Origin of the sequence: Neisseria sp. SLRRB23 (genome assembly GCF_050896295.1) — a bacterium.
Lineage (GTDB): Bacteria > Pseudomonadota > Gammaproteobacteria > Burkholderiales > Neisseriaceae > Neisseria.
Genome location: NZ_JBPBFH010000015.1, coordinates 1 through 54997 on the forward strand (window position 1 = coordinate 1; position 54997 = coordinate 54997).

At 50.7% G+C, this 54997-nt stretch carries 60 protein-coding genes, 3 tRNA genes, 6 pseudogenes and 1 riboswitch (1 of these 70 cut by a window edge); of the genes and pseudogenes, 36 read left to right on the plus strand and 33 right to left on the minus strand.

Annotated features, from left to right (window positions below; all coding sequences use genetic code 11):
• Positions 1–453: 453 nt before the first annotated feature.
• The 5 genes from ACRPFF_RS05315 to tldD form a co-directional block, all read right to left on the minus strand.
• Positions 454–1308 carry an amino acid ABC transporter substrate-binding protein gene (locus ACRPFF_RS05315; RefSeq protein WP_432674017.1) on the minus strand — a complete coding sequence of 285 codons (855 nt, stop codon included), beginning with the start codon at positions 1306–1308 and terminating at the stop codon, positions 454–456.
• Positions 1309–1382: 74 nt separating this feature from the next.
• On the minus strand, positions 1383–2114 hold the full coding sequence (locus ACRPFF_RS05320; RefSeq protein ID WP_432674018.1) for an amino acid ABC transporter ATP-binding protein: 732 nt from the start codon (positions 2112–2114) through the stop codon (positions 1383–1385).
• A 1-nt stretch (position 2115) separates the two neighbouring features.
• The gene (locus tag ACRPFF_RS05325) at positions 2116–2784 is read right to left on the minus strand and encodes an amino acid ABC transporter permease (RefSeq protein ID WP_432674019.1); all 669 of its coding nucleotides are present in this window, start codon (positions 2782–2784) and stop codon (positions 2116–2118) included.
• On the minus strand, positions 2774–3433 hold the full coding sequence (locus ACRPFF_RS05330; RefSeq protein ID WP_432674020.1) for an amino acid ABC transporter permease: 660 nt from the start codon (positions 3431–3433) through the stop codon (positions 2774–2776). Before ACRPFF_RS05330 ends, ACRPFF_RS05325 begins: the two co-directional genes overlap by 11 nt.
• A gap of 149 nt (positions 3434–3582) precedes the next feature.
• Positions 3583–5025, minus strand: a complete 1443-nt coding sequence (gene tldD, locus ACRPFF_RS05335; RefSeq protein WP_432674021.1) for a metalloprotease TldD — start codon at positions 5023–5025, stop codon at positions 3583–3585.
• 116 nt (positions 5026–5141) lie between these two features.
• A riboswitch (TPP riboswitch) is annotated at positions 5142–5246 on the plus strand.
• A 64-nt stretch (positions 5247–5310) separates the two neighbouring features.
• On the opposite strand from tldD, the pseudogene cytX reads away from it, so the two are divergent.
• The 6 genes and pseudogenes from cytX to ACRPFF_RS05365 all read left to right on the plus strand — a co-directional run bounded on the left by cytX (position 5311) and on the right by ACRPFF_RS05365 (position 10243).
• Positions 5311–6546, plus strand: a pseudogene (gene cytX, locus ACRPFF_RS05340) (putative hydroxymethylpyrimidine transporter CytX).
• Positions 6543–7643: an FAD-dependent oxidoreductase gene (locus tag ACRPFF_RS05345; RefSeq protein ID WP_432674022.1), complete on the plus strand. Its 1101-nt coding sequence runs from the start codon at positions 6543–6545 to the stop codon at positions 7641–7643. Before cytX ends, ACRPFF_RS05345 begins: the two are co-directional and overlap by 4 nt.
• Before the next feature lie 20 nt (positions 7644–7663).
• The gene (gene thiE, locus ACRPFF_RS05350; protein WP_432674023.1) at positions 7664–8287 is read left to right on the plus strand and encodes a thiamine phosphate synthase; all 624 of its coding nucleotides are present in this window, start codon (positions 7664–7666) and stop codon (positions 8285–8287) included.
• A 135-nt stretch (positions 8288–8422) separates the two neighbouring features.
• Positions 8423–9070, plus strand: a complete 648-nt coding sequence (locus ACRPFF_RS05355; RefSeq protein WP_432674053.1) for a DUF4304 domain-containing protein — start codon at positions 8423–8425, stop codon at positions 9068–9070.
• A 114-nt stretch (positions 9071–9184) separates the two neighbouring features.
• The gene (gene thiS / locus ACRPFF_RS05360; RefSeq protein ID WP_432674024.1) at positions 9185–9379 is read left to right on the plus strand and encodes a sulfur carrier protein ThiS; all 195 of its coding nucleotides are present in this window, start codon (positions 9185–9187) and stop codon (positions 9377–9379) included.
• 75 nt (positions 9380–9454) lie between these two features.
• Entirely contained in the window at positions 9455–10243 is a 789-nt protein-coding gene (locus ACRPFF_RS05365; protein ID WP_432674054.1) for a thiazole synthase, read from the plus strand.
• 93 nt (positions 10244–10336) lie between these two features.
• On the opposite strand, the gene ACRPFF_RS05370 is transcribed toward ACRPFF_RS05365, so the two are convergent.
• The 7 genes from ACRPFF_RS05370 to ACRPFF_RS05400 form a co-directional block, all read right to left on the minus strand.
• Complete coding sequence (locus tag ACRPFF_RS05370; protein ID WP_176608576.1) at positions 10337–10516, minus strand: hypothetical protein; 180 nt, start codon at positions 10514–10516, stop codon at positions 10337–10339.
• A gap of 490 nt (positions 10517–11006) precedes the next feature.
• Entirely contained in the window at positions 11007–11891 is an 885-nt protein-coding gene (locus tag ACRPFF_RS05375; protein WP_432674025.1) for an SPOR domain-containing protein, read from the minus strand.
• Between the two features lie 11 nt (positions 11892–11902).
• Positions 11903–13681 (minus strand): bifunctional biotin--[acetyl-CoA-carboxylase] ligase/type III pantothenate kinase, encoded by a 1779-nt coding sequence (locus ACRPFF_RS05380; RefSeq protein ID WP_432674026.1) that lies wholly within the window; start codon positions 13679–13681, stop codon positions 11903–11905.
• Positions 13678–14184: a D-glycero-beta-D-manno-heptose 1-phosphate adenylyltransferase gene (gene rfaE2, locus ACRPFF_RS05385; RefSeq protein WP_314169854.1), complete on the minus strand. Its 507-nt coding sequence runs from the start codon at positions 14182–14184 to the stop codon at positions 13678–13680. The genes ACRPFF_RS05380 and rfaE2 overlap by 4 nt, the downstream gene beginning before the upstream one ends.
• A 216-nt stretch (positions 14185–14400) precedes the next feature.
• Positions 14401–14476, minus strand: a tRNA-His gene (locus ACRPFF_RS05390).
• Between the two features lie 28 nt (positions 14477–14504).
• Positions 14505–14581, minus strand: a tRNA-Arg gene (locus ACRPFF_RS05395).
• A 24-nt stretch (positions 14582–14605) separates the two neighbouring features.
• A tRNA-Pro gene (locus ACRPFF_RS05400) sits at positions 14606–14683 on the minus strand.
• 376 nt (positions 14684–15059) lie between these two features.
• On the opposite strand from ACRPFF_RS05400, the gene folD reads away from it, so the two are divergent.
• Positions 15060–15914, plus strand: a complete 855-nt coding sequence (gene folD / locus ACRPFF_RS05405) for a bifunctional methylenetetrahydrofolate dehydrogenase/methenyltetrahydrofolate cyclohydrolase FolD (RefSeq protein WP_432674027.1) — start codon at positions 15060–15062, stop codon at positions 15912–15914.
• Between the two features lie 60 nt (positions 15915–15974).
• On the opposite strand, the gene ACRPFF_RS05410 is transcribed toward folD, so the two are convergent.
• Entirely contained in the window at positions 15975–16559 is a 585-nt protein-coding gene (locus ACRPFF_RS05410) for an RDD family protein (RefSeq protein WP_432674055.1), read from the minus strand.
• Between the two features lie 188 nt (positions 16560–16747).
• On the opposite strand from ACRPFF_RS05410, the gene asd reads away from it, so the two are divergent.
• Positions 16748–17863 (plus strand): aspartate-semialdehyde dehydrogenase, encoded by a 1116-nt coding sequence (gene asd, locus ACRPFF_RS05415; RefSeq protein WP_432674028.1) that lies wholly within the window; start codon positions 16748–16750, stop codon positions 17861–17863.
• A 125-nt stretch (positions 17864–17988) separates the two neighbouring features.
• Here asd and ACRPFF_RS05420 read toward each other — a convergent pair whose 3' ends face one another.
• The 9 genes from ACRPFF_RS05420 to obgE form a co-directional block, all read right to left on the minus strand.
• Positions 17989–18519: an alpha/beta hydrolase gene (locus tag ACRPFF_RS05420; protein WP_411712672.1), complete on the minus strand. Its 531-nt coding sequence runs from the start codon at positions 18517–18519 to the stop codon at positions 17989–17991.
• A 9-nt stretch (positions 18520–18528) separates the two neighbouring features.
• Positions 18529–18873: a hypothetical protein gene (locus tag ACRPFF_RS05425; RefSeq protein WP_107860453.1), complete on the minus strand. Its 345-nt coding sequence runs from the start codon at positions 18871–18873 to the stop codon at positions 18529–18531.
• Positions 18860–19639, minus strand: a complete 780-nt coding sequence (locus ACRPFF_RS05430) for an exodeoxyribonuclease III (protein WP_432674029.1) — start codon at positions 19637–19639, stop codon at positions 18860–18862. The genes ACRPFF_RS05425 and ACRPFF_RS05430 overlap by 14 nt, the downstream gene beginning before the upstream one ends.
• A gap of 172 nt (positions 19640–19811) precedes the next feature.
• The gene (locus ACRPFF_RS05435; protein ID WP_211709557.1) at positions 19812–20030 is read right to left on the minus strand and encodes a hypothetical protein; all 219 of its coding nucleotides are present in this window, start codon (positions 20028–20030) and stop codon (positions 19812–19814) included.
• 30 nt (positions 20031–20060) lie between these two features.
• Positions 20061–21482: a cysteine--tRNA ligase gene (gene cysS, locus ACRPFF_RS05440; protein WP_432674030.1), complete on the minus strand. Its 1422-nt coding sequence runs from the start codon at positions 21480–21482 to the stop codon at positions 20061–20063.
• A gap of 2 nt (positions 21483–21484) precedes the next feature.
• Entirely contained in the window at positions 21485–22117 is a 633-nt protein-coding gene (locus ACRPFF_RS05445) for a MutH/Sau3AI family endonuclease (protein WP_079454083.1), read from the minus strand.
• The gene (locus ACRPFF_RS05450) at positions 22107–22922 is read right to left on the minus strand and encodes a DNA-methyltransferase (protein ID WP_432674031.1); all 816 of its coding nucleotides are present in this window, start codon (positions 22920–22922) and stop codon (positions 22107–22109) included. Before ACRPFF_RS05450 ends, ACRPFF_RS05445 begins: the two co-directional genes overlap by 11 nt.
• Positions 22915–23724, minus strand: coding sequence for a Dam family site-specific DNA-(adenine-N6)-methyltransferase (locus tag ACRPFF_RS05455; protein WP_411712676.1), 810 nt, complete (start codon positions 23722–23724; stop codon positions 22915–22917). The genes ACRPFF_RS05450 and ACRPFF_RS05455 overlap by 8 nt, the downstream gene beginning before the upstream one ends.
• 160 nt (positions 23725–23884) lie before the next feature.
• Positions 23885–25039 carry a GTPase ObgE gene (obgE, locus tag ACRPFF_RS05460; protein ID WP_432674032.1) on the minus strand — a complete coding sequence of 385 codons (1155 nt, stop codon included), beginning with the start codon at positions 25037–25039 and terminating at the stop codon, positions 23885–23887.
• A gap of 277 nt (positions 25040–25316) precedes the next feature.
• Between obgE and ACRPFF_RS05465 the strand changes: the two genes are divergently transcribed.
• Complete coding sequence (locus ACRPFF_RS05465; protein ID WP_308018237.1) at positions 25317–25481, plus strand: hypothetical protein; 165 nt, start codon at positions 25317–25319, stop codon at positions 25479–25481.
• 123 nt (positions 25482–25604) lie between these two features.
• Positions 25605–26000 carry a cytochrome b gene (locus ACRPFF_RS05470; protein ID WP_432674056.1) on the plus strand — a complete coding sequence of 132 codons (396 nt, stop codon included), beginning with the start codon at positions 25605–25607 and terminating at the stop codon, positions 25998–26000.
• Between the two features lie 34 nt (positions 26001–26034).
• Here the strand turns inward: ACRPFF_RS05470 and rsmI are convergent, their stop codons facing one another.
• A complete protein-coding gene (gene rsmI / locus ACRPFF_RS05475; protein ID WP_432674033.1) occupies positions 26035–26910 on the minus strand; it encodes a 16S rRNA (cytidine(1402)-2'-O)-methyltransferase in 876 nt (291 codons plus the stop codon).
• 148 nt (positions 26911–27058) lie between these two features.
• On the opposite strand from rsmI, the gene ACRPFF_RS05480 reads away from it, so the two are divergent.
• The 7 genes from ACRPFF_RS05480 to ACRPFF_RS05510 all read left to right on the plus strand — a co-directional run bounded on the left by ACRPFF_RS05480 (position 27059) and on the right by ACRPFF_RS05510 (position 31187).
• Positions 27059–27406 (plus strand): YraN family protein, encoded by a 348-nt coding sequence (locus ACRPFF_RS05480; RefSeq protein WP_025457485.1) that lies wholly within the window; start codon positions 27059–27061, stop codon positions 27404–27406.
• Between the two features lie 4 nt (positions 27407–27410).
• Positions 27411–28004, plus strand: coding sequence for a phosphoheptose isomerase (locus ACRPFF_RS05485; protein WP_432674034.1), 594 nt, complete (start codon positions 27411–27413; stop codon positions 28002–28004).
• A 63-nt stretch (positions 28005–28067) separates the two neighbouring features.
• Positions 28068–28676, plus strand: coding sequence for a BON domain-containing protein (locus ACRPFF_RS05490; RefSeq protein WP_432674035.1), 609 nt, complete (start codon positions 28068–28070; stop codon positions 28674–28676).
• A gap of 4 nt (positions 28677–28680) precedes the next feature.
• Positions 28681–29304: a hypothetical protein gene (locus tag ACRPFF_RS05495; RefSeq protein ID WP_432674057.1), complete on the plus strand. Its 624-nt coding sequence runs from the start codon at positions 28681–28683 to the stop codon at positions 29302–29304.
• A 47-nt stretch (positions 29305–29351) separates the two neighbouring features.
• Positions 29352–30131: a type I methionyl aminopeptidase gene (gene map, locus ACRPFF_RS05500; protein WP_432674036.1), complete on the plus strand. Its 780-nt coding sequence runs from the start codon at positions 29352–29354 to the stop codon at positions 30129–30131.
• Between the two features lie 144 nt (positions 30132–30275).
• The gene (locus ACRPFF_RS05505) at positions 30276–30575 is read left to right on the plus strand and encodes a helix-turn-helix domain-containing protein (protein ID WP_432674037.1); all 300 of its coding nucleotides are present in this window, start codon (positions 30276–30278) and stop codon (positions 30573–30575) included.
• 237 nt (positions 30576–30812) lie between these two features.
• The gene (locus tag ACRPFF_RS05510) at positions 30813–31187 is read left to right on the plus strand and encodes a DUF7606 domain-containing protein (protein ID WP_250314667.1); all 375 of its coding nucleotides are present in this window, start codon (positions 30813–30815) and stop codon (positions 31185–31187) included.
• A gap of 58 nt (positions 31188–31245) precedes the next feature.
• On the opposite strand, the gene ACRPFF_RS05515 is transcribed toward ACRPFF_RS05510, so the two are convergent.
• The 3 genes from ACRPFF_RS05515 to ACRPFF_RS05525 all read right to left on the minus strand — a co-directional run bounded on the left by ACRPFF_RS05515 (position 31246) and on the right by ACRPFF_RS05525 (position 34328).
• Positions 31246–32709: a malate:quinone oxidoreductase gene (locus ACRPFF_RS05515; protein WP_411712683.1), complete on the minus strand. Its 1464-nt coding sequence runs from the start codon at positions 32707–32709 to the stop codon at positions 31246–31248.
• A 386-nt stretch (positions 32710–33095) separates the two neighbouring features.
• Complete coding sequence (locus ACRPFF_RS05520; protein WP_432674038.1) at positions 33096–33686, minus strand: GNAT family N-acetyltransferase; 591 nt, start codon at positions 33684–33686, stop codon at positions 33096–33098.
• Positions 33687–33746: 60 nt separating this feature from the next.
• A complete protein-coding gene (locus tag ACRPFF_RS05525; RefSeq protein WP_432674039.1) occupies positions 33747–34328 on the minus strand; it encodes a 5-formyltetrahydrofolate cyclo-ligase in 582 nt (193 codons plus the stop codon).
• Between the two features lie 77 nt (positions 34329–34405).
• Between ACRPFF_RS05525 and ACRPFF_RS05530 the strand changes: the two genes are divergently transcribed.
• The 16 genes and pseudogenes from ACRPFF_RS05530 to ACRPFF_RS05605 all read left to right on the plus strand — a co-directional run bounded on the left by ACRPFF_RS05530 (position 34406) and on the right by ACRPFF_RS05605 (position 44535).
• Positions 34406–34639 (plus strand): hypothetical protein, encoded by a 234-nt coding sequence (locus ACRPFF_RS05530; RefSeq protein ID WP_411712686.1) that lies wholly within the window; start codon positions 34406–34408, stop codon positions 34637–34639.
• Positions 34640–34810: 171 nt separating this feature from the next.
• Positions 34811–35539: a 30S ribosomal protein S2 gene (rpsB, locus tag ACRPFF_RS05535; RefSeq protein WP_411712687.1), complete on the plus strand. Its 729-nt coding sequence runs from the start codon at positions 34811–34813 to the stop codon at positions 35537–35539.
• A gap of 128 nt (positions 35540–35667) precedes the next feature.
• A pseudogene (gene tsf / locus ACRPFF_RS05540) lies at positions 35668–36522 on the plus strand (translation elongation factor Ts).
• Between the two features lie 323 nt (positions 36523–36845).
• On the plus strand, positions 36846–37565 hold the full coding sequence (gene pyrH / locus ACRPFF_RS05545) for a UMP kinase (RefSeq protein ID WP_432674040.1): 720 nt from the start codon (positions 36846–36848) through the stop codon (positions 37563–37565).
• A gap of 234 nt (positions 37566–37799) precedes the next feature.
• A pseudogene (locus tag ACRPFF_RS05550) lies at positions 37800–37952 on the plus strand (IS5/IS1182 family transposase); the annotation flags it as partial.
• A 262-nt stretch (positions 37953–38214) separates the two neighbouring features.
• A complete protein-coding gene (gene mafA / locus ACRPFF_RS05555) occupies positions 38215–39177 on the plus strand; it encodes an adhesin MafA (RefSeq protein WP_432674041.1) in 963 nt (320 codons plus the stop codon).
• 39 nt (positions 39178–39216) lie between these two features.
• Complete coding sequence (gene mafB, locus ACRPFF_RS05560) at positions 39217–40668, plus strand: polymorphic toxin MafB class 3 (RefSeq protein ID WP_411712689.1); 1452 nt, start codon at positions 39217–39219, stop codon at positions 40666–40668.
• Positions 40665–41021, plus strand: coding sequence for a DMP12 family DNA mimic protein (locus tag ACRPFF_RS05565; RefSeq protein ID WP_432674042.1), 357 nt, complete (start codon positions 40665–40667; stop codon positions 41019–41021). The genes mafB (ACRPFF_RS05560) and ACRPFF_RS05565 overlap by 4 nt, the downstream gene beginning before the upstream one ends.
• Before the next feature lie 114 nt (positions 41022–41135).
• A pseudogene (gene mafB, locus ACRPFF_RS05570) lies at positions 41136–41930 on the plus strand (polymorphic toxin MafB class 3); the annotation flags it as partial.
• The gene (locus tag ACRPFF_RS05575) at positions 41927–42298 is read left to right on the plus strand and encodes an SMI1/KNR4 family protein (protein WP_432674043.1); all 372 of its coding nucleotides are present in this window, start codon (positions 41927–41929) and stop codon (positions 42296–42298) included. The pseudogene mafB (ACRPFF_RS05570) and the gene ACRPFF_RS05575, both read left to right, overlap by 4 nt.
• A gap of 96 nt (positions 42299–42394) precedes the next feature.
• Positions 42395–42733 (plus strand): annotated as a pseudogene (locus tag ACRPFF_RS05580) (MafB family polymorphic toxin); the annotation flags it as partial.
• Positions 42713–43006, plus strand: a complete 294-nt coding sequence (locus tag ACRPFF_RS05585) for a hypothetical protein (RefSeq protein ID WP_002254397.1) — start codon at positions 42713–42715, stop codon at positions 43004–43006. The pseudogene ACRPFF_RS05580 and the gene ACRPFF_RS05585, both read left to right, overlap by 21 nt.
• Positions 43003–43320: a hypothetical protein gene (locus tag ACRPFF_RS05590; protein WP_002215112.1), complete on the plus strand. Its 318-nt coding sequence runs from the start codon at positions 43003–43005 to the stop codon at positions 43318–43320. Before ACRPFF_RS05585 ends, ACRPFF_RS05590 begins: the two co-directional genes overlap by 4 nt.
• Before the next feature lie 69 nt (positions 43321–43389).
• Positions 43390–43686: pseudogene (locus ACRPFF_RS05595) on the plus strand (MafB family polymorphic toxin); the annotation flags it as partial.
• Complete coding sequence (locus ACRPFF_RS05600) at positions 43678–44130, plus strand: hypothetical protein (protein WP_411712723.1); 453 nt, start codon at positions 43678–43680, stop codon at positions 44128–44130. The pseudogene ACRPFF_RS05595 and the gene ACRPFF_RS05600, both read left to right, overlap by 9 nt.
• 3 nt (positions 44131–44133) lie before the next feature.
• A complete protein-coding gene (locus ACRPFF_RS05605; protein WP_250314658.1) occupies positions 44134–44535 on the plus strand; it encodes a hypothetical protein in 402 nt (133 codons plus the stop codon).
• 325 nt (positions 44536–44860) lie between these two features.
• Here ACRPFF_RS05605 and ACRPFF_RS05610 read toward each other — a convergent pair whose 3' ends face one another.
• The 7 genes from ACRPFF_RS05610 to cyaY form a co-directional block, all read right to left on the minus strand.
• Complete coding sequence (locus tag ACRPFF_RS05610; RefSeq protein ID WP_411712690.1) at positions 44861–45322, minus strand: SMI1/KNR4 family protein; 462 nt, start codon at positions 45320–45322, stop codon at positions 44861–44863.
• A 528-nt stretch (positions 45323–45850) separates the two neighbouring features.
• Entirely contained in the window at positions 45851–48058 is a 2208-nt protein-coding gene (gene uvrD, locus ACRPFF_RS05615; protein ID WP_432674044.1) for a DNA helicase II, read from the minus strand.
• Positions 48059–48480: 422 nt separating this feature from the next.
• Positions 48481–51171: a bifunctional [glutamate--ammonia ligase]-adenylyl-L-tyrosine phosphorylase/[glutamate--ammonia-ligase] adenylyltransferase gene (gene glnE, locus ACRPFF_RS05620; protein ID WP_432674045.1), complete on the minus strand. Its 2691-nt coding sequence runs from the start codon at positions 51169–51171 to the stop codon at positions 48481–48483.
• A gap of 193 nt (positions 51172–51364) precedes the next feature.
• Positions 51365–51568 carry a hypothetical protein gene (locus ACRPFF_RS05625; protein ID WP_432674046.1) on the minus strand — a complete coding sequence of 68 codons (204 nt, stop codon included), beginning with the start codon at positions 51566–51568 and terminating at the stop codon, positions 51365–51367.
• A gap of 135 nt (positions 51569–51703) precedes the next feature.
• Complete coding sequence (gene luxS / locus ACRPFF_RS05630; RefSeq protein WP_411712694.1) at positions 51704–52210, minus strand: S-ribosylhomocysteine lyase; 507 nt, start codon at positions 52208–52210, stop codon at positions 51704–51706.
• A 21-nt stretch (positions 52211–52231) separates the two neighbouring features.
• Positions 52232–52651 (minus strand): DUF2251 domain-containing protein, encoded by a 420-nt coding sequence (locus ACRPFF_RS05635; protein ID WP_432674047.1) that lies wholly within the window; start codon positions 52649–52651, stop codon positions 52232–52234.
• Between the two features lie 32 nt (positions 52652–52683).
• A complete protein-coding gene (gene cyaY / locus ACRPFF_RS05640) occupies positions 52684–53007 on the minus strand; it encodes an iron donor protein CyaY (RefSeq protein WP_432674048.1) in 324 nt (107 codons plus the stop codon).
• Between the two features lie 70 nt (positions 53008–53077).
• On the opposite strand from cyaY, the gene lptM reads away from it, so the two are divergent.
• The 3 genes from lptM to ACRPFF_RS05655 all read left to right on the plus strand — a co-directional run.
• A complete protein-coding gene (gene lptM / locus ACRPFF_RS05645; protein ID WP_432674049.1) occupies positions 53078–53248 on the plus strand; it encodes an LPS translocon maturation chaperone LptM in 171 nt (56 codons plus the stop codon).
• 10 nt (positions 53249–53258) lie between these two features.
• A complete protein-coding gene (gene lysA, locus ACRPFF_RS05650; protein WP_432674050.1) occupies positions 53259–54503 on the plus strand; it encodes a diaminopimelate decarboxylase in 1245 nt (414 codons plus the stop codon).
• A gap of 181 nt (positions 54504–54684) precedes the next feature.
• Positions 54685–54997, plus strand: partial view of a toxin-antitoxin system YwqK family antitoxin gene (locus tag ACRPFF_RS05655; RefSeq protein ID WP_432674051.1) — the 5' portion only. Its footprint extends 122 nt past the window's final position; the window shows 313 of its 435 coding nt (coding positions 1–313); its start codon is at positions 54685–54687; its stop codon lies off the right edge, out of view.

The following is a 54997-nucleotide window of genomic DNA, read 5'->3' on the forward strand; positions in this document are numbered from 1 at the left end:
CGACGAAGCCGCAGACAGTACAAATAGTACGGAACCGATTCACTTGGTGCTTCAGCACCTTAGAGAATCGTTCTCTTTGAGCTAAGGCGAGGCAACGCCGTACTGGTTTAAATTTAATCCACTATATAATAAAGAAAAACACCTTATCGCCGTTTCAATACCGTAGGAATTTATCCGAATAAAAGAAACGCTCCGCCGTCATTCCCACAAAAACGGTCATCCGGAAACATAAGGCTGAAGCGTTTTTCGGGAATGACGATTTGAAAGTTGCCCGAAATTCAAACACAGGCAAAACCGGACGAACTTGATTTCCGTACATACAAGAATGATAAAACAAATAAAGAAAACAATGAGATAGTTGATTTTTCCTTTGGACTTTCGATATTTTCGGCGGCTGAAAAAAAATCCGCACCCGCCTTCAAATGCGGATACGGATTTTCTTGTCAAATAAACTTATTCGGCCAACAATTCTTCTGGTTTGACTTTTTCGCCATATACGGGCAACAGGGTTTTTTCATAGGCGGCTTTCAGACGGCCGTCTTTTTTCATGGCGGCGATTTCGCTGTTGACCCAGTTCAGGAGGTCGGCGTTGCCTTTTTGAACGGCCGGTGCAATGAATTCGGCAGGGCCGAGGTTGCCGATGGCGACTTCAAAGTTCGGGTTTTCTTTTGCCCATGCCCACAGCAGGGCGTTGTCGTGGGCGAGTGCTACGCCGCGGCCGTCTTTCAGTGCGTCGAAGGTTTCGGTATTTTGGTCGAATTTCAGCAGTTTGACTTCGGGATGGTTTTTGGTGAAGAAGGCGTCGGCGGTGGTGCCTTTGTTGACCAGCAGGGTTTGGTCTTTCAGTTGCGCCATGTCGGTAATCGGTTTGTCTTTGGGGGAAACTACGCCCAAGGCCACTTTCATGTAGGGGTCGGCAAAATCGACCGCTTCGGCGCGTTCGGGTGTTTTGGTGAAGTTGGCGAGGATGAGGTCGACTTTGCCGGAACGGACGTATTCGACGCGGTTTGCGGCCTCGGTCAGGACGAATTCGACTTTGTCGGGGCTGCCGAGCAGGTCTTTGGCCAGGTCTTTGGCGATTTCAACGTCAAAACCTTGGTTTTTACCGTTGGCATCAACATAGCCGAACGGAGGCTTGTCGCCGAATACGCCGATACGGATGACGCCTTTTTCCTTGATGGAGGCAACGGTTGCCGCGCCGCTGCTTTGTGAAGATTGGGCATCGCCGGATCCGCCTCCGCAGGCGGTCAGACCCACGGCGATGGCTGTTGAAGCGAGTAGTGCTTTGAATTTTGCGTTCAGTTTCATTGGGAATCTCCTTTTTGAATGTTTGCTTGGGATGAAATGCCGTCTGAAAGGGGGTTCGGACGGTTTACGGTAAATCAGTAGTCCATACCTGCAAGAAATTGGCGGGCGCGTTCGCTTTTGGGTGCGGAGAAGAAGGTTTCGGGGTCGGACGATTCGACGATGCCGCCTTTGTCCATGAAGACGATGCGGTCGGCAACTTTACGTGCAAACCCCATTTCATGGGTTACGATGAGCATGCTCATGCCTTCGCGGGCGAGTTCCAAAACCACTTCCAAGACTTCGCGCACCATTTCGGGGTCGAGTGCGGCGGTGATTTCGTCCAGCAGGATGACTTCCGGATTCAGGCACAGGGCGCGGACGATGGCGATGCGCTGTTTCTGGCCGCCGGAGAGTTCGCGCGGATAGGCGTTTTTGCGGTCGAGCAGTCCGACGCGCTCCAACAGCTTGTCGGCTTGCGCCTCTGCTTCGGCACGGTTGCGGTTTTGTACTTTTACCGGGCCTAAGAGGATGTTTTCGATGACGGTCATATGGGCAAACAGTTCATAGCTTTGAAAGACCATGCCGACTTTTTGCCGGGCGGTTTGCCAGGAAACGTCTTTACCGAATTCGCCGACGCCGTCCATCACGATGCTGCCGCCTTGGTGCGATTCCAAACCGTTGACGCAGCGCAGGAGTGTGGATTTGCCGCAGCCGGACGGACCCAGCAGTACGATGACTTCGCCTTTTTCCAAGTCCAAGTCTAAGGATTGGATGGCGGTTACGTTGCCGTATTGTTTGTGCAGCTTGCGGATGCTCAGTAAAGCCATGTCAGTGTTCCCATTTTTGTTCAAGTTTTGCAGCCAGTAGCGACAGCGGCCAGCAACAGAAGAAATACAGCATAAAAATCAGGCCGTAAACCCAAAATGAAGCATTGGGCTGCGTCAGCAACGAGTTTTCAATAATTTGCTGCCCGACTTTGACCACTTCAATCACGCCGATAAGCGAGGCGAGCGAGCTGGTTTTGATCATGCGCGTGAACAGGTTGACTGCGCCGGGCAAGACGCGGCGGATACTTTGCGGCAGCTCGATGTAGCGGAATACCTGCCCGCGGCTCAAGCCGAGTGCCAGGCCTGATTCGACCTGGTGTTTTTCAATCGATTCCAATGCGCCGCGGACCAAATCGCCCATTTCGGCGATGCCCCACAGGGAAAATACCCAGACGCAGACCCAAAATCCGCCGATATGTATGCCCGTCCACACAGACAAACCGAAATACAGGCCGAACAGCCACACCAAAATCGGCACGATGCGGATGGTTTCGAGATAAAACCGTCCGATAAAGCGGATGAGCTGGTTGCGCGAACGCAAAACCAAGCCGAACAGCGTGCCCAATACGCAAGAAGCCGCAACAGAGATTAAAGAAATTTGTGCCGTTAAGAGCAGGCCTTCGCCCAAGCGCGCCGCGTTTTGTCCTTCAAACAGCCAGTCAAACACCATATTTTGCACTCCGTACGCGGTTTTCTGCCCAGCGCGCCAGAAGCGAAACGGGCAGAAGGATGATCAGGTAGCTGGCAAACAGCAGGAACAAGGCTTCGTTGGTTTTATAGTCCATGCCGATGATGTCTTTGGTAACGAACAACAATTCTGCAATGCCGACCGCGCTGACGATAGATGTTTCTTTCATCAAAAACAATACGTTTGCGCCGATGGCGGGAACGGCGACCGCCCATGCCTGAGGCAATTCGACATAGCGGAAGACTTGAAATCGGCTCAAACCGATGGCCTTGCCCGCTTCAATCTGTCCTTTTGGGACGGACAAAATACCGGCGCGGATGGCTTCTGCCATATAGCTTGCGCCCAAGAAAACCAGTGCGATCACGCCGCAGGTGAAACCGTCCCATTTAATGCCCATTTTCGGCAGGCCGTAATACAGGAAAAACAATTGGATCAGCAGGGGCGTATTGCGCGACAGCTCGATATAGGCGCGCGCCAATGCGTAGAAGGGGCGGATGCGGTATGCCGTTACCACGGCGACGGGCAGGTCGAACAGCAACGACAAAACAACGCCGTAAACGGACAATTCCAGCGTCAGCTTTGCCGCATCGGCGAATTTGGGGACGGCATCGATTAAATAAGGCCAGTTCATCAGAATCAGAAATCAGCTTAACGAAAGGCGGTATTTTAATGAACTTGCAAGATAATGTTAAAGAATGCTTGGGAATATCAAACATCGGAAAAAAGAATAAGGCGATGCCGTCTGAAAACCTTTCAGACGGCATCGTGCCGGATTCCGCGTCAGATTTCGCTACCGCCGACGGTCAGTCCGGCATCAATCCGCAAGGTCGGTTGCCCCACGCCAACAGGGACGCTCTGCCCTTCTTTACCGCACACGCCGACACCGCTATCCAACGCAGTATCGTTGCCTATCATGGAGACGTGTTTCAACACTTCGGGGCCGTTGCCGATAATAGTTGCGCCTTTGACGGGATATTGCAGCTTACCGCCTTCCACCCACCACGCTTCGGATGCACTGAACACGAATTTGCCGCTGGTAATGTCCACTTGTCCACCGCCGAAGTTGACGGCGTAAATGCCTTTGTCGATGGACGCGATGATTTCGTCGGGTTCGTAGCCGCCGTTTTCCATAAAGGTGTTGGTCATACGCGGCATAGGGGCGGAAGCGTAACTTTCACGGCGGCCGTTGCCGGTCGATTGCGTGCCCATCAGGCGGGCATTGGTTTCGTCCTGCATATAGCCGACCAAAATACCGTCTTCAATCAATACGGTGCGGCGGGTTTCGTTGCCTTCGTCGTCGATATTGAGCGAGCCGCGTCTGTCGGCAATATTACCTTGGTCAACGACGGTAACGCCTTTGGCGGCCACGCGCTCGCCGATTCGTCCGGAGAAAACGCTGGTTTCTTTGCGGTTGAAATCGCCTTCCAAACCATGTCCGACCGCTTCGTGCAGCAACACGCCCGGCCAGCCGTTGCCCAAAACGACGGTCATCTCACCGGCAGGCGCAGGACGGGATTCGAGATTAATCAGGGCTTGTTTGACGGCGGAATCGACAAACTGCCGTACCAAAGTTTCATCGAAATACGCCAAATCATAACGTCCGCCGCCACCTGCGCTGCCCTGCTCGCGACGCTCGCCCTGCTTGGCGATAACGGTAACGTTCAGGCGCACCATCGGACGAATATCCGCGGCGTGTTTACCGTCCAAACGGGCGATGTACACCATATCGTATTCGCAGGTCAAACCGGCCATCACTTGCACGATACGCGGATCGGCGGCTTTGGCCAGCGTTTCGACTTTGTTCAACAACGCGACTTTGGCAGCGGAATCAAGGCTGGCAATAGGATCCATCGCCATGTGGACAGGCTTGCCGTAGGCAGGTGTCGGCACTTTGACACTGGCTTCGCCACCGGCCGCACCAATCACGCGCACTGCTTTGGCAGAGCGGTTGATCGAATCAATACACAGGCTGTCGGCGTAGGCAAAAGCAGTTTTATCGCCCGAAACGGCACGCACGCCCACACCCTGATCGATTTGGAAGCTGCCTGATTTGACGATGCCTTCTTCCAGATGCCAACTTTCATAAGCGGTGCGCTGACAATAAATATCGGCATAATCGACATGGTTGGCACCGATAATGCTCAGGCTTTGGGCGAGCAAATCGGGAGAAAGATGGTTGGCTTCGAGCAAATCTCGCTGTACGGCATAATAGGTTTGATGCATGGTGTCGGAGCATAAAAAATCAGTGGGCCGATTATACGGCATTTGTTATGAAAATGTATCGTGCCGCCTGAAATGTAAGATTTTTGCCAACATCCCCTGCTTTTGTGTACACTTAAAGCTCTTTGTCGGAGTGCTGCCCGCCGGGCGGCTGAGATTGCGAAAGCAAAATCCGTAGAACCTGTCGGGGTAATGCCTGCGTAGGAAACAAACCTTCCCTGCCCGTTCGGGCTTCCGTTCCCTTTCCGCACTTCCCCGCCCACCTTCCTTCTTTTTAAAGGACGTCATATGTCGGGCAATATTTCACAACAACCTTCGTCTGCCGCCTCCGCTGCCGGCATCGGGCTGATTTGGTTCGGCGCGGCGGTATCGATTGCCTAAATCAGCACGGGGACTCTGCTCGCCCCCTTGGGCTGGCAACGCGGTTTGGCGGCACTGCTGATCGGCCATGCTATCGGCGGCATATTGTTTTTCGCGGCGGCATATATCGGCGCATTCACGCAAAAAAGCGCGATGGAAAGCATACGCCTGTCGTTCGGCACAGGCGGTTCCGTCTTATTTTCGGCGGCGAACGTGCTGCAACTGGTCGGCTGGACGGCCGTCATGATTTATTCGGGTGCGGCGGCAAGTTCCGCACTGGGCAAAATGCTCTGGCAAAACGGGTCGTTTTCCTGGTGGGCTTTGGCCAACGGCGCGCTGATTGTCTTGTGGCTGATTTTCGGCGCACGCAAAACAGGATGGCTGAAAACCGGTTCGATGGTGCTGATGCTGTTGGCGGTTCTGTGGCTGAGTGCCGAAGTCTTTTCCACGGCAGGCAGCACCGCCGCACAGGTTTCAGACGGCATGAGCTTCGGAACGGCAGTCGAACTGTCCGCCGTCATGCCGCTTTCCTGGCTGCCGCTGGCCGCCGACTACACGCGCCAAGCACACCGCCCGTTTGCGGCAACCCTGACGGCAACGCTCGCCTATACGCTGACGGGCTGCTGGATGTATGCCTTAGGTTTGGCAGCGGCGTTGTTCACCGGAGAAACCGATGTGGCAAAAATCCTGTTGGGCGCGGGCTTGGGCATAACGGGCATTCTGGCAGTCGTCCTGTCGACCGTTACCACCACTTTTCTCGATGCCTACTCCGCCGGCGTAAGTGCCAACAATATTTCCGCCAAACTTTCGGAAACACCCGTCGCCATTGCCGTCGCCGTTGTCGGCACGGTGCTTGCCGTCCTCCTGCCCGTTACCGAATATGAAAACTTCCTTCTCTTGATCGGCTCAGTATTTGCGCCGATGGCGGCCGTTTTGATTGCCGACTTCTTCGTCTTAAAACGGCGTGAGGAGATTGAAGGCTTTGACTTTGCCGGACTGATTCTGTGGCTGGCCGGCTTCATCCTCTACCGCTTCCTGCTGTCGGCAGGCTGGGAAAGCAGCATCGGCCTAACCGCGCCCGTAATGATTGCTACCGCCATTGCCACCGTATCGGTACGCCTACCGTTTAAAAAATCATCCGACATACAAAGGAACCCGTCATGACCCGTATCGCCATCCTCGGCGGCGGCCTCTCAGGAAGGCTGACCGCACTGCAACTTGCAGAACAAGGTTATCAGATTGCACTTTTCGACAAAGGCACCCGCCAAGGTGAACACGCCGCCGCTTATGTTGCCGCCGCCATGCTCGCGCCTGCGGCGGAAGCGGTCGAAGCCACGCCTGAAGTCATCAAACTGGGCAGGCAGAGCATTCCGCTTTGGCGCAACATCAGAGGCCGTCTGAAAACGCCTGCTATGATGCAGGAAAACGGCAGCCTGATTGTGTGGCACGGGCAGGACAAACCTTTATCCAACGAGTTCGTCCGCCATCTCAAACGCGGCGGCGTAGCGGATGACGAAATCGTCCGTTGGCGCGCCGACGACATCGCCAAACGCGAACCGCAACTCGGCGGACGTTTTTCAGACGGCATCTACCTGCCGACCGAAGGCCAGCTCGACGGGCGGCAAATATTGTCTGCACTTGCCGACGCTTTGGACGAACTGAACGTCCCTTGCCATTGGGAACACGAATGCGCCCCCGAAGACCTGCAAGCCCAATACGACTGGCTGATCGACTGCCGCGGCTACGGCGCAAAAACCGCGTGGAACCAATCCCCCGAACACACCAGCACCTTGCGCGGCATACGCGGCGAAGTGGCGCGGGTTTACACACCCGAAATCACGCTCAACCGCCCCGTGCGTCTGCTGCACCCGCGTTATCCGCTCTACATCGCCCCAAAAGAAAACCACGTCTTCGTCATCGGCGCGACCCAAATCGAAAGCGAAAGCCAAGCTCCTGCCAGCGTGCGTTCAGGGCTGGAACTTTTATCCGCACTCTATGCTGTCCACCCCGCCTTCGGCGAAGCCGACATCCTCGAAATCGCTACCGGCCTGCGCCCCACGCTCAATCACCACAACCCCGAAATCCGTTACAACCGCGCCCGACGCCTGATGGAAATCAACGGCCTTTTCCGCCACGGTTTCATGATTTCTCCCGCTGTAACCGCCGCCGCCGTCAGATTGGCAGTGGTACTGTTTGACGGAAAAGACGCACCCGAACGTGATGAAGAAAGCGGTTTGGCGTATATCCGAAGACAAGATTAAAGCCGTCTGAAAGGAACCCCATGACCTTCCCGCCCCTAAAATCCCCGCTCAAATTCTACGCCGTCGTTCCCACCGCCGATTGGGTGGAGCGCATGGTCGAAGCAGGTGCCGACACGGTGCAACTGCGCTGCAAGACCCTGCACGGCGATGAATTGAAACGCGAAATCGCCCGCTGCGTCGCCGCCTGTCAGGGCAGCCGTACGCAGCTTTTCATCAATGACCACTGGCGCGAAGCGATAGAAGCAGGCGCGTACGGCGTACATCTCGGACAAGAAGATATGGACACCGCCGACCTTGCCGCCATCGCCGCCGCCGGTTTGTGCTTGGGTTTGAGTACGCACTCCGTCGCCGAACTCGACCGCGCCCTGTCCGTACACCCCAGCTACGTCGCCAGCGGCGCGATTTTCCCGACCACGACCAAGCAAATGCCCACCGCCCCGCAAGGCTTGGACAAACTGCGCGAATATGTGAAACAGGCAGGCGGCACGCCCGTCGTCGCCATTGGCGGCATCGATTTGAACAATGCTGAAGAGGTATTGGCAACCGGCGTTTCCTCACTCGCCGTCGTCCGTGCCGTGACCGAAGCGGCAAATCCCGAAGCGGTGGTTAAAGCGTTTCAGGCTTTGTGGAATAAAAATAAATAAGATCGTCTGAAAATAATAAAGTCTAAAACCAGACGTACCAGATAATATATTTACAGAGGAATTTATTTTTTATTTTATTCATTTTTATCATATTTTAAAATTTTAAAAAGATACATAAGGAGCAATTTGATAACAATGAAACCAAGAGAGTTATGTGAAAAAGCATGGCAAGAAATAGCAAGTAAATTTCCTGATTTTAAGATAATTTCTAAATGGCAGAAATTAAAGAGAGTATCTAAAAACAGGGATATTACATTTGAAATCTATTTTCAGGCTGATAGGCACAATTATCAATGTAGCGTGCAATTTATTCCACATATCGCCATTTACTCAAAAGATATGAAAAAGGCAAATATCAATAATGGTTTTATATATGGCGGAGAGTTAGGGAGTTTGATAAATAGAAAACCTTGGACTTGGTGGCAGTTAGCAGGAGCAAGCTATAAATATACGGTAGAGGATGTTAGCAAACTCATAAGGGAGCATATAATACCGTTATTTGACGATTTTGAGGACACAGAAACTAATATTGAAAAAATTATAAATGAGGATATGAATGACTATAATTTATTGTATTACATCTATTATTTTAGCGGAAAAGCTAAGGCGCAGCAGTATTTTAATAAAATAATCAAAAAAGACAAATTAAGAAAAAAGTATATTGGTTTTTATAATTCTTTGAATGAATTACCAAAGGAAAGCATTTCATTAGACATATGTGAATTTGTTGGAGATACTATGATTAAATTTGCCTATATTAATGGGATTGAAATAGAAAAATAATAAATAATTGAACATAAAAATATTAATGGACGCAAATGTTGCAGGTTCGCTTGCAACCCAACATTTACAAAGGTCGTCTGAAAACCTCTATAAACACCGAAATATCGAGAAACCATGAACATCATCTTAAACGGCGAACCCGCCGAACTTCACGGCACGACCATTGCCGACCTCATCGCCCAAACCGCGCCGCAACAGCCTTTTGCCGTGGCGGCGAACACCGTTTTCGTCCCCAAAGGCGCGTATGCGGAAACGGTTTTGAACGAAAACGACAAAGTCGACATCGTCCGCCCCGTCGTCGGCGGCTGAATGCCGTCTGAAACCCCAAAGGCACGCCTCCGGCTTTCAGACGGCATCGTATCCCAAACATATCAAGGAATTTTTATGCTCACCCTATACGGAGAAACTTTCCCTTCACGGCTGCTGCTCGGTACGGCTGCCTACCCGACCCCCGAAATCCTCAAACAATCCATCCAAACCGCCCAGCCTGCGATGATTACCGTCTCGCTGCGCCGCGCGGGAAGCGGTGGGGAGGCGCACGGGCAAGGGTTTTGGTCGCTATTGGAAGAAAGCGGTATCCCGGTGCTGCCGAACACAGCAGGCTGCCAAAGCGTGCAGGAAGCGGTTACGACGGCGCAGATGGCGCGCGAAGTGTTTGAAACCGATTGGATTAAGCTCGAACTCATCGGCGACGACGACACCTTGCAGCCCGACGTGTTCCAACTTGTCGAAGCAGCGGAAATCCTAATTAAAGACGGCTTTAAAGTGCTGCCTTATTGCACCGAAGACCTGATTGCCTGTCGCCGCCTGCTCGACGCGGGCTGTCAGGCGTTGATGCCGTGGGCGGCTCCGATCGGCACGGGTTTGGGCGCGGTTCACGCCTACGCGTTGAACGTCCTGCGCGAACGCCTGCCCGACACGCCGCTGATTATCGACGCGGGCTTGGGCTTGCCTTCTCAAGCGGCGCAAGTGATGGAATGGGGCTTTGACGGCGTGCTTTTNAACACCGCCGTTTCCCGCAGCGGCGATCCGGTCAATATGGCGCGCGCCTTCGCCCTCGCCGTCGAATCCGGACGGCTGGCATTTGAAGCCGAACCGGTCGAGGCTCGCACCAAAGCGCAAGCCAGTACGCCGACAGTCGGACAACCGTTTTGGCATTCGGCGGAATATTGAAAAAGGCGGCAAAAATGCCGTCTGAAGGCTTCAGACGGCATCGCGGCTCAAAACGGCGGCAGCCTGAAACGGACAAACCGCCATTCCCCGGCATCACGGCTTTGTCGTGAGGAACAGGGAAACCAGCCGGAAAACCTTGCCGCCCGCCCCGACACCGCAACCAACGAAACACCCGGCCTCCACGGTGCGCAGGCTGCCACGCAAGCCCCAAGTACGGCAACAGAAGAAGCGTTTTGTTGTTGTTTGAATACATTTAAAAATACCTAAAGCCATCCGTAAGCCTTCATCCGCAACGGTTTCACCGCTTTTGCATCCCCGAATCCACACTCAAACACCCCCGAATGACAACCCTGTCCGCGCCAAATCGGACGGATGTTCAAACACGGGCAACCTTATTTCCGTCAGGCACGAAGCCCTCAGCTATGCCTGCCGACCCCGATTTGTCCGGCACAATGAAAGTTTGCCGACCCGAATCACAAACATCGGCAAATAGTTTAATTTGTTTATTTTTCATCGTGTTACAAAAAATCCACATTTATTTTTAAATTTTTATTGATAATTATTATTATTAGCGTATAATTAAAACCACTCGGAAGTCGTCAATTCCGAACCATTAAACACTGTATTCCCTCATCATTCACTTTCACACTTGGAGTCGGCATATACGAGACATACATTCCCTTTTTATATATCAGATACTCAAAACCGAAATGCCAAACCCACCTTCGCGGTGGGTTTGGCATTTATTGTCCGGCTTTCGCGCTTATTTGCAAGACTTGAGGTTCAGTTTGCCGTATGGGGACGTGATTTTACGGATTTCGTCCGCATCGGCGGCATTCACGCCGGTAAACAAAACCGTCATACGCGACACGCTCAAAGAATCGTCCTGCCGGCTGGTTTCCGCAGCGCGTTCAACAATATGCGCCCCGCCGAATCCTGCGCCTGCAAGCCGGTTTTGCAGGGCTTGGGCGTTTTCCCGGCTGTTGCCGACACCCAAACTCAATGCGCCGTCAAACGGTATGGGGTTGAAACCTTTGGCAGACAGCTCCGCCGCCTGATTTTCGGCATCGGCGGAAACGGGCAGGACGACGCGATAGGTTTTGTCGGCAGGTTTGGCTTTGGCGGTACGTTTTTCAACGCTCCTGCTGGCAACGTGCGACCATTTGCCCAGAAGTCCTTTGATGCGATGGTAGTCGTCTTCGTCCATCGTGAGGCTTGCCTGCGCCGCACATGAAGCACGTCCGTCCGGCGCAGTATTCATTTCACTGTCTCCCCCCTCTTTGCCTGCCTTTTCGGCGGCAAGTTTTTCTCGGCGTGCTTTTTCTTCACGCTGTTTTTTCTCTTTCAGTTTTTTCTGTTCCGCTTCTTTTTTCAAGCGCAACTGCTCCGCCTGTTCTTCGCTCAGGATGTCGCCCTGTTTGAGCAGTACGCCTGTATCCGATTCAGATGCCGTCCGAACGGCAGGATCGGATGCTGGAATATTCCGAACAACTGGCATAGTTGGGGCAACTGGTTGAACCTGCAAATTGTTTGCGGCATTTTGTGCCTCCTGTATCCTGCCGGCCTGTTTCAGTGTCAGTTTATAGCCTACCGTACCGCCGAATACGGCAATATTAATCGCAACCAAAAGGATAAATAGCCATTTCATCTCTGTATTCCCTAAATATGTTCATATTCCCTGCCTTCGGCGGCAATCATGTTCAACAACCCGTAAATAACAAGGTTGTCGACAACGCGCACGGCATTGGCTTCTAAAAACGCAGACGGCATGGCTTCTGCGACTTTTGCCGCACCGCCGCCGGTAATGATGACATCGACAGACTTGCCAGCCCCGATTTTTTCTTTCAAACGCCCGTGCATCATCATAACCGAGCCGCAAACCGCATCCATCATACCGCTGGCAACAGCATTGCTCGTCGTGGTCGGAAACGGATAAACTTTACCGATAGGACGGTTTAGATTGGCCGTTTTGACGGCAAGCGATTCTTTCATTAGATGGAAACCGGGCATGATGGTTCCACCGAGATAATGCCCGTCATCGGTGAGCGCATCAACCGGTACCGCCGTTCCGCAGCTGACGACGACGCAGGCATTGCGACTGAAACGGCGGCTGCCCAAGGCGTTAAACCAACGGTCGGAACCATGTTCTTCGGGATGACGGTAGTGATTACGTATGCCTAAAGCCTGAGCGGAAGACGGCAGCCATTCGATTGTACTTGCGAGCTGTTCCTGAACCTGTGCCTTTTTTGATTCCCCGCACACGGCGCAACCGACAATGCGGACGCGTTCATCCGCCCTTTCCGTCCACTCCGCGCCCAAATGGGACAAATCACGGTACGGTGCACGGCTGACTGCTGTAAATATGCCGTTTTCCACCCATGCCCACTTGAGCTGGCTGTTACCGCCGTCCAACAGCAAAAAACGTTCCGGTTCCCGCTTCCTCGGAACAGAGACCGGCCTGTCGTCGGGCCGCAGGCTGATTTCGCCGCTGACGACCGTCTGTTCGCCCTCTGCCGTTTCCAAGTGCAGAACGCCTTGTCCGTCCACGCCTTTAACCGTGCCTTCGCACACGGTTTCGCCGTCGCGCAAAAGCAATACTGCCTTGCCGTGGTCGCGGTTGGCCGTTTCATATTCCTTTAAAAATGGCGCAAACCCTTCTTCCGCATATTGCGCCAACATCGCGTCCAGTTCCGCAAGCAATGTTTCCAGCAGCACGGCGGCATCGGCATTTCCCCGCCGTGATGCCGTCTGAAACAGAGATTGCACGGAAGCGGCGTTTTCCACTTCCTTGGGCAGCACGAAATTGATGCCAATACCGACGACGGCAACCGTTTTGCCGCCCACCCTGACCGTTTCAATCAGAATGCCGCCCAATTTGTCGCGTCCGACGACCAAATCGTTTGGCCACTTGATTTGCGTTTCCAAACCCAAACGCGACAAGGCGCGCCGGCACGCCACTGCCGCAACAGGCGACAGCGAACCCAACTCATACTGCGGCCGGTCAAACACCCAGCCGAAACTGAACATCAGACACTCGCCCAAACGGTGCGACCACTTCCGCCCCTGCCGCCCCCTGCCCTTACTTTGCAGATGAGCCACGCATAAGGCCTTATGTACTTTGTCCGGAGAAATCCGCGCCAGCTCCAGTATCTCGTCGTTGCTGGACGCGCACTCGTGTTTCAATGCCGTCTGAAAACCCGACCTTTCCCCCAACTCGCGCAAACCTTCGGCATCGAAAACCGCCAAGGGGCGCACCAGCCGCCAATAACCGTCATGTTGGCGTAACAGCCCGCGTATGTGCGCCGGCATCTGCTGCCAAAAACCGTTGAGCTGCTGCGGCTTCATGTCCGCCATACGCGCCAGTTGCGAGACGTGTTGCGGCAAACCGTCGGCAAGCTCCGCCAACACCCGCCAGTGCGAAGGCTTCAAAACCGTCATTTTCCGCCCTCTGCCGCACGGATTTTTGCCAAAGTCTTCGTCGTCGAAGTCTGGTGCAGAAACGGAATTGAAAACACCTTGCCGCCGCGCGCCAACGTTTCCACTGCCCCGACAATCTTATCCACGGCCCAATCGCCGCCCTTGACCAAAATCTCAGGTTTGACCGCCTCAATCAACGCCGCCGGCGTATCCTCGTCAAACCACGTTACCAAATCCACACTTTCCAAAGCGGCGGCAACGGCGGCACGGTTCTCCAAAGGATTGACCGGACGGTCGCCGCCCTTGCCCAAACGCCGCACCGAAGCATCGGTATTCAACGCCAGCACCAAGGCCGCCCCTTTCGAACGCGCCTGCGCCAGATAAGTAACGTGCCCCCTGTGGAGGATGTCGAAACAGCCGTTGGTAAACACCAGCGGGCGCGGCAACCGAGCCAACCGTTCGGACAAAGCCTCAGGCGGACAGATTTTCGATTCAAAATCAGGAACAGACCAATGGCCAACCATCAAAAGCCTCCGACAGAAACCATAAAAGACAGAAAACCTACATGATACAGAAGCATATACGAAAGGCAAAGCCGAAGGCGCACATGCCCCATCTAAAATACCCTTTCCCCACAGGGAAAACAGCTTCAGACGGCATATCCGCCGCACCAATATGACTGATGCAAATAATGAGCACAAATGGAAAAAGACCTGTACCAAAAAGTACAGGTCTTTATCTGGGGTGGCTGATGGGGCTCGAACCCACGACAACCGGAATCACAATCCGGGGCTCTACCAACTGAGCTACAGCCACCATAAAAACGGTTTGCAATCAAAAATCTTGGCACGCCCGACAGGAATCGAACCTGTAACCCCCGACTTAGAAGGTCGGTGCTCTATCCGGTTGAGCTACGGGCGCTCATGCCGATTCGTGCTGATTGATTGGTCGGGGCGGTGGGATTCGAACTCACGACCCTCTGCTCCCAAAGCAGATGCGCTAACCGGGCTGCGCTACGCCCCGACTTGAAGAGATGAACTATACAGTTCAAGGAAAGATGCGTCAACATTTATTTTCAAAACACCAAGATGGAAAATATAGTTTTTTGATTTGAAAAAATATTTAATCCGTCCAAACAGCCGTATTTTATAGTGGATTAACAAAAATCAGGACAAGGCGACGAAGCCGCAGACAGTACAAATAGTACGGAACCGATTCACTTGGTGCTTCAGCACCTTAGAGAATCGTTCTCTTTGAGCTAAGGCGAGGCAACGCCGTACTGGTTTTTGTTAATCCACTATATTTCAGGGCAAATTTATTTTCGGCATCCTGCTGTAAAAATATACGGAAAATGCGATAATTTTCAGCATTTTCTACCTGTTTAAACAAAAGGACGGATATGTCGGCACAACTGATCAACGGTAAAGAAGTTTCGCAAAAACGCCTGCAGGCGATTGCCGAAGCGGTGGCGCAACGCCAACAGGACAATCTGCACACGCCTTGCCTGGCCGTGGTTTTGGTCGGAGGCGACCCTGCCGGCGCAGTTTATGTCCGCAACAAGAAAACCGCCTGCCAAAAATGCGGCATCAAGTCGCTGTCGTACGAACTGCCCGAATCAACATCGCAGGAAGAACTGTTGGCACTGGTCAACCGCCTGAACGCCGATTCCGAAGTGGACGGTATTCTGGTTCAGCTACCCCTGCCGAAGCACCTCGACAGCCAGGCGGTTTTGGAACGTATTTCGCCGGATAAGGACGTGGACGGCTTCCATCCTTACAATGTCGGCAGGCTGGCGGTCAAAATGCCGCTGATGCGCCCGTGTACGCCCAAGGGCGTGATGACGCTTTTGGAGGCTTACGGTATTGATCCGAAGGGGAAAAAAGCGGTCGTAGTCGGCGCGTCGAATATTGTCGGCCGCCCGCAGGCTTTGGAACTGCTGCTGGCGCGCGCAACGGTAACGGTCTGCCACAGTGCGACCGAAAATCTGGCAGACGAGGTTGCCGGGGCCGATATTTTGGTGGTCGGCGTAGGCATTCCGAACTTTGTCAAAGGCGAATGGATCAAACCCGGCGCGGTCGTTATTGATGTGGGCATCAACCGTCTGGACGACGGCAGCCTGTGCGGCGACGTGGAATTTGAAACGGCAAAAGAACGGGCGGCGATGATTACGCCCGTTCCCGGCGGCGTGGGCCCGATGACGATTGCCACATTGATGGAAAACACCCTGCACGCGGCTTTGCTGCACGATGCTTGAGCGGTTCTGAAGATAAAATGCCGTCTGAAAGGCTTTCAGACGGCATTTTGCCGTGTCCGTTTATTTGGGCAGCTTGACGACAACCGTATCCGCCATCATGTCGTAAAGCGTGCGGCGGTCGCGTTTGACCATAAAGAGCAGGACAAAGTTGGCAAGAAATGCCAGCAGGTTGATGGCGTTTTCTCCGTTTTCACCTACTGCAAGACCGATAACGGTGGCAATAATGGCAACCAAAACCGACCATGCAATTTCGCGTACCAAAACCGTACCGACAAAACCGGGATTACGACCGTCGGTTTTCAACACGCGGATTCTCATGATTTTCTTACCCAATGACTGCCCGTCCCTGCTCATATAGTAGATTTGAACGACGGTGTACGCCAAAATGCCCGCCAGTCCGACCCAAAAGGAAGTCATGCCAAAAAGCAGCCCGAACATTTCTTCGCCGCTGCCAATCCTGCCTTCATTCTTGATGACTAAGGCAATCAGTCCGACAAACGGCACCAACAAAACCAAAAAGGTAAACAATTGGTTCAGCAGGGCCGCAAGTATCCGGTCTCCGGCACCGGCAACCGTTACCTCGATTTCCTGAATGTCAGACCTGCCGACACCGGCCACACCGATATAGTTGTTTCTTTCTTCCATGTTTCTTTCTTCCATGTTTCTTCCTGATAATGGTTCTTAACTGACCCCGATTCTACCGTCCTGACACCGAAAACGCCAATATTTAAAGAAATCCCGATAAAGAACTTTACATTTTCCCAATACGGCGTTAAAACGCTTTCTTTACGCCATACATAATTTTATTAACGATTTTCCTCAAGGAGCAATACATGAAAGTAGGTTTCGTCGGCTGGCGCGGTATGGTCGGTTCGGTTTTGATGCAGCGTATGAAAGAAGAAAACGACTTCGCCCACATTCCCGAAGCATTTTTCTTTACCACTTCCAACGTCGGCGGTGCAGCCCCTGATTTCGGTCAGGCGGCTAAAACATTATTGGACGCGAACAACGTTGCCGAGCTGGCAAAAATGGACATCATCGTTACCTGCCAAGGCGGCGATTACACCAAATCCGTATTCCAACCCCTGCGCGACAGCGGCTGGAACGGCTACTGGATTGACGCGGCGTCTTCACTGCGCATGAAAGACGACGCGATTATCGTCCTCGACCCCGTCAACCGCAACGTCATCGACAACGGCCTCAAAAACGGCGTGAAAAACTACATTGGCGGCAACTGCACCGTTTCCCTGATGCTGATGGCTTTGGGCGGCCTGTTCCAAAACGATTTGGTCGAATGGGCAACCAGCATGACCTATCAAGCCGCTTCCGGCGCGGGCGCGAAAAATATGCGCGAACTCATCAGCGGCATGGGCGCGATTCACGCCCAAGTGGCGGACGAGCTTGCCGATCCTTCCAGCGCGATTCTCGACATCGACCGCAAAGTGTCCGATTTCCTACGCAGCGAAGACTATCCGAAAGCCAACTTCGGCGTACCGCTCGCCGGCAGCCTGATTCCGTGGATCGACGTGGATTTGGGCAACGGCCAGTCCAAAGAAGAATGGAAAGGCGGCGTGGAAACCAACAAAATCCTCGGCCGCAGCGACAATCCGACCGTAATCGACGGCTTGTGCGTCCGCATCGGTTCTATGCGCTGCCACAGCCAAGCCATCACTCTGAAGTTGAAAAAAGACCTGCCTGTTTCCGAAATCGAAGCGATTTTGGCAGGCGCGAACGACTGGGTGAAAGTCGTCCCCAACGAAAAAGAAGCCAGCATCCGCGAGCTGACGCCCGCCAAAGTTACCGGCACGCTGTCCGTCCCTGTCGGACGCATCCGCAAACTGGGTATGGGCGGCGAATACATCAGCGCGTTCACCGTCGGCGACCAACTCTTGTGGGGCGCGGCCGAACCTCTGCGCCGCGTGTTGCGCATCGTGTTGGGCAGCCTGTAAACCCTGTTTGAATGGAAATGCCGTCTGAATCCTGTTTCAGACGGCATTTTCCTTGCAACCCCAGCCGCCGAAATGCCCAATATGCAGACTTCCGGCTATGGTCGAAATTCCGATAAAGCAAGCGTTCACGCCAACAACATTTCCTGCATCAGCTTCATACCCCACTGCCAGCCGCCGAGCATGCCGTTCAAACTGCCCGGATGCGGGTACAGCAAAAGGCGGGCGTTCCACGTATCTGCCTGTTTTTGCGCCCAACCGTGCGGCACGCCCCCGTGTTCGGGTACAACCAATGCGGCACGGCAAGGACAGCGCACGCGCCGGAAGGTGTGTTCCGCATCATCAGAGAAAATATCGGGACGCTGCGGTACAAGGATGATGTTGGCAATTTTCTTCCGGGTCAGGATGTCTGCCCGATACAGCCACGCCAAGAATGCGGCCGCGCCCGCTCCGTGTGCGACAACGGCGATATGTCTGCCCTGTATCCATTCGAATGCCGTCTGAAGCCCTGCCTGCCATTCCCCTATGCTTTGACCGGCCGATGCTTCGGACATCTGCACGACGGGATAACTGACCGCCCAACGGTCTATCCACATCTGATCCTCTCCGGCATCGCGTATCAGCCAAAGCGTCAAATCTTCGAGTTCAAAACCCTGCATACCGCCCGCCTATTTCAGCAGGTCCCGGAGGGTAAAGGCGATGAGCAGCGAAGCGGGTACGCTCAATATGGCGCAGACGGTCAGGCAGACAAAAATATTCACCACCCGCCGCCAGCCTTTCCAACCCAAACATTTGGCCGCAATCAGCAGGCAGGGCAGACAAATCAGCAGCCACACCAACGCCCATATCGGGTTTGCCTTGGTCGGCGCAAGCCAGCCCTGCATCCTCGACAACATAAATATCGCCCACACCAACATGGGCAGGATAAACGCAGCGACAACCCATGCCGCGCCGATGCCGGTTTTTCCGTCCACATTCCAATCATATTTACCCAAAACTTTATTCGGCAGCATAGTCATACTCCACGACCAGCGGCGCATGGTCGGAAAATTTTTCGTCTTTATAAACGTGTGCGGACACGGCTTTGGCGGCAAGTTCGGGCGTAACCATCTGATAATCGATGCGCCACCCGACATCTTTCGCATACGCCTGCCCACGGTTGCTCCACCACGTGTAGCCCGGCACATCGGGATAAAGCGTGCGCCACATATCCGTCCAGCCCAGCGTATGGATGACTTTGCCTATCCACTCGCGCTCTTCGGGCAGGAAGCCCGAATTTTTCTGATTGCCTTTCCAGTTTTTCAGGTCGATGTTTTGGTGGGCGATGTTCCAGTCGCCGCAGACGACAATGTCGCGCCCTTCGTTTTTCATCGCTTCGAGCATAGGGTAAAACGCATCGAGGAAACGGTATTTCACCTGCTGGCGTTCTTCTGCGCTGCTGCCGCTGGGCAAATAAAGCGAAATAACGCTCAACCTGCCGAAATCGCAACGCACAAACCGCCCTTCCCTGTCGAATTCTTCAATGCCCATACCGATTTGCACATTGTCGGGTTTGCGTTTGCTGTACACCGCCACGCCGCTGTAACCACGCTTCTCGGCACAATGCCAATAGCCGTGCATCCCGTGCGGATTTTTCATATTGGCAGACAAATCTGCTTCCTGCGCTTTGAGTTCCTGCACGCAGACAATGTCCGCGCCCGATGCGGCGATGTATTCGTAAAATCCCTTTTTATAAGCGGAGCGGATGCCGTTGACGTTGGCGGAAATGATTTTAAGCATAATAAAAATAAGTTCTCACAATGTTCCCATACACAAAGCGGCACCCGGTGCGCCGCCCGGTATTTCCCATTCGGTCCTGCCTGCTGAAAACGGCGGGGCGTCAAGCGGGAAATGCCGTCTGAAAACGAAAAAAGGGCAAAAGGCGGTACTTTTCACAAAAACACCTCTTATCTTATTCTCCATAATCTAGTAATTTATTTAATAAGTCATCCAATTCTTTATCGTTTAATCCAATTTCATAGAGTACTCTATGCAAACTATAAATCCATCTATTAAAATTATTTTGCTTATTATTGATAATATTAGATATTTTTTTTATTTCCAGAAAGTCTTCCGGGTTAAATCCAAGATCTTTTAATCTGATTTTAATATTATTAATAACATCTTCCATGTTTATTACTTTTGCCCTTTCCGATACAGTTCAACCGCGCCGCCAAGTCGTGCCGCCGGCGCTGTCTTCCAAAATGATTTTGTGTTCGTTCAGAAGGTCGCGGATGCGGTCGGACTCCGCCCAGTTTTTATCCGCGCGAGCCTGTTTGCGGCGGGCGATTAAGTCTTCGATTTCTTCGTTGGAGAGGCCGTCTGAAACCGCGCCGCCTTGCAGGAACTCAATCGGATCGCGTTGCAGCAAGCCGATGATGCCGCCCAAGGCTTTCAGGCAGCCGGCAAGGTGCGCATCATTGGTTTTGTTCACTTCTCCTGCCAGTTCGAACAGCACGGCAACGGCTTCAACCGTGCCGAAATCGTCATTCATGGCGGCGTAGAAGCGGCGGGTGTAGTCGTTGGCATTTTCGGACAAATCAAACGCGGCGGCAGGCGTGTTTTTCAAGGTGGTGTATAGACGGGTCAACGCGCCTTTCGCGTCGTCCAAATGCGCGTCGGAATAGTTCAACGGGCTGCGGTAGTGGGCGCGCAGGATGAAGAAACGCACAACTTCAGGGTCGTATTGTTTCAATACTTCGCGGATGGTGAAGAAGTTGCCCAGCGATTTCGACATTTTTTCGCCATCCACGCGGATGAAGCCGTTGTGCAGCCAGTATTTGACGTGGCTGGCGATGCTTTGCCCGTGGTGGGTTTGCGCGTGGTCATGACCGCAGGTATGACCGCTTGCGCCGACGCTTTGAGCGATTTCATTTTCGTGGTGCGGGAACTGCAAATCCGCACCGCCGCCATGGATATCGAAGGTATCGCCGAACAGGTTTTCGCTCATGGCAGAGCATTCGATATGCCAACCCGGACGGCCATTGCCCCAAGGGCTTTCCCATGCCGGCTCGCCTGCTTTCGCCGCTTTCCACAACACAAAATCAAGCGGATCGCGTTTGAAACCATCGACTTCCACACGCTCGCCTGCGCGCAGGTCGTCCAACGATTTACCCGATAATTGTCCGTAAGCGGCAAACTCGCGCACGGCATAGTAAACGTCGCCGTTTGCGGCAGGGTATGCCTTGCCGTTTTGAATCAGGGTCTCAATCATGGCAATCATTTGCGGGATGTTTTCCGTTGCCTTCGGCTCAATATCCGGACGCAACACACCCAAAGCATCGGCATCTTCGTGCATGGCCTGAATGAAACGCGCAGTCAGCTCGCCGATGGTTTCGCCGTTTTCAGCCGCACGGGCGATGATTTTGTCGTCGATGTCGGTGATATTGCGCACATAAGTGAGCGGATAACCGCACTCACGCAACCAACGGGCAATCATGTCGAACACCACCATCACACGGGCATGGCCTAAGTGGCAATAGTCGTAAACAGTCATGCCGCAGACGTACATACGCACGTTTTCAGGGTCGATGGGAGTGAAGGGTTCTTTTTGACGGGTAAGGGTGTTGTAGATGGTGGTCATGTTTAATTTTCTGTACTATTTAAATTAATGAATTTAGCCAAAAATGAAGGACGAGCATAAAATGCTCTGGATGTAGAACCATGCCCTGATCCTTTTGTTCTTGGTTGGATATATATACCCATCTTGCCTGTCAGGAAATTAAATCCTTTATTTGGGTCTAGAATGGTCTGACGTACTAAATTGTAATCAGCTTTTACTGATTCATATAAATCAGAACCTTCATTCAAATCAAATTCGACAATATCATAAACAAAACTAGGGTCATCAACAGTTCTCCCAACAGTTCTTGCAACAACGACTGCTTTTTTTAATTTTGATAGTAAGTGGCTATCTTCAAATTCTTTCTGACAAACATTAACAGGATCAATCATAGTAATAGCCATCGTTTCTTTGAATGCTAATCTACCATTTCTTAGGGTTTTTATTGGGATAGATTTTAATTCCCATGAACCGAAGTTGGGTGATTGGGCAGAATTTAACGGCAACTCCAAAAAACGTTCTACTACATGTCCCGCCCACCCTTTATTAACTTTTCCTGATGGAGCATAGACAGTAACATTATATTCTCTTGCTAAATCATGTAGGTTCTTTCCAAGTAAATCCTGCATTTTCACAATAGCCTCTCTACGTTCCATTAGTTATCCTTTTCTCTGCCAATTCAAAAAAATCTTGCTTCATCTCACATCCGCAAAATTTCCGTCCATTTTTTATAGCAGCAACACCTGTTGTTCCACTGCCCATAAATGGGTCGAAAATCAAATCGCCAACATTAGATGCAGCTAATATACAGCGCTCTAGCAATGCTAGCGGTTTTTGCGTTGGGTGTTTACCGAACGTTTTTTCCGTTTTGTTTGGTGGTGGGAACATCCAGACACTTTTCATTTGTTTGCCATTGTTTTGTATTTTCATCATGTCGTAATGGAAAATATGCTTTGCCTTCTTATCTTTCTTTGCCCATAACAGTGTTTCGGTGGAATGGGTAAAAAATCGGCAGGACAAATTAGGTGGGGGATTAGGTTTTTCCCAGGTAATATTGTTCAGAATATGATACCCGATGGTCTGCATTAAGTAGCCGATCAGATAAATATTATGAAATGTGCCACATACCCAAATCGTGCCATTCGGTTTTAGCAAGGCATAGCATAAGCGCAGCCATTCTTCGTAAAAAACTAAATCCGCCACCATGCCTTTAGATTTATCCCAACTACCTTTATTGACGGAAACCATTTGCCCGTTTTGGCAGGTAAAGCCATCATTGGATAAAAAATAAGGAGGATCGGCAAAAATCATATCAAAACAGCCATCCGAGTGTTTGTCCAAGATACGGCGCATCACATGAAGAGAGTCTTCGTTATAAATAATGGAGTCGTCTGAAACCAGTTTTTTCAGACTGCGTCCATAATGTGCTACTTCTTCCGATAGTTTGTTAAATTCACTCATAAATTGCTAGTAATTCTCCGACTTTTTTCCTGCTGCTTCCTTTGGCGGCAATACTGCGTTGAACTTCGACTGTTTTAATAACAGCATCACGGTAAATCTCACGGGTAAATGTGGTATCGTGATTGGAAATTAGAATACCGTGCGCCCGCCGTGCTGTTTGTTTGGCAGTTTCTGCCAAGCGTTTTTGTTCGTCCAAATCGAAACCGCTTTTGGAGTAGGAGGTAAAGGACGAGGTTTCGCTCAAAGGTGCATAAGGTGGATCGCAATAAACGGTGTCGCCATCTTCTGCTGCATCTAATGCCATCTGGAAATCGCTGCAGATCAAATCTATCCGTTCGGATTTCTGTACAAAAGCCTGCATTTCGGTTTCGGGAAAATAAGGAGATTTGTAGCGTCCGAACGGTACGTTGAAACAGCCTTTGCTGTTGTAACGGCACAATCCGTTGAAGGCATGGCGGTTCAGATAAACAAACAAAGCTGCGCGCTCAATGGTGTCAGTACTGTGGTTAAATCTGTCACGTAAGTCATAATATTTTTTTTCGTTATTATTTTCAGGGATAAAGAAAGAATGTGCGTAGTTGATAAAACTATGCTTTTCTGTTTTTAAGTTTGAAAACAGAACAATCAAGTCAGTATTAATGTCATTGAGCAAATACCTCTCAAAATCCAAAGATAGTGATAAGGCAGCAGAGCCTGAAAACGGTTCAATCAGGCGTTTTCGTTTTTTTATGGGGATGTGGGTTTCAATAAAGGGGACAAGTTTATACTTCCCTCCAGCCCATTTCAGAAAGGGTTTGGACATATCTTGCTCATAGTCGCCCGTAAGCGGCTATATCATATTCGGTTACTTAATAATCGCCTGTAGACGATTAGCTTGTTCGTGGTCGTTACGATTCTTTCTAAGAATACTTTGTTGAATTTCAGACGGCCTTTAACGTCATCAATAGGCCGTCTGAAATTTTTCACTCCGGCTTAAACACGCCAGTATCCGTTTTAGGCTGATGTTCGATAATTTCAACATTTACCGCCGCTTTCTCCGCTTCGGCTTTTTCAGCTTCGATACGTTTTTTCTCGGTCAGGTATTGGTTGATTTGGTGTACCAATTCCTGCGTGCCTTGGTGGGTCAGGGCGCTGATTTGGAAGAGGCGCGGGGTTTCCATGTCGAATTGGAAACGGTCGTCTGGTTTGGGGTAGTCCCAGCCGATGGCTTCGAGAAAGGCAGCGGTACGCGCTTGGGCTTCTTCTTCATCGAGCATATCGAGTTTATTCAGTACCAGCCAGCGCGGTTTGCCGTAGAGTTCTTCGTCGTATTTGCGCAATTCGTTGATGATAGCAAGTGCTTCTTCGGCGGGGTTGACGGTTTCGTCGAAGGGCGCCAAATCGACGACGTGCAGCAGCAGGCCGGTGCGTGATAAGTGTTTAAGGAAACGATGGCCGAGGCCTGCGCCCTCTGCCGCGCCTTCAATCAGACCGGGGATGTCGGCCATGACGAAGCTGTGGTTTTCGTCGATGCGTACCACGCCCAAATTCGGATGCAGGGTGGTAAAGGGGTAGTTGGCGATTTTGGGGCGGGCGGCGGATACGGCGGTAATCAGGGTGGATTTGCCGGCGTTGGGCATACCCAATAAGCCGACATCGGCGAGGACTTTGAGGTCGAGTTGCAGGGAACGGGTTTCGCCTTCTTCGCCGGGGGTGGATTGTTTGGGGGCGCGGTTGACGGAAGATTTGAAGTGGATGTTGCCCAAGCCGCCTTTGCCGCCTTTGGCGAGACAGACGCGCTGACCGTGATAAGTCAGGTCGGCGACGATTTCGTCAGTGTCGAGGTCGCGGATGAGGGTGCCGACGGGCATTTTGAGAACGATGTCGTCCGCACCTGCGCCGTAACGGTCGGAACCGTGGCCTTTTTCGCCGTTTTTGGCTTGGTAGCGTTTGACGAAGCGGTATTCGACGAGGGTGTTGGTGTTTTCGTCGGCTTCTGCCCAGACGCTGCCGCCTTTGCCGCCGTCGCCGCCGTCCGGGCCGCCGCGCGGTACGAATTTTTCGCGGCGGAAACTGGTTGCGCCATTACCGCCTTTGCCTGCGGCGACTTCGATTTTTGCTTCGTCGATGAATTTCATTCAATGCTCTTGTTTGTTGGTTTCAAATGGGGGTTCAGCCGGCATGGCGTGTGTTTTGATGCCGTCTGAACAGAATTTCGGACGCTATTATAAGGGATAAGCGGTATTTCAACACGCCGTACCAAAACTATTTGCTCCGCCCATCTTAATGAATTTTTAAGCAAATCTTCAGCCTGCAAACAAAATATATCCAACTTCTTTTGTACAATCGCGCCTTTTTGACATTCCGACCCGACGGAATGTCCGTTTAAACCGTTACATATAATAAGGTTTTTTTATGGACACAAACCAGCCTGCCGTTTACGACCCGTTGACACGCGCGCTGCACTGGCTGACCGTTGCCGGTTTCATCGGCATTCTGACCACCATTGTCCTGTGGACGATTTATAGTGGATTAACAAAAATCAGGACAAGGCGACGAAGCCGCAGACAGTACAAATAGTACGGAACCGATTCACTTGGTGCTTCAGCACCTTAGAGAATCGTTCTCTTTGAGCTAAGGCGAGGCAACGCCGTACTGGTTTTTGTTAATCCACTATACGAAGAGGCGGAATAGGCGGGCAGCCTGTTCGGCCTGCACAAACCTTTCGGTTTCCTCACGCTGACGGTGATTGCATTGCGCATCGTGTGGGCGGTTGCCAACCGCGCCAAGCGTCCGCAAAGCGACAGCAAGGCTGCGGCGGCAGGACACGGCATTCTGTATCTGCTCATGCTTGCCGTTCCCGTTATCGGCATGATCCGACAATACAGCAGCGGCCGCGGCCCGTTGAAAGTGTTCGGCGTTGAAGTAATGCAGGGTTCGCCGGAAAAAATCGAGTGGATGGCAAACTTAGGCAACACGTTCCACGGCAATTTGGGCTGGCTGCTGTTTGCCGCCGTCGCCGGACACGTCGCCATGGTCGTCGTCCACCGTGTTCAAGGCAAAGACGTGCTGTACCGCATGACGGGGCGTGTCCGTTGATTCCGTTCGCACTATGGTGCCGGTCCGTCCGGCATCATTTGTTTTTCCACGACAGTGCCAAATCGTACAAAGCCTTTTTGCCCTCACCTGTAATCTTGGCAGCAAGCTCCGCCGCCTGTTTGGTCGGCAGCTCGGCCGTAAGGATTTTCATCACATTTTGTGCCGATTCCGGCAATTCCCCGGTGTTTTCGTTTTGTGCCGGATACAGTATCAACACCATCTCGCCGCGCGATTGGTTGCTGTCGGCAGACAATGCCGTCTGAATTTCCCCAACCGTGCCGCTTAAGAACGTTTCAAACGTTTTCGTAATTTCGCGCGCCAGCATCAGACGGCGTTCGGGGAACAGTTCCACCATATCGGCAAGCGTCGCCCCGATTCGGTGCGGCGTTTCAAACATGACGATAGGAAATGCCGCCCGCACCCATTTGGCAAACAGTTTCCTGCGTTCTCCCGATTTCGGTGGCACAAAACCGTTGAAATAAAAATCGGATTCCGCCACGCCAGCCACGCTCAAAGCCGCCATTACCGCGCTTGCGCCAACAACAGGGACAACTTTAAACCCGGCCTCGCGCACGCGGCCGGCAAGTTTCGCACCCGGGTCGCACACGGCCGGCGTACCCGCATCGGAAACCTGTGCCACAACCATGCCGTCTGAAAGATAGCCGACAATCTTGTCCGCCATCTGCCGTTCGTTGTGTTCGCGCACGCTGACGAGTTTGCCCTGAATGCCGTACGCGCTCAAAAGCTGCGCGGTAACGCGCGTATCTTCGGCACAGATGATGTCCGCCTTTTGCAATACCGCCAAAGCACGCAGGGTAATGTCTGCCAAATTGCCGATGGGCGTGGCAACCACGTATAATGTCCCTCCGACGACGCTGTCGGGGGCTTTCTGCAAGTGTTTCTGAAACATAAGAATGCCGTCTGAAAAACAAACATTATAGTGGATTAACAAAAATCAGGACAAAGCGATGAAGCCGCAGACAGTACAAATAGTACGGCAAGGCGAGGCAACGCCGTACTGGTTTTTGTTAATCCACTATATAAAGGTTAAACCGATTATGCGCTTAAACCACAAACAGGGCGAGGCAGGCGAAGATGCCGCGCTTGCCTTCCTCCAATCCCAAGGCTGCACGCTGCTTGCCCGCAACTGGCACTGCGCCTACGGCGAAATCGACCTGATTGTCAAAAACGGCGGCATGATTCTGTTTGTTGAAGTAAAATACCGCAAAAATCGGCAATTCGGCGGTGCCGCATACAGCATTTCCCCATCCAAATTATTGAAACTGCAACGAAGTGTAGAGTATTATCTGCAACAGAACAGGTTGACAAACGTACCGTGCCGCCTCGATGCGATACTTATCGAAGGAAACCGCCCGCCCGAGTGGATACAGAATATTACAGGTTGACGATATGACGACATTACAAGAACGCGTTGCCGCCCATTTTGCCGAAAGCATCCGTGCCAAGCAGGAAGCCGAAAAAGTACTGGTCGAGCCGACCGTACAGGCTGCCGAGCTGATGCTGCAATGCCTGATGAACGACGGCAAGATTCTGGCGTGCGGCAACGGCGGTTCGGCTGCCGACGCACAGCACTTCGCCGCCGAAATGACCGGGCGTTTTGAAAAAGAACGTATGGAACTCGCCGCCGTCGCCCTGACAACAGACACCTCCGCGCTGACCGCCATCGGCAACGACTACGGTTTCGACCACGTATTCAGCAAACAAGTGCGCGCGCTCGGACGTGCAGGCGACGTCTTGGTCGGCATTTCCACCTCCGGCAATTCCGCCAACGTCATCGAAGCCGTCAAAGCCGCACACGAACGCGATATGCACGTCATCGCCCTGACCGGCCGCGACGGCGGCAAAATCGCCGCCATGCTCAAAGACACCGACGTTCTGCTCAACGTTCCCTATCCTCGAACTGCTCGCATTCAGGAAAACCATATTTTGCTGATACACGCCATGTGCGACTGTATCGACTCCGTATTGTTTGAAGGAATGTAACCCTTTTCAGACGGCATGGCGCAAAGCAATGCCGTCTGAAACGCCCAAGAAAGGAAGCCCCCGATGAAACTCAAACTGCACACCGTCCGCATCCTGACCGCCGCCATTTTCAGCCTTGCCCTTAGCGGCTGCGTCAGCGCAGTAATCGGCGGGGCGGCGGTCGGCGCGAAATCCGCCATCGACCGCCGCACCACCGGCGCGCAAACCGACGACAACGTAATGGCGTTGCGTATTGAAACCACCGCCCGCTCCTACCTACGCCAAAACAACCAAACCAAAGGCTACACGCCCCAAATCTCCGTTGTCGGCTACAACCGCCACCTGCTGCTGCTCGGACAAGTCGCCACCGAAGGCGAAAAACAGTTCGTCGGTCAGATTGCACGTTCCGAACAGGCCGCCGAAGGCGTGTACAACTACATTACCGTCGCCTCGCAACCGCGCTCCCTCGGCGACATCACCAACGACACCTGGAATACCTCCAAAGTCCGCGCTACGCTGCTGGGCATCAGCCCCACCACGCAGGCGCGCGTCAAAATCGTTACCTACGGCAATGTAACCTACGTTATGGGCATCCTCACCCCCGAAGAACAGGCGCAGATTACCCAAAAAGTCAGCACCACCGTCGGCGTACAAAAAGTCATCACCCTCTACCAAAACTACGTCCAACGCTAACCCGCTGCCATGCCGTCCGAATCACCCTTCAGACGGCATGGGATTACCCTACCGAATGCAATCGAAAATGACAAAAAAAACCGGCAAACCTTTCAGGCTGACGCCAAAAATCCTCATCCGCACCCTGCTGCTCGTCAGCATCATAGCCATAGGCGCATTGGTTGCAGGCATCATCAGCACATTTAATCCAAACGGAGACAAAACCCTCCGCGTAGAACAAGCACGCACCGACAGCATCTTCGAAACCGAAATCTGGAGGCCGAACGGTACAGTCGGACAAGATATCGTCCAACCCGTAAACCAACAAACCGCCGCATCAGAACCCGAGCAAACAAACGATACAAAAGATACGGACGAAAACGGCAACAAGCTGCCGCCACCTGCCGCGCCCAAGAAACAGCGCACCAAGCCGCAACCTTCAAATATCGATCAGGCGGACAAACAGCCGCCCCAGTCAGAAAAAGCAATCGTAGAAACCCCCGTACTGCCTAAAAACATCCCCCATACCGAAGAACCTAAAGAAACACCCAAAGAACAGGCACGCCCAAAAGAAAACCATACCCAAACAGACAAACCGCAAAACACCCCCCAAAAAACCCATAAAGAAGTCATCGACAATCTCTTCTGACACGGATAATAGGTACGGCAGATAAGCCGGAAACCCAAGGAATCATCATGAACGGCATTATCATCAAGACACCCGAAGAAATCGAAAAAATGCGCGAACTCGGCCGCCTCGTTGCCGAAGCCCTCGACTACATCGGACAATTCGTCAAACCTGGCGTAACCACCAACGAAATCGACAAACTCGTTTACGACTACCACGTCAACGTCCAAGGCGGCTACCCCGCCCCCCTCCACTACGGCAACCCGCCCTACCCCAAATCCTGCTGCACCTCCGTCAACCACGTCATTTGCCACGGCATTCCCGACGACAAGCCGCTCAAAGAAGGCGACATTATCAACATCGACCTTACCATCAAAAAAGACGGTTTCCACGGCGACTCCAGCCGTATGTTTACCGTCGGCAAAGTTTCCCCCATCGCCCAACGGCTAATTGACGTAACCCACGCCTCCATGATGGCGGGCATAGAAGCCGTCAAACCCGGCGCAACACTGGGCGAAGTAGGTTACGCCTGCCAACAGGTTGCCGAAAACGCCGGTTATTCGGTTGTACAGGAATTTTGCGGACACGGCATCGGGCGCGGTTTCCACGAAGCCCCGCAAGTGTTGCACTACGGAAAAAAAGGACAGGGTCCCGTTCTAAAACCGGGTATGATTTTTACCGTCGAACCGATGATCAACCAAGGCAAACGCCACCTGCGTATCCTCAACGACGGCTGGACGGTGGTTACCAAAGACCGCTCCCTCTCCGCCCAATGGGAACACGAAGTTTTGGTTACCGAAACCGGCTACGAAATCCTCACCGTCAGCCCGGCCACCGGCAAACCCTAACCCCCCTATAAAAACAAACAATGCCGTCTGAAAGAAACGGCAGATATAATATGCAATATAAAAACAGGCTTGACTCGACACATTACAAAAATAAAGCAAATTAAAATTTACGTGGCAACCAAACAAACTTTAAAAGGAATTCCCATGAAAGTATTTGAAGAGATTGAAGACATTAAAGAAATCCGCAAAAAAACCGGTCTTAACCACATAGACATCTGGGGCAAGGTCGGCGTAACGCAATCCGGCGGTTCCCGCTACGAAACCGGACGCAAGATGCCCAAACCCGTACGCGAACTGCTCCGCCTCGTCCATATCGAATGCCTCGATTTAGCAAAAGTCAACAAAAAAGATATGGAAATCGCCGCCCTGTTGAAAAAACACCATCCCGACCTGTATGCCGAATTGTCCAAACAGACCAAGTCTGAAAGAAAAAAACAAGGTTAAACCGCAACCTCCGGATGTCCGGAGGTTTTTTATTTCCAAAGAACGCAAACAATGCCGTCTGAAACACCGGACAGGCTGCCGTACCCCACCTGCCGCCCCTGCATCAAACCGCCGAACCGCCCGAACCTGCCTTTTTACAAACTTTATCCAATTTCCTGTTTATTTCAGGATACGCCGACATTAAAATGTCAAATAGCCCGAAACGGGCAAACTCCACATCTATCCAAAGGAATAAAAATGAAACTTCTGACCACTGCAATCCTGTCTTCCGCAATCGCGCTCAGCAGTATGGCTGCCGCCGCCGGCACGGACAACCCCACCGTTGCCAAAAAAACCGTCAGCTACGTCTGCCAACAAGGTAAAAAAGTCAAAGTAACCTACGGCTTCAACAAACAGGGTCTGACCACATACGCTTCTGCCGCCATCAACGGCAAACGCGTACAAATGCCCATCAATTTGGATAAATCCGACAATATGGACACGTTCTACGGCAAAGAAGGCGGTTATGTGCTGAGCACCGGCGCAATGGACAGCAAATCCTACCGCAAACAGCCTATTATGATTACCGCACCTGACAACCAAATCGTCTTCAAAGACTGTTCTCCACGTTAACCAGGCAACAAAAAACAGCGTTTTCAAAAATGAAAACGCTGTTTTTTTATATTACAAATCAAATACCCAGAATCTTAGCAGTATAAGCAATAATCTCATCAGCCATTCCGGAGTTATCGTTCAACTTGATACCGTAACCGGGCACCAATTCTTTCAGACGGCATTTCCAAGATTGCGCACGCTCGGGAAAACATTGGTGCATAAGGCGAATCATCAGCGGTACGGCAGTCGAAGCACCCGGTGAGGCACCCAACAGTGCGGCAAGCGAGCCGTCGGCATGGGCGACAATCTCCGTACCAAACTGCAATACGCCGCCTTTTTTCGCGTCTTTCTTAATCACTTGGACACGCTGTCCCGCAATAATCAGTTCCCAGTCGTCAGGATTTGCTTCAGGATAATAGTCTCTCAACGAAGCGAAGCGTTGTTCTTTGGTTTTACGCAATTCGCCCAGCAGGTATTTGGTCAACGGCAGGTTGGCCCAACCTGCGCACATCATCGGATAAATATTGTCCCTATGGATGGACAGCGGCAAATCCATCAGCGAACCCTGCTTGAGGAAATTGGGACGGAAACCTGCATACGGGCCGAACATCAAATGACGCTGACCGTTGACATTGCGTGTATCCAAATGCGGAACCGACATCGGCGGCGCGCCGACAGATGCCTGACCATAAACTTTTGCATTGTGCTGTGCGACAGTTTCCGGGTTGCTGTTTCTAAAAAACAGGCCGGAAACAGGAAAACCGCCGTAACCTTTTCCCTCGGGAATTCCGGACTTTTGCAACAGGGTCAATGCGCCGCCGCCTGCACCGAGAAACAGGAACCTCGTCCGTAAAACCAAGCCTTCCTGTTTGTTCATATGCGACGTTTTGATTTCCCATGTACCGTCGTTTTGACGTTTGATACTCTCAACGTGTTGCCCGAACTCGGTTTTCACACCTTTCTTCTGCAAATATCCCACCATTTGCCGCGTCAACATGCCGAAATCGACATCCGTACCTTCTGCGGAGAAGTTTGCCGCGACAGGCTGACTGTCGTCCCGGCCGCGCATAATCAGCGGAGCCCAATCGGAAATCTTGTTCCGATCGGTAGAAAATTCCATATTTTCAAAAAGTTTTTGGGTTTTAAACGCGTCATAACGTTTTTGAAGATAAGAACAATGGTCTTCATTCATCACCAAAGACATATGCGGCACGGCATTAACGAAAGAATTATCTTCCAACTTGCCTTCCGCAACCAGCGTCGCCCAAAACTGGCGGCTGACATGGAACTGTTCGGCAATATTGAGGGCACGCGTCGGATCGATAATCCCATTTGCACCCAACGGTGCGTAATTCAGCTCGCACAGGGCGGAATGCCCCGTACCCGCATTATTCCATGCATTCGAAGACTCCAAAGCCACATCTTCCAGCCGTTCAATCAGGGTAATCTCCCAAGACGGTTCGAGTTCCTTCAACAACACGCCCAAAGTGGCGCTCATGATACCTCCACCCACCAACACAACGTCTGTTGCTTCAGCCATGGTTCTACTCCTAGAAAACAGGCATATCCTGCCCTTATGATTATTCGTCTTACTACAAACGCCTGACTTGTGGAAGCAGAGAAAACTAGCAATGGTGTGTGTCCGAATACACTGTTTTTTTTGGTTATGAATGCGTTGCAAGTATGGTTTCTGACACCGCTTCAGGTGCTTATAATATGTTATCGTGAATTTAGTGGATTTTACTGAGAAATGCAAAGATTTTCTGCCAAGCACTAGGGCGAAGACTAGGAAATAAAAAATAAAAATAGTTATTTATTTATATATATCAAATTTTTATAAAATAAATAATCAAAGTTATTTATATATTAATTTTTAAAAAATTGTCAGCATCTTGTGTTAAGTTTCTTCAATTTACAAATACTGCCTCACACCTGCACGCCGTATCCCGCCAACCTGCCGGTCAGGATTTCCCTGTTTCTGCACCAATCTTCCCTCAGCATACTGTATACAACCGTATCGCGCACACTGCCGTCTTTGCGAAGCATGTGCATACGCAGCACGCCGTCTTTTTCCGCACCCAACCGTTCGATGGCACGTTGCGAGGCAAGGTTCAGAATATCCGTGCGCCATCCCACGCAACAGCAAGCTAAAACATCGAACGCGTAATCCAACAACATGATTTTGCAACAGGTGTTTATCCGCGTCCGTTGTGCCGATGCCGCATACCATGTGAATCCAATATCCAAACGCGGAATCTGCGGTTCAAAATGATAATACGCCGTTGTCCCGACCACCCTGTCCGCCTCTTCATCGACAACCGCAAACGCCAAACGCGTTGCCAATGCTGTTCCGATATAGTCTGCCACCCTATCCGGATGGGGCGCGGACGTTACCCTCAGCTTCCAAACCTCCCCATCGCAAACCGCCTCGCGCAAACCCATTTCATGATGCACATCCAACGGTTCGAGACGAACGCCGCCCAATGACAAGACCGGCAGTATTATCCTTTCCGACATCCTTTTCTCCCAATATTCCGCCCTCAGACGGCATTTCCGCCCGAAATGCCGTCTGAACGGCTAAAAACACAATATCCCCGCCTCCGACACAAAACCGTCCAGCGGCCGGTCGTGCGCCTCGACCGGCAGTCTGTCCACCAACTGGCAGGCAAAGCCCACGCCCACCGTTTTTGCCTGCAAACGGTATTTCATCGCCGCAAGCGTCGCATCGTAATAGCCGCCTGCCTGTCCTAAACGGTAGCCCAACCTGTCCATGCCGACCACTGGCACAAGCAAGAGGTTCAAATCATGCACACGCCTTTTCCGACCTGCAAACTGAGGGACATGCAGCTTCGCCCTACCGCGCTTGCGTTCCTGTTTTACTCCGTCGGCAGGATAAGGCGTAAACCACATCCGCCGCGAACGCGGTTCGATATAAGGCAGATAGAGTTTGGCACCGCGTTTTTGCGCCGCGTGGACAAACCCGTCCAGCCGCAGTTCATTGCCCATCGGCCAATACACGCCGATTTTCCGCCCCTTTTTGATATAACGTTTAAGCAGGCGGTTAATCGTTTGCCCCGCCGCCAACCGCCCTTGATGCCCCATCTGCGCGCGGGCGCGGCGCAATTCACGGCGCAGGGCGTGTTTTTCCTCATTCCTCATTTCAGACGGCCTTTTAAGTGTTGTTGTAGAATACGGCGATTATAAACGCTCCGTTAACATCAAAACAGGATTCCGCCATGTGGCATATCGTCCTTATCGGCTACCTCTTCGTCGCCGTCATGTATTCCGCCGCCCAGCCCAGCATCGCGCGCGCTTTGATTTATTTGGTTTTTTGGGCAGTGTTACCCACCGCATTTACAGTCTTCGTCGTAACCGTCCGCCGCCGCAACCGCTTGATGAAGCAGCAGGAACAGGCAGAATTCGAACAGCAGCGTGCACAACGGCAAAAAGACAGCGGCACAAAACCCTGAATCCCTTTTCAGACGGCCTCTTATCCGCTATAATCCATAAGTTTTCCATTTCGGAAACACTCTTTTTTTAAAACTTATGCCCACTTTCGCCGAAGGGTGCTTGACAATAGGCGCCGCCTATCAAGTTCTATGCGATTGAATGTGTGCTCTTAACCCTTTCAAGGAAATAACATGTCTCAAATTACTATGCGTCAGATGATTGAAGCCGGTGTCCACTTCGGCCACCAAACCCGTTTCTGGAACCCGAAAATGGCACAATACATTTTCGGTGCGCGCAACAAAATCCACATCGTCAACCTGGAAAAAACCCTGCCGATGTTCCAAGAGGCGCAAGAAGCCGTACGTCGTCTGGTTGCCAATAAAGGTACAGTATTGTTCGTAGGTACCAAACGCCAAGCCCGCGACATCATCCGCGAAGAAGCTACCCGTGCCGGTATGCCTTTCGTTGATTACCGTTGGTTGGGTGGTATGCTGACTAACTACAAAACCGTTAAGCAATCCATCAAACGCCTGGAAGAAAAAACTGCTGCCTTGGAAAACGCTGCCGAAGGCGGTTTCAACAAAAAAGAAATTCTGGAAATGCAACGCGACGTTGAAAAACTGGAACGTTCTTTGGGCGGTATCAAAAACATGAAAGGCCTGCCTGACGCGATTTTCGTTATTGATACCGGCTACCAAAAAGGTACTCTGGTTGAAGCTGAAAAATTGGGCATCCCTGTTATCGCCGTAGTCGATACCAACAACAGCCCTGACGGCGTGAAATACGTTATCCCTGGTAACGATGACTCCGCTAAAGCTATCCGCCTGTACTGCCGCGGCATCGCTGACGCAGTTTTGGAAGGCAAAAACCAAGCGCTGCAAGAAACTGTAGCCACTGCCCAAGAAGCCGCTGCCGAGTAATTCGGTACACAGAAGAGGGGCGTTATGCCCCTTTTCTCAAATATGCCGCCTGAACGTCCGTACGCGGCACACGATTCCCGAATGCGGAAAATCCTTTCCGTATTTCCCAAAAATCTAGGAGATTCAAAATGGCAGAAATTACTGCAAAAATGGTTGCCGATCTGCGCGCCGCTACCGGCATGGGCATGATGGAATGCAAAAAAGCCTTGGTTGAAGCTGAAGGCAACTTCGACAAAGCCGAAGAAATCCTGCGCATCAAATCCGGCGCGAAAGCAGGCAAACTGGCCGGACGTACGGCTGCCGAAGGCGTATTGGCTTAAGCAATCAACGGGAATGTCGGCGCATTGGTTGAAGTAAACTGAGAAACCGACTTCGTTGCTAAAGACGCCGGCTTCGTAGAATTTGCCAACTTCGTTGCGAAAACCGCTGCCGAGAAAAAACCGGCTTCTGTTGAAGAACTGAGCGAACTGGTTGAAGCAGAACGTAAAGCCATCATCGCCAAATTGGGCGAGAACATGTCTGTCCGCCGCTTCCAAGTGATCGACACTGCCAACCAACTGGTTGCCTACATCCACGGTGCTTTGGCTACCGAAGGCGTATTGGTTGAGTACAAAGGCTCTGAAGACGTAGCACGCAAAATCGGTATGCACATCGTTGCCGCTAAACCACAATGCGTAAGTGAAGCCGAAGTAGATGCTGAAACCGTTGAAAAAGAACGCCACATCTACACCGAACAAGCTATCGCTTCCGGCAAACCTGCCGACATCGCTGCTAAAATGGTTGAAGGCCGTATCCGTAAATTCTTGGCTGAAATCACTCTGAACGGCCAAGCATTCGTGATGAACCCTGACCAAACTGTTGCCCAATTCGCTAAAGAAAACGGTACTGAAGTGATCAGCTTCGTACGCTACAAAGTAGGCGACGGTATCGAGAAAGCCGTTGTTGACTACGCAGCCGAAGTTGCTGCCGCTGCTAAAGTGTAAGGCACTTATGAAAAAGAAAGCACCTGGATTCCAAACGAATCAGGGTGCTTTTTTTTGAGAAAACCGTTTACGGTACCTATTTTAAGACGACCGAATATTCAGGCCGTCTGAAAACAAAACAATATAGTGGATTAAATTTAAACCAGTACAGCGTTGCCTCGCCTTGCCGTACTATTTGTACTGTCTGCGGCTTCGTCGCCTTGTCCTGATTTTTGTTAATCCACTATAACAGAACGACACACCATATCATTGTAATTCCGACCGTTTGAAAATTCAGACGGCCCAAACTCCGACCGACGACATTCAAGAAAGCAAGGTATCCCATGACACAGCAAATCAAATACAAACGCGTATTACTGAAACTCTCCGGCGAATCCCTGATGGGTTCCGATCCGTTCGGCATCAATCACGATACCATTGTTCAAACTGTCGGCGAAATTGCCGAAATCGTGAAAATGGGCGTGCAAGTCGGTATCGTTGTCGGCGGCGGTAACATTTTCCGCGGCGTATCTGCACAAGCAGGCAGCATGGACCGCGCCACTGCCGATTACATGGGCATGATGGCAACCGTGATGAACGCGTTGGCACTCAAAGACGCATTTGAAACCTTGGGCATCAAAGCGCGCGTACAATCCGCACTGTCTATGCAGCAAATCGCTGAAACTTACGCCCGCCCTAAAGCCATTCAATATTTGGAAGAAGGCAAAGTTGTGATTTTCGCCGCCGGTACCGGTAACCCGTTCTTCACGACCGACACTGCCGCCGCATTGCGCGGTGCGGAAATGAACTGCGACGTGATGCTCAAAGCCACCAACGTCGACGGCGTGTACACCGCAGACCCAAAAAAAGACCCGTCCGCCACGCGCTACGAAACCATTACCTTTGACGAAGCCTTGAACAAAAATCTCAAAGTCATGGACGCCACCGCTTTCGCCCTTTGCCGCGAACGCAAACTCAATATCGTGGTATTCGGCATTGCTAAAGAAGGCTCGCTCAAACGCGTGGTAACCGGTGAAAACGAAGGTACACTGGTTCACTGCTGATTGCCCCCATAAGGCCGGCAGATATAGTCGCATATGGGCTTCAGACGGCCATTTATTATATGGAGATTAACAAGCCTAGAGCCATCCTGCCTTATACATCAATTTTTCATATGCCGACTATATTGCCTTCCATTTGAAAATGCCGTCTGAACATCGTTCAGACGGCATTTTGTTTTCCATTGTGCAAACCGCCTTGCAGCAGGCGGACAAAATCGGCATAAGGGCAACGCCGTACTCATCACTCGCACCGATTTCAACCTGTTTTGCCGTTTTAACAAACCAAGCATCCCCGATTACAGCACCTTATGCCGCAACCGATTGGCGCAAGGCGACACCCTGTCCGAACTGCCGAGACTGATTAACCGGCAACTGACCGAAAAAAGCCTATAGTGGATTAAATTTAAACCAGTACAGCGTTGCCTCGCCTTGCCGTACTATTTACTATTTGTACTGTCTGCGGCTTCGTCGCCTTGTCCTGATTTTTGTTAATCCACTATAAAATCCTCCGCTGCCATTGCAACCGTAAATCCCGCTATGTGCGGGCAGCCTATTGAAAACCAAACCACAAAACCAGTAAAGAAATATTTTATTTAATTTATGATTTATTTATAAATTAGATACTCTATATGGTCCAGAAAGCAGAAAATCTATGCTTGCACGGCTGCTGATACCTATTCTTTTTTCAGTTTTTATTTTATCCGCCTGCGGGACACTGACAGGTATTCCATCGCATGGCGGAGGTAAACGCTTNGCGGTCGAACAAGAACTTGTGGCCGCTTCTGCCAGAGCTGCTGTTAAAGACATGGATTTACAGGCATTACACGGACGAAAAGTTGCATTGTACATTGCCACTATGGGCGACCAAGGTTCAGGCAGTTTGACAGGGGGTCGCTACTCCATTGATGCACTGATTCGTGGCGAATATATAAACAGCCCTGCCGTCCGTACCGATTACACCTATCCACGTTACGAAACCACCGCTGAAACAACATCAGGCGGTTTGACAGGTTTAACCACTTCTTTATCTACACTTAATGCCCCTGCACTCTCTCGCACCCAATCAGACGGTAGCGGAAGTAAAAGCAGTCTGGGCTTAAATATTGGCGGGATGGGGGATTATCGAAATGAAACCTTGACGACTAACCCGCGCGACACTGCCTTTCTTTCCCACTTGGTACAGACCGTATTTTTCCTGCGCGGCATAGACGTTGTTTCTCCTGCCAATGCCGATACAGATGTGTTTATTAACATCGACGTATTCGGAACGATACGCAACAGAACCGAAATGCACCTATACAATGCCGAAACACTGAAAGCCCAAACAAAACTGGAATATTTCGCAGTAGACAGAACCAATAAAAAATTGCTCATCAAACCCAAAACCAATGCGTTTGAAGCTGCCTATAAAGAAAATTACGCATTGTGGATGGGGCCGTATAAAGTAAGCAAAGGAATTAAACCGACGGAAGGATTAATGGTCGATTTCTCCGATATCCGACCATACGGCAATCATACGGGTAACTCCGCCCCATCCGTAGAGACTGATAACAGTCATGAGGGGTATGGATACAGCGATGAAGTAGTGCGACAACATAGACAAGGGCAACCTTAATTCACACTACCATAACCGCTTGCTACCAAGGAAAACAAAATGAAATTGCCTATTCAAAAATTCATGATGCTGTTTGCAGCGGCAATATCGTTGCTGCAAATCCCCATTAGTCATGCGAACGGTTTGGATGCCCGTTTACGCGATGATATGCAGGCAAAACACTACGAACCGGGTGGTAAATACCATCTGTTCGGCGATGGTCGCGGCAGTGTTAAAAATCGGGTTTACGCCGTCCAAACATTTGATGCAACTGCGGTCGGCCCCATACTGCCTATTACACACGAACGGACAGGATTTGAAGGTGTTATCGGCTATGAAACCCATTTTTCAGGGCACGGACATGAAGTACACAGTCCGTTCGATCATCATGATTCAAAAAGCACTTCTGATTTCAGCGGCGGTGTAGACGGTGGTTTTACTGTTTACCAACTTCATCGGACAGGGTCGGAAATCCATCCGGAGGATGGATATGACGGACCGCAAGGCAGCGATTATCCGCCCCCCGGAGGAGCAAGGGATATATACAGCTACTATGTCAAAGGAACTTCTACAAAAACAAAGAGTAATATTGTTCCCCGAGCCCCATTTTCAGACCGTTGGCTAAAAGAAAATGCCGGTGCCGCCTCTGGTTTTTTCAGCCGTGTGGATGAAGCAGGAAAACTGATATGGGAAAACGACCCCAATAAAAATTGGTGGGGTAACCGTATGGATGATATTCGCGGCATCGTCCAAGGTGCGGTTAATCCTTTTTTAATGGGTTTTCAAGGAGTAGGGATTGGGGCAATTACAGACAGTGCGGTAAGCCCGGTCACAGATACAGCCGCTCAGCAGACTCTACAAGGTATTAATGATTTAGGAAATTTAAGTCCGGAAGCACAACTTGCTGCCGCAAGCCTATTACAGGACAGTGCTTTTGCGGTAAAAGACGGCATTAATTCCGCCAGACAATGGGCTGATGCCCATCCGAATATAACAGCAACAGCCCAAACTGCCCTTGCCATAGCAGAGGCCGCAGGTACGATTTGGGGCGGTAAAAAAGTAGAACTTAACCCGACTAAATGGGATTGGGTTAAAAATACCGGTTATAAAAAACCTACTGCCCGCCCTATGCAGACTTTAGATGGGGAGATGGCAGGTGGGAATAAACCTATCAAATCTTTACCAAACAGCGCCGCTGAAAAAAGAAAACAAAGTTTTAAGAAGTTTAGTAGTAACTGGAGTTCAGCAAGTTTTGATTCAGTGCACAAAACACTAACTCCCAATGCACCTGGTATTTTAAGTCCTGATAAAGTCAAAACTCGATACACTAGTTTAGATGGAAAAATTACAATTATAAAAGATAACGAAAACAACTATTTTAGAATCTATGATAATTCACGAAAACAGTATCTTGATTCAAATGGTAATGTTGTGAAGACCGGTAATTTACAAGGTAAGCAAGCAAAAGATTATTTACAACAACAAACTCATATCAGGAACTTAGACAAATGAATGAACACAACCTATTAATTTTCTGTTTAAAAGACAATGTTTCAATTAGTGAATATACTGAAATGGTTGATTGGGCTTATGAAAACATTCAATCTGAAACAGTTGTAGAAATTACGGAAAATCAAATTATTGAATATCAAAATCGTGGATTATGGAGGCTTGTTTCTGAAATTACCGATAATTGGTTATTTGGACCAAGTGAGGGGGATTGGCTAATAGATAAGGAAAGTATTTTGGCTGTAAAAGAAAAATTACAAAATTCAGATTTTTCTACAGAGTCCTTAGTGAAAAATATTATTCATGTACTTGAATATGCTATAAAAAATGAAAAAACAGTAATTTTTCATTTTTGAAACTAATCTAATTTTTAGCAGCCGTAGGTCGGATTCTCGAATCCGACATTTTCCAACAGCGGCATTTCGGAAACGATAGATGCGTCAAATATTTTTGTCGGATACAAATATCCGACCTACATCTCTGCGCAGCAAACTTTACAAGATATTAATGAATTAGGAAATTTAAGTCCGGAAGCACAACTTGCTGCCGCGAGCCTATTACAGGACAGTGCTTTTGCGGTAAAAGACGGCATTAATTCCGCCAGACAATGGGCTGATGCCCATCCGAATATAACAGCAACAGCCCAAACTGCCCTTGCCGTAGCAGAGGCCGCAGGTACGGTTTGGAGAGGTAAAAAAGTAGAACTTAACCCGACCAAATGGGATTGGGTTAAAAATACCGGCTATGAAACAACTGTTACCCGAAAGACTTTAGATGGGCAAATAGCTGGCAAGAACAAGCCTATTAAACCTTCTTCAGGAGATTATGTCTTGCCGGTAGGCAGACAAATCATAGATCCTACTCGTACATCTTTTTCACAAGCTACAGTTAGCTATCAGAAGCGTGGTGCAAATTACAACTATGATTCTCTTGTAGCTGCAATGAACGAAAAAAAATCATGGGTTGGCGACAGGGTTGATGTTGTTAATATGCCTGATGGAGCACCTACTAGTATGGATAACACGCGTATTATGGCAGCACGTGAAGCAGGGGTAAAAGTGGAAGCGAATGTTCATAATTTTAATGACCGATTATCATCAAAAGAGAGAATCAGGTTTAAGCATGATGGTATTGAGCCTCAAACTTGGGGAGAAGCTATCCAGCTACGAATTAGAAAGCAAGAAACACAAAAAGGAGTTCCAGAAGGGTGGAGCAAAAGATTTCCTAACGGAAGTATTTATGATGTAAAGGTACTTAGGAAATGATAAAACAAAATAGTTTTGTTCCGTATCCTGAAGCAATGCTTCCTAAAGGATTTAAATATCCGCAAAGTTCTTTAAAATTAGCTCAATCCACTCATGCCATTAACTACGATGAACAATATTCTTTTCCTTGGTGGTTTGAAAATGCAGAAAGCAATATATCAGAAGTAATTGACATTTATTTTGAAATAACTGGCATTCCAAACCTATTACCTTTTGCTAGGAACCAAGAGTGGGCTGCCTGTTTTGATATTTCAGATAAATCAGGTAATCCTAAAATTATAGTAGTTAATTTAGATAATACAAAATATTACGAGACTTTTGAAAATTTTGATACTTGGCTAAAAGAAGCTGAAAATGATGGTTGGTAGCAGCCGTAGGTCGGATTCTCGAATCCGACATTTTCCAACAGCGGCATTTCGGAAACGATAGATGCGTCAAATATTTTTGTCGGATACAAATATCCGACCTACATCTCTGCGCAGCAAACTTTACAAGATATTAATGAATTAGGAAATTTAAGTCCGGAAGCACAACTTGCTGCCGCGAGCCTATTACAGGACAGTGCTTTTGCGGTAAAAGACGGCATTAATTCCGCCAGACAATGGGCTGATGCCCATCCGAATATAACAGCAACAGCCCAAACTGCCCTTGCCGTAGCAGAGGCCGCAGGTACGGTTTGGAGAGGTAAAAAAGTAGAACTTAACCCGACCAAATGGGATTGGGTTAAAAATACCGGCTATAAAAAACCTGCTGCCCGCCATATGCAGACGTTGGACGGTGAGATGGCAGGAGGAAACAAGCCAGTTGTTAAATCTATCAGACCAACTACGCGAGATGAATTACGTCAAGCATTGCAAGAACAAGGTTTTAGACGTACTGGTTCAGATGCGGCTCAATATGAAACATGGAAAGGTCCTGATGGCGTGAAAATAGATATTCGTCCAAATGGAGAGGTTATAAGAACCCAAAGAGTGCCGCGAACCGATGGTGTACAGGGAAAATATCCGCAACGACAAGATTATGAAGGCAATCCATTGCCAAATAATCATCATCATTCTGGATACTTTGTCAAATGAAAAAAAATATTTTTCACAATGTAAGCCTTTATGAAATAATCTTTTCCGATAATGGAAATACCCTTACATTATCTTTTACAGATACAATTGAAGGTAATTATTTCGGATATATCAAATGCAGTAATATTTTGAATTTTAAATTAGATACAAATAATTTCGTAGATTATGAGGATAAGGAAGATAGCTTGTTTCCCTTGTTTATACCCGAAATAGAGCTATATAAATACCAATTTTATAGTGAAATTATTATTGATGTAGGGATTATTATAAAAATATCTGCTGAAACAATTAATTTTGAGCCACTGGGAAAATAGTAACTGCTTTCCCAGCAGCCGTAGCAATTGTATTTTTACCCGACGGGGTAAAAATACAATTGCTACATCTCTGCGCAGCAGACTCTACAAGGTATTAATAATTCAGGAAAATTAAGCCCAGAAGCACAACTTGCTGCCGCGAGCCTATTACAGGACAGTGCTTTTGCAGTAAAAGACGGTATCAACTCTGCCAGACAATGGGCTGATGCCCATCCGAATATAACTGCAACAGCCCAAACTGCTCTTGCCGTAGCAGAGGCCGCAGGTACGGTTTGGAGAGGTAAAAAAGTAGAACTTAACCCGACCAAATGGGATTGGGTTAAAAATACCGGCTATGAAAAACCTACTGCCCGCCCTATGCAGACTAAGGCATTAGGTACGGTAGATGAAATTGGCGATACAGTACAGCAGGTTGGGAAACAGACTGGCGGACAAAAAACCAGTGGTGGTAATCCTGCGATTGATAGCGACCCTTATAGCCCAAGTAGTGTGGCAGCTCGCATAGAAGCCGGTAAGGTGCACAGTGATTTACAAATCAAAGACATTTTGAGCAATACTACTCAAAGGAGTAAAACAAAAGGTCCCGCTGTTCAGTATGATAAAGTGGGAGATTACAATGACGCACTAAATGATTTTAATAGTCTGAATGTTCGAAATGTACAAACACGTCCTAATGGGACAATAACGGGCAATTTGCCTGATGGGCGTGCGGTTAATGTTCGTAATGATAGTAGTGGTGGAGAACCAACACTTGAAATAACAATTAGTAATAACCGAAAAATAAAAATCAGATATGGAAATACACGATAAATTATGAAATTAAAAAGCTTAGATTTCCCAACTGGCTATTTCTATTTTGATAATGCAGCAATAAACTTTGATAAAGTAGAAGTTATAGCAGTTGGTTATAGAAATACGGATAAAACCATAAAAATTTCTATTGAAGATGTTATTCATTTTAGGGTTGTTGATGAATCGTATTTTATAGATACTTTTATGGATTTAATTTCGGAAGATGCAGATAGAGCTTTGCTTCATGAAAATGGTGGTCAATCTTTTTTTGAACTTCTTGATGAGCGTTATGCGGAATGGATATTGAAAGAAAGTTATTTTCCTTTGAATAGAGAATTCTTTAAATACTATATTTTTATGTTTGAGCAAACATTCATAGAGATAATTGGTTCTAGTGCAACGTATTCAATTATTGAGAGCTAGCGTAAGATGAGTAATAAGTTGCCTATCTTTCTTTCAGGCAGCCTGAAAATAAAATTACTCGTGTAATGAACCACGCACTTTAAACAGCATAGGTATTTTGATGAGAATGGTATGGCAATTGAGTATATTGGTTTCTACATTCCGTCCGCAATATTCGCGCCTTCCGCATTGAACAATGGTCAGACTTTACGGATATAGCCGTAGGTCGGATTCTCGAATCCGACATTTTCTAACAGCGGCATTTCGGAAACGATAAACGCGTCAAATATTTTTGTCGGATACAAATATCCGACCTACATCTCTGCACAGCAAACTTCACAAGATATTAATGAATTAGGAAAATTAAGTCCGGAAGCACCACTTTCGGCTCTCCGTCTTTTCCACACTCTCGATAGTCCAAGGCAAACAGGGCATGACCTCCTGACGGGTCGGTGGCTAAATACACGCCGATAGGCGGATACTCCCATTCTTCCAGCCAAAGTTTTTGCCCCATCGCGCCGCACAAACTCCCTTCTTTGTCAAAACCGATTCCTGATATCTCGCAAATTTGCACATGATCTTTCGCCCACGAATTTCTCTGCGTGGTCGGAAAGCAGTTTTTGACCAATATCCCGCCGTTTTGTACCGCCATCAATTCAATAAAACTTTGCGGCAATTTATAGCCTAGCTCACTTTCTACGGCAGCCAAAATTTCAGGGGTAAACGGGGCTTCTTTGTAGTTTTCATCTGCCCAACTATTAGTTTTCCATACGGAGGACAAATCAAAATCTTTAAAAACTTGGGACATAATGTTCTTCCTTATTGATTTCAGTGATAACAGAGGGTGGATATTCATACCCTGCTTTTACCGTCCGTCATTCCCACGCAGGTGGGAATCTAGGATGTGGAATCTAAAGAAACCTTTTATTCGATAAGTTTCCGTGCCGAAAGGTCTGGATTCCCGCCTGCGCGGGAATGACGGCAGAGTTTTCGGCAAAAATTGCCCTTCCCGTTTTCAGACGGTCTTTTGCCTTGTCCTTGCTACAGTTTTTTTCCGTAGGTCGAATTCTCGAATCCGACATTTTCCAACAGCGGTTTTTCGGAAACGATAGACGCGTCAAATATTTTTGTCGGATACGAATATCCGACCCACATCTCTATTTGCTCTATGTGTGTACATTGTAGCGTGGGCTTCATCCACGATAATGACGGCTAAAAATGCCGTCTGAAATTTTGGGCTTGATTCATAGGAAAAGCCCACGCTACGGGTTTCTATTCTCTCCTGCTAAGGTTTTTGCCGTAGGTCGGATACGAATATCCGACCTACATTTCAAATTTACATCGCTTCCAATTTCGCAAACTTGGTATCCAGCTCTTTCACGCCTTGTTTGCCGAAGTTGATGGTCAGTCGGGCGGATTCGCCTTTGTCCACGGCATCGATGATGACGCCGGTGCCGAATTTGGCGTGGCGGACGTTTTGACCGATGCGGAAGCCTGCGTAAGTTTGGGGCTGTTTGTAGTCGTCGATGATTTTGTCTTTGGACGCGGCGGTTTGGCGCGGGCTGCCGTAGCTGTCGTAGACGGGTTTTTTGACGGACAGGTAGTGCAATACTTCGGGTGGGATTTCTTCGACGAAGCGGGAGACGATGCCGAATTGAGTTTGTCCGTGCAGCATGCGTTGCTGCGCCATGGTGATGTAGAGGCGTTTGCGGGCGCGGGTGATGGCGACGTACATCAGGCGGCGTTCTTCTTCGAGGCCGCCGCGTTCGGCAAGGCTCATTTCACTGGGGAAGCGGCCTTCTTCCATGCCGGTGAGGAAGACGGCGTTGAATTCCAAGCCTTTGGCGGTGTGGACGGTCATGAGTTGGACAGCTCTTTCACCCGCGCCTGCTTGGTTTTCGCCGGATTCGAGGGCGGCGTTGCTTAGGAAGGCGAGGATGGGAAAAGCAGGGTCGTCTGAAATGTTTTCAGGCAGGGTTTCAAAGTTGCTGTCTTCGGGTTTGAATTCGATGGCGGCATTGACGAGTTCGTCAAGGTTGTCGAGGCGGTCTTGGTTGTCGCCTTTTTGGGTGCGGTAGTGTTCGGTCAGGCCGCTGTCTTTGAGGATGCCGACGATGATTTCAGACAGGGGCAGTTGTCCGACTTGGTTGCGCAGGGCTTCAATCAGGCGGACGAAGGCGGCGACTTTGGCGGCTTTCGCGCCGGCGTTGCAGGCTGCCTGCCAGAGGGTGATGCCTTGTTCGTTTGAGGCCGTCTGAAGGTTTTCGACGGTGCGCGCGCCGATGCCGCGCGGTGGGAAGTTAATCACGCGCAAGAGGGCGTTGTCGTCGTCGGGATTGACGGCGAGGCGTAGGTAGGCGAGCGCGTGTTTGATTTCTTGGCGTTCGTAAAAACGCAGGCCGCCGTAGATTTTGTAGGGGATGCCGCTGCGGAACAGGCTTTGTTCGATGACGCGCGATTGGGCGTTGCTGCGGTAGAGGACGGCGATTTCGTCCAAATCCCAGCCCTCGCGTTCGAGGGCTTTGGTTTCGTCCACGATGAATTGGGCTTCTTCGAGATCGGTAAAGGCGGAGTAGTAGCGGATTTTGTCGCCTGCTTCGGCGTCGGTGCGCAGGTTTTTGCCGAGGCGTTCGTCGTTGTTTTCGATGACGGCGTTGGCGGCGGCGAGGATGTTGCCGACGGAGCGGTAGTTTTGTTCGAGTTTGACGGGCGCGTCGATGTGGAACTCTTCCATCAGCGCGGTCATGTTGCCGACGTGCGCGCCGCGGAATCGGTAAATGCTTTGGTCGTCGTCGCCGACGGCAAATACCGCCGCGTTGCCGCCCGCCATGAGTTTGAGCCAGGCGTATTGCAGTTTATTGGTGTCTTGGAACTCGTCAACGAGAATGTGATTAAAGCGGTTTTGGTAGTGTTGGCGCAGGATTTCGTTGCTTTGCAGCATTTCGTAGCTGCGGAGCATGAGTTCGGCGAAATCGACCACGCCTTCGCGTTGGCAGATTTTGTCGTATTCGGCATAGCATTCAATCATGCGGCGTGTATGCGGATCGGGCGCGCTCAATACGGAAGCGCGCAAGCCGGATTCTTTTTGCGCGTTGATAAAGCCTTGCAATGAACGCGGTGCGATGATTTCTTCGGCGATGTTGAGGCTTTTGAGCAGACGTTTGATCAGGGAAAGCTGGTCGCCGCTGTCGAGGATTTGAAAGGAAGAGGGCAAACCGGCATCGCGGTGGTGCAGGCGCAAAAAGCGGTGGCAGAGGCCGTGGAACGTGCCGAGCCACATAGCGCGGACGTTGACGGGAATCATCGCGCCGAGACGGGTTTGCATCTCTTTGGCAGCTTTGTTGGTAAACGTTACCGCCATAATGCTGTGCACGCTGGCTTGTCCGCTTTGCAAAAGCCATGCGATACGCGTGGTCAGCACGCGGGTTTTGCCGCTGCCCGCGCCTGCCAACACAAGGGCGGATTGTGGCGGCCAGGTTACGGCGGAGAGTTGTTCGGGATTCAAGCCTTGCAGCAGATTAGGGGCGGATTCGTTGGAAAACATAGGGATGCCGTCTGAAAAGTGGAATGCGCTATTTTAATGGAAACGGAAGGATGCCTGACAACTTGATTTTGATTTCGGTTTTGGCAAAGCCCTCGCGACACACACACGCAAAACCTTGATAGGCAGATATCACATTGCGGCGTTCCAAACCGATTTGGACGGACGCATCGGCAGGATACGGGCTGATTTGCCGTACCTGACCATGGTCAAGCTCGNAAAGCCCCTTCCCCGTAAAGGCAGTGTTCGAATAGGCTTTAATACCGCCCTATCGGCTGGGGAGAATATTTCGGTTTGCCGCCTGAACATAGGAATAACCGCCTTTCACTTTGCAAACAACCGAAATCGTACCGATTGTTCAGACACAGCCAAAAACAAATGCCGTCTGAAACCCGAATTGTCAGGTTTCAGACGGCATTTTTTGTTCAGGCGGTTGCCGCTTCTCCGCCGAACACTTCCCGCCACAATTTCCTGACATTACCGTAGTGGGACAGTAATTCGTCGCTTACTTCGGTTTTTGCCGCGTCGCGCAGTTTGGTGTTGTGTTGCTGCTGGCGGTAGAAGCGGTAGGCGGTGCGGCTTTGTTCGGCGAGGGTTTTGTCGATGAGTCCACAGTCGGCGGCGATGTTCAATAGGGCGATGTTGCCGTAGTTATCGAGAAGTTGCGGATATTTTCGGGCATGGGCAAGTATCAGATATTGGACGATAAATTCGACGTCGACCACGCCGCCGCGTGCGTATTTGCCGTTGCTGTCAACCGGCGGATGGGTGGGGAACATTTTTTCGCGCATTTCGATGATTTCACCTGCCAAGGCGGTTTGGTCGCGTTCGGCAGTCAGCATTTCGGTGCGGATGCGGTCGAATGCCGTCTGAATTTCGGGTGTGCCGCAGATGAAGCGGGCACGAGTAAGGGATTGGTGTTCCCACGTCCATGCGTTTTCACGCTGGTATTTTTCAAAGGCGGCGATGCTGTGGGCGAGGAAACCCGCGTCGCCGTTGGGGCGCAGGCGCAGGTCAGTTTCGTAGAGGCTGCCTGCGCCGGTGGCGGCGGAAAGCCAGTTGGTCAGGCGGCGGGCAAGGCGGCTGTACACGTCGCCTGCTTCGGGATGGGGGTCGTCGTAAAGATAGACTAAGTCGAGGTCGGAGGCGTAGCCGAGTTCTTTGCCGCCGAGTTTGCCGTAGCCGATGACGGCGAATTGCGGGGTGTCGCGGTGTTTTTTGGGCATATCCGCCCACGCGCACGAAAGGGCGGCGGCAATGACGGTGTCGGCAAGGGCGGAGAGTTGGTCGGAGAGGAATTCTACCGTCCACAGTCCGGCGAGGTCTTGGACGGCGAGGCGGAAGACTTGGGCGTGCTGGAAGCGGCGTAGGGTGTCCATTTGCGCTTCGGTGTCGCCGCCGCAGGCTTTGAGGTCGTCTGAAAGGGAGGCGGCGAGTGCCTGCCAGTCGAACGCAGTATCCAAAAGCTGCGCGCTGATAAGTTCGTCCAACAAAATCGGATATTTGTTCAGATACGCCGCCACCCATGAGCTTTGGCTCATAATCTCTGCCAGTTGCGCCAAGGTTTGCGGATGTTCGTTGAGGAAGGCGAGATAGGCGGAGCGGCGGCTGATGTTTTCGAGGAAGTCAAACAGCCGCATCAGCGTATCGGTCGGGTTGGGTTGCTCGGCCGCCGCTTGTACCAACAACGGCACAATCGCGTCAAAACGCGGCTGGGCGTGTGCGGAAAGATGGCGGTATTTATGGCCGTTGCGGATTTGGTCGAGCCGCGTGGCGATGGTTTCGGCATCAAACCCATATTCTTTCAGACGGCCTAGCCGTTCTTCTTCATCAGGCTTTTCCTGCCATGTCCATTGCCATTCGCTGTTGCTTTGCGTTTGTTCTTTGGGTTCGCTCAAAATTTCGTTGAACAACCGGTTGACTTGGTTTCGATGTTGATTTAAAGCGTTCAAAAAATCGGCATAATCATCAAATCCCATACTTTCGGCAAGCAGTTGCCGCTGTTCGGGCGAANCCGGCAGGGTTTGGGTTTGCGGGTCGTCCCAGTATTGCAGGCGGTGTTCGACGTCGCGCAGGAAGCGGTAGGCGGCGAGCAGGGTTTCGACGTTTTCAGACGGCATGATCCCGGTTTCGGCAAGTTTCTTCAGCGTTTCCTGTGTGCTTTTCAGTTGCAGCGCGCGCATTTGGCCGCCGCGTATCATTTGGAAAATCTGGGCGATAAATTCGACTTCGCGGATGCCGCCTGCGCCGAGTTTGATGTTGTCCGCCATGCCTTTTTTGCTGACTTCGCTGCGGATTTGGCGGTGCAGGTTCCGCATCGCCTCATACGCGCTGTAATCCAGATATTTGCGGAACACGAAAGGGCGCACCAGCGATTTGATGTCGTTCGGATACGGTGTAACCACGCGGCCTTTGCACCATGCGTAGCGTTCCCATTCGCGCCCCTGCGTAATCAAATATTGCTCCAGCGCGGTTTCGCTCAATACCAGCGCGCCCGAATCGCCGTCCGGCCGCAGCCGCATATCGACGCGGAACACTTGCCCGTCGGCGGTAATGTCGTTCAGCAGCGCAATCAGTTTTTGCCCGACTTTGGTGAAAAACTCCTGATTGCCCCGTTCGCGCCTGCCGTCGGTGTCGCCCGATTCGGGATAGACGAAAATCAAATCGATGTCGGAAGACACGTTCAGCTCATAGCCGCCCGCCTTGCCCATCGCCACCACGCTCAAATGCTGCGGCGATTTGGTATAACGCCCGATCGGCGTGCCGTACATGTCCCGATAATAGGCGTAGGCGAAATCCAGCGCGGTATTGACGGCAAAATCGGCAAACAGCGTAATCGTGCGGGTTACTTCGTTCAAATCGCTGATGCGATTTATATCGCGCACGATAATCTGCGACACGACATAACGGCGCAACTCGCGCAACTGCCGCGCCAATTCTTCCTCGTTTTCTTCTGCGCGGATTTTGTCCCAATCGGCAAAGGCTTGGAAATCCGCTTCGGTCAACACCTTGTCCAGCATGGGCAGGAAAATTTCAGGCTTGAGTTTGCCGTTGTCGAGCTGGCGGGTAAAGAACAGAGAATAGCGGCGGGCGGTGTCGAGGCGGTGGTCGGACATTTCGGATTCCGTTTGGAAGAATGATGGGAATGTTATGGTGGTTTAACTTTGGATCAGGGCGAGGCAACGCCGTACCGGTTTAAAGTCAACCCACTATATCATAGCAACCTTCGATGCCGTCTGAAACCTTGCCCCGATATTCGGACGGATACCTACCGATAAAAAAACAGCGGCAAATGCCGCCGTTTCCTGTTCAAACCTCGCCACGCTCTTTTAAAACAGCATAAGCTGCACCTTTCTCTCGTGTGGAATTTTTAAAAAAACCATCACTCTTTACGATTTCATGCAGCTCCTCACTTGATTTCTCCGCATATTCCATTTTCAACGCCTTATGCTCATTGGCTGCTTCAATCATTCCCTCGCCTACTGCTTTTGCCGCGCTATCCCAAAAACCCATAATCATGTCCTCCAATCGTTTCAAATAAATANGGTCGTTGTTTCTGTCAAGAAACAACGACAGTTTATAAACTGTCGGAAAACAAAATGCCGTCTGAAGGCAGATTCTGACTTTCAGACGGCATTTCAAAACAGATTAAGCGTTCAGCAGGCTTTCATCCAAAGCCAAATCGTCGTTTCGGTTAACCGCCACTTTGCGCGCCAACACGTTTTGCGCGATTTGTTGCGCTTCGGCGAGCGAGTGCATCAGATAAGTGCCGCATTGGTATTCGTTCAGCTCGGGGATTTTGCTTTGGTCTTTGACATTGACCACATCCTGCATCGAGGCGAGCCATGCGTCGGCGACCTGCTGTTCGGAAGGCGTACCGATGAGGCTCATGTAGAAACCGGTGCGGCAGCCCATCGGGGAAATGTCGATGATTTCCACGCCGTTGCCGTTCAAGTGGTCGCGCATAAAGCCTGCAAACAAATGCTCCAGCGTGTGTATGCCTTTTTCAGGCAGGATTTCTTTGTTGGGAATGCAAAAGCGCAGGTCGAATACGGTAATGGTGTCGCCTTTGGGCGTGGTCATGGTTTTCGCCACGCGTACGGCAGGGGCGTGCATACGGGTGTGGTCGACTTTGAAACTGTCTAACAGGGGCATTTTGTTATCCTTTTGAGTAGGTTATGTAGATTTCCGGGATAGGATTTTGTCCAGCAATTCATCGTCCAAGATGCGGTTTTCGACTTTCACCCATTCGCCGCCTGCTTCAGGGAAGCCGTTGCGGCAATATCCTGCCTGTTCGACAAAATCATAGACGGCATGGATGTAGTCGTTGATGCACAAAGCTGCCAAAGTGCAGGCATCGTCCCATAAAATCAAAACATGATTAGGGATATGTTTGTCGGATACATCTTCGACATTGTAGATCTGCAAAGCATCCAAAATCCCATCTTTCGAGGCAGCATAAAAGTAGCCTGTGTCGCCGTCGTCTTCAAAGACGACGCCATAAGGGACATGTTCGAAAAATGATTGTAAAACTTCGGGCGTGCCGACAGTAAAGTCTTTGATTTCGGAAGTCAGATATAGCGGTAATTGTGCCATTGGGTAACAATCTTTTTATATCGAAAATTGAATCACAATTCGGCAATTGCCACCGTTTCGCCCGAAGCCGCGCTTAAGGCTTCGTTCAAAACATCGTAAAAATCGCGGCTGTCGCGCGTTGCCAGCCATTTGCCGTTTTGCTCGGCGAAATGGTAGCCGCCGCTTTTTGCAGCAATCCACAATTCCTGATTGGGCGTGTGGCGGTTGACGATGATTTGCGTGCCGTCTCCGGCTTCGATGGTCAGGACGTTTCCGGCAAACTGGCAGTCGAAATCCCAGCCGTTTTTGTCGATTTGGTCTTCGATGTGTTCGAACAATGCTTCGCTCATGCGGATGAATTCGCTTTCGGTCATCATGGCTTTTTGCGTGTTTTTTGTTTAAGATACCGAATCTTGCCACATTCGCGCTTATGAAGGAAGTTTACCGATGAAATACGGCGTATTTTTTGCGGCGGCAACCGCCCTCCTGCTTTCCGCCTGCGGTTACAAAGGCGACCTCTACCTGCCCAAAGAAGGCAACAAGGCGCGCTTCGGCGTAATCCAAACCGGTTTGCAACTTCAAAGCAAACCGCAATCCGCTTCACAAACCCAAAAATGAAAACGAAAACATGACCCTATTTTGCGAACAAGTCCCCTACCCCCGCCTTGCCGAAGCATTCGGCACGCCGCTTTATGTGTACAGCCAATCCGCGCTGACCGAAGCATTTGAACACTACCAAACCGCGTTTGCCGCGCTTTCCCCGCTCGTCTGCTACGCCGTCAAGGCAAACGGCAATCTGAGTATCATCAAGCACTTTGCTTCTTTGGGTAGCGGTTTTGACATTGTGTCCGGCGGCGAATTGGCACGCGTTTTGGCGGCGGGCGGCGACGCGGCGAAAACGATTTTTTCCGGTGTGGGTAAAAGCGAGGCGGAAATCGAGTTTGCTCTGAATGCGGGCGTGAAATGCTTAAATATGGAAAGCATTCCCGAAATCGACCGCATTCAAAAGGTTGCCGAACGTTTGGGCAAAACCGCGTCCGTCTCCCTGCGCGTCAACCCCGATGTCGATGCCAAAACCCATCCCTACATCTCCACAGGCCTGAAAGCCAACAAATTCGGCATCGCCTACGCCGACGCGCTCGAAGCCTACCGCCATGCCGCCCGCCAAAGCCACCTCAAAATCATCGGCATCGACTGCCATATCGGTTCGCAACTGACCGACTTAAGCCCGCTCATCGAAGCCTGCGAACGCATTTTGATTCTGGTTGACGCGCTTGCCGCCGAAGGCATTGTTTTGGAACATTTGGACTTAGGCGGCGGCGTCGGCATCGTTTACCAAGACGAAAATGTGCCCGACTTGGGCGCGTATGCCCAAGCCGTTCAAAAACTGATCGGGACACGCCGTCTGAAACTCATTCTTGAGCCCGGTCGCAGCTTGGTCGGCAACGCAGGCGCGTTGCTGACACGCGTCGAGTTTGTCAAACACGGCGAAGAGAAAAACTTTGTGATGGTTGATGCAGCGATGAACGATTTAATGCGTCCGGCGCTTTATGATGCCTATCATCACATCGAGGCGGTCGAAACCAAAGACATTGAGCCTCTGACCGCCAACATCGTCGGCCCGATTTGTGAAACCGGCGACTTCCTCGGCAAAGACCGCACCATCGCCTGCGAAGAAGGCGATTTGCTGCTTATCCGCAGCGCGGGCGCGTATGGAGCCAGTATGGCGAGCAATTACAACGCGCGCAACCGTGCGGCAGAGGTGTTGGTTGACGGCGGCGGATACCGACTCATCCGCCGACGCGAAACCTTGGAACAGCAAATGGCAAACGAACTCGCCTGCCTGCAAGCCGACCATCAAAATGCCGTCTGAAGCGGTTCAGACGGCATTGTCCGTTTAAAGTGACATCTTAGGGCCGCATCGGCGGAATATTCAAACACAGCCTGTTTTCAAATGACGACGCAACAAATCCCCGCCTCACCCGGCTGCCGAAGGGAATGGTTGAAAAAAATTACGCGCCCCTGTTATGGGGTGCAATATCTAAGGAATTGAAATGAAGCACGCCCCGATTATCCTCCTGCTTGCCGGTTTGTCCGCCGCCCTCCTTTCGGCGGGCTGCACCGCCCTTCCCTCCGACCGGCCGCCGCTTCACACCCTGCCGAAAAGCGCGCCCATCCAACCCACCAACCCATACAGCCGGCCGCCTTCAGGCACGTCGGACGGCGCGTACAGCATCCGCGCCTCAAACGGGCGCGTATTGAAAAGCATCGTCAAAAACGGCGTGTTCGACCGCTTTGTCGATATTTACCACCCAAACGGCAAACTGCATTCGCACACGCCGGTTGAAAACGGCGTGGCGCAAGGCT

What these genes read in the sequence shown, in the direction of transcription:
- ACRPFF_RS05315 (WP_432674017.1), bottom strand. Translation starts at nt 1,308, where the DNA reads ATGAAACTGAACGCAAAATTCAAAGCACTACTCGCTTCAACAGCCATC.
- ACRPFF_RS05320 (WP_432674018.1), bottom strand. Translation starts at nt 2,114, where the DNA reads ATGGCTTTACTGAGCATCCGCAAGCTGCACAAACAATACGGCAACGTA.
- ACRPFF_RS05325 (WP_432674019.1), bottom strand. Translation starts at nt 2,784, where the DNA reads ATGGTGTTTGACTGGCTGTTTGAAGGACAAAACGCGGCGCGCTTGGGC.
- ACRPFF_RS05330 (WP_432674020.1), bottom strand. Translation starts at nt 3,433, where the DNA reads ATGAACTGGCCTTATTTAATCGATGCCGTCCCCAAATTCGCCGATGCG.
- tldD (WP_432674021.1), bottom strand. Translation starts at nt 5,025, where the DNA reads ATGCATCAAACCTATTATGCCGTACAGCGAGATTTGCTCGAAGCCAAC.
- ACRPFF_RS05345 (WP_432674022.1), top strand. Translation starts at nt 6,543, where the DNA reads ATGACCCGTATCGCCATCCTCGGCGGCGGCCTCTCAGGAAGGCTGACC.
- thiE (WP_432674023.1), top strand. Translation starts at nt 7,664, where the DNA reads ATGACCTTCCCGCCCCTAAAATCCCCGCTCAAATTCTACGCCGTCGTT.
- ACRPFF_RS05355 (WP_432674053.1), top strand. Translation starts at nt 8,423, where the DNA reads ATGAAACCAAGAGAGTTATGTGAAAAAGCATGGCAAGAAATAGCAAGT.
- thiS (WP_432674024.1), top strand. Translation starts at nt 9,185, where the DNA reads ATGAACATCATCTTAAACGGCGAACCCGCCGAACTTCACGGCACGACC.
- ACRPFF_RS05370 (WP_176608576.1), bottom strand. Translation starts at nt 10,516, where the DNA reads ATGGCTTTAGGTATTTTTAAATGTATTCAAACAACAACAAAACGCTTC.
- ACRPFF_RS05375 (WP_432674025.1), bottom strand. Translation starts at nt 11,891, where the DNA reads ATGAAATGGCTATTTATCCTTTTGGTTGCGATTAATATTGCCGTATTC.
- ACRPFF_RS05380 (WP_432674026.1), bottom strand. Translation starts at nt 13,681, where the DNA reads ATGACGGTTTTGAAGCCTTCGCACTGGCGGGTGTTGGCGGAGCTTGCC.
- rfaE2 (WP_314169854.1), bottom strand. Translation starts at nt 14,184, where the DNA reads ATGGTTGGCCATTGGTCTGTTCCTGATTTTGAATCGAAAATCTGTCCG.
- folD (WP_432674027.1), top strand. Translation starts at nt 15,060, where the DNA reads ATGTCGGCACAACTGATCAACGGTAAAGAAGTTTCGCAAAAACGCCTG.
- ACRPFF_RS05410 (WP_432674055.1), bottom strand. Translation starts at nt 16,559, where the DNA reads ATGGAAGAAAGAAACAACTATATCGGTGTGGCCGGTGTCGGCAGGTCT.
- asd (WP_432674028.1), top strand. Translation starts at nt 16,748, where the DNA reads ATGAAAGTAGGTTTCGTCGGCTGGCGCGGTATGGTCGGTTCGGTTTTG.
- ACRPFF_RS05420 (WP_411712672.1), bottom strand. Translation starts at nt 18,519, where the DNA reads ATGCAGGGTTTTGAACTCGAAGATTTGACGCTTTGGCTGATACGCGAT.
- ACRPFF_RS05425 (WP_107860453.1), bottom strand. Translation starts at nt 18,873, where the DNA reads ATGCTGCCGAATAAAGTTTTGGGTAAATATGATTGGAATGTGGACGGA.
- ACRPFF_RS05430 (WP_432674029.1), bottom strand. Translation starts at nt 19,639, where the DNA reads ATGCTTAAAATCATTTCCGCCAACGTCAACGGCATCCGCTCCGCTTAT.
- ACRPFF_RS05435 (WP_211709557.1), bottom strand. Translation starts at nt 20,030, where the DNA reads ATGGAAGATGTTATTAATAATATTAAAATCAGATTAAAAGATCTTGGA.
- cysS (WP_432674030.1), bottom strand. Translation starts at nt 21,482, where the DNA reads ATGACCACCATCTACAACACCCTTACCCGTCAAAAAGAACCCTTCACT.
- ACRPFF_RS05445 (WP_079454083.1), bottom strand. Translation starts at nt 22,117, where the DNA reads ATGGAACGTAGAGAGGCTATTGTGAAAATGCAGGATTTACTTGGAAAG.
- ACRPFF_RS05450 (WP_432674031.1), bottom strand. Translation starts at nt 22,922, where the DNA reads ATGAGTGAATTTAACAAACTATCGGAAGAAGTAGCACATTATGGACGC.
- ACRPFF_RS05455 (WP_411712676.1), bottom strand. Translation starts at nt 23,724, where the DNA reads ATGTCCAAACCCTTTCTGAAATGGGCTGGAGGGAAGTATAAACTTGTC.
- obgE (WP_432674032.1), bottom strand. Translation starts at nt 25,039, where the DNA reads ATGAAATTCATCGACGAAGCAAAAATCGAAGTCGCCGCAGGCAAAGGC.
- ACRPFF_RS05465 (WP_308018237.1), top strand. Translation starts at nt 25,317, where the DNA reads ATGGACACAAACCAGCCTGCCGTTTACGACCCGTTGACACGCGCGCTG.
- rsmI (WP_432674033.1), bottom strand. Translation starts at nt 26,910, where the DNA reads ATGTTTCAGAAACACTTGCAGAAAGCCCCCGACAGCGTCGTCGGAGGG.
- ACRPFF_RS05480 (WP_025457485.1), top strand. Translation starts at nt 27,059, where the DNA reads ATGCGCTTAAACCACAAACAGGGCGAGGCAGGCGAAGATGCCGCGCTT.
- ACRPFF_RS05485 (WP_432674034.1), top strand. Translation starts at nt 27,411, where the DNA reads ATGACGACATTACAAGAACGCGTTGCCGCCCATTTTGCCGAAAGCATC.
- ACRPFF_RS05490 (WP_432674035.1), top strand. Translation starts at nt 28,068, where the DNA reads ATGAAACTCAAACTGCACACCGTCCGCATCCTGACCGCCGCCATTTTC.
- map (WP_432674036.1), top strand. Translation starts at nt 29,352, where the DNA reads ATGAACGGCATTATCATCAAGACACCCGAAGAAATCGAAAAAATGCGC.
- ACRPFF_RS05505 (WP_432674037.1), top strand. Translation starts at nt 30,276, where the DNA reads ATGAAAGTATTTGAAGAGATTGAAGACATTAAAGAAATCCGCAAAAAA.
- ACRPFF_RS05510 (WP_250314667.1), top strand. Translation starts at nt 30,813, where the DNA reads ATGAAACTTCTGACCACTGCAATCCTGTCTTCCGCAATCGCGCTCAGC.
- ACRPFF_RS05515 (WP_411712683.1), bottom strand. Translation starts at nt 32,709, where the DNA reads ATGGCTGAAGCAACAGACGTTGTGTTGGTGGGTGGAGGTATCATGAGC.
- ACRPFF_RS05520 (WP_432674038.1), bottom strand. Translation starts at nt 33,686, where the DNA reads ATGTCGGAAAGGATAATACTGCCGGTCTTGTCATTGGGCGGCGTTCGT.
- ACRPFF_RS05525 (WP_432674039.1), bottom strand. Translation starts at nt 34,328, where the DNA reads ATGAGGAATGAGGAAAAACACGCCCTGCGCCGTGAATTGCGCCGCGCC.
- ACRPFF_RS05530 (WP_411712686.1), top strand. Translation starts at nt 34,406, where the DNA reads ATGTGGCATATCGTCCTTATCGGCTACCTCTTCGTCGCCGTCATGTAT.
- rpsB (WP_411712687.1), top strand. Translation starts at nt 34,811, where the DNA reads ATGTCTCAAATTACTATGCGTCAGATGATTGAAGCCGGTGTCCACTTC.
- pyrH (WP_432674040.1), top strand. Translation starts at nt 36,846, where the DNA reads ATGACACAGCAAATCAAATACAAACGCGTATTACTGAAACTCTCCGGC.
- mafB (WP_411712689.1), top strand. Translation starts at nt 39,217, where the DNA reads ATGAAATTGCCTATTCAAAAATTCATGATGCTGTTTGCAGCGGCAATA.
- ACRPFF_RS05565 (WP_432674042.1), top strand. Translation starts at nt 40,665, where the DNA reads ATGAATGAACACAACCTATTAATTTTCTGTTTAAAAGACAATGTTTCA.
- ACRPFF_RS05575 (WP_432674043.1), top strand. Translation starts at nt 41,927, where the DNA reads ATGATAAAACAAAATAGTTTTGTTCCGTATCCTGAAGCAATGCTTCCT.
- ACRPFF_RS05585 (WP_002254397.1), top strand. Translation starts at nt 42,713, where the DNA reads ATGGCAGGAGGAAACAAGCCAGTTGTTAAATCTATCAGACCAACTACG.
- ACRPFF_RS05590 (WP_002215112.1), top strand. Translation starts at nt 43,003, where the DNA reads ATGAAAAAAAATATTTTTCACAATGTAAGCCTTTATGAAATAATCTTT.
- ACRPFF_RS05600 (WP_411712723.1), top strand. Translation starts at nt 43,678, where the DNA reads ATGCAGACTAAGGCATTAGGTACGGTAGATGAAATTGGCGATACAGTA.
- ACRPFF_RS05605 (WP_250314658.1), top strand. Translation starts at nt 44,134, where the DNA reads ATGAAATTAAAAAGCTTAGATTTCCCAACTGGCTATTTCTATTTTGAT.
- ACRPFF_RS05610 (WP_411712690.1), bottom strand. Translation starts at nt 45,322, where the DNA reads ATGTCCCAAGTTTTTAAAGATTTTGATTTGTCCTCCGTATGGAAAACT.
- uvrD (WP_432674044.1), bottom strand. Translation starts at nt 48,058, where the DNA reads ATGTTTTCCAACGAATCCGCCCCTAATCTGCTGCAAGGCTTGAATCCC.
- ACRPFF_RS05625 (WP_432674046.1), bottom strand. Translation starts at nt 51,568, where the DNA reads ATGGGTTTTTGGGATAGCGCGGCAAAAGCAGTAGGCGAGGGAATGATT.
- luxS (WP_411712694.1), bottom strand. Translation starts at nt 52,210, where the DNA reads ATGCCCCTGTTAGACAGTTTCAAAGTCGACCACACCCGTATGCACGCC.
- ACRPFF_RS05635 (WP_432674047.1), bottom strand. Translation starts at nt 52,651, where the DNA reads ATGGCACAATTACCGCTATATCTGACTTCCGAAATCAAAGACTTTACT.
- cyaY (WP_432674048.1), bottom strand. Translation starts at nt 53,007, where the DNA reads ATGATGACCGAAAGCGAATTCATCCGCATGAGCGAAGCATTGTTCGAA.
- lptM (WP_432674049.1), top strand. Translation starts at nt 53,078, where the DNA reads ATGAAATACGGCGTATTTTTTGCGGCGGCAACCGCCCTCCTGCTTTCC.
- lysA (WP_432674050.1), top strand. Translation starts at nt 53,259, where the DNA reads ATGACCCTATTTTGCGAACAAGTCCCCTACCCCCGCCTTGCCGAAGCA.